We start from the raw sequence: 57,671 nt of genomic DNA on the forward strand, positions 1-57,671 counted from the left end.
CAGCTTATACAGGTCCAGTATCAACTGTAGGCGACCAAGCCGCTCCAACAGTAGAGAAACCAGAGTTCAAGGGTGGTGTCAATGCAGTTATGGCCTTGAAACATGAGCTACCAGCTTATACAGGCCCAGTATCAACCGTAGGTGACCAAGCCGCTCCAATAGTAGAGAAACCAGAGTTCAAGGGTGGAGTCAACTCCGTTATGGCCTTGAAACATGAGGTTCCAGCCTACACAGGCCCATTGTCAACCGTAGGTGACCAAGCCGCACCGACAGTTGAGAAGCCAGAGTTCCAGGGTGGAGTTAACTCCGTTATGGCCTTGAAACACGAATTACCAGAGTACACAGGTCCATTATCAACCGTAGGTGACCAAGCCGCACCGACAGTAGAAAAACCAGAATTTAAGCTAAGCTCGTTAGAAAAATCTCAGACTCCAGAAGCACCAGTTCAAGTTGCCAAGGAAGACAAGAGATTGCCAGAGACTGGTGAAAAACAGTCAGAAACAGCTATTTTCTTGGCAAGCGTTGGACTAGCCTTATCTGCTATCTTTGTAGCAAAAAGTAAAAAAGATTAGTTGTATATGACAATTAAACTCTCCCTTAACAGTATTCTAAACCAGTAGAGTGTATAGAATAAAAAACCTGAGAAGTACAATTGACCTTCTCAGGTTTTTCTTATCTAATTATTGATTTAACAAAGAACAGATTGAAAAACCACCCAATTTTTGGGTGGTTAGTAATTTATTGTTGCGCTGGTTGAGGATTTTGGTTAGGCTGCCCTTGATTGGTACTTGGTTGTTGTGTCGCCGTATTCTCATTGGTTCCAGCATTGGGAGTAACTGTATTTGCATTTGGATTTGTGTTTGGTGTCGTTACACTTGACTGAGAGGATGAAGTCTCTGGAGTCTGGTTCGCGGGAGCAGGTGTAGAACTTTGTTGAGTAGCAGGAGCAGTCCATGTAGGACGAGCTCCATTCTTAAAGACATATTCTCCACTCCTATATAAGCCCTCAGGCATAGTCCAATCTCCTGGGTGGTCATCTTCTGATAGGTAAGTCATCATTGAACGATAGACTGCAGAAGCAACTGTGAATCCATTGCCGATGACTGGAGTAAGACGGTTTGAGTAACCTGTCCATACGGCCATCGAATATTTACGAGTATAGCCGACAAACATTTCATCCGGTGCAACAAGTTGACTTGATTTAATATGATTTTCGATTTCTTCATCTGAATAGTTAGAGGTACCTGTCTTACCGGCTTGAGGAAGCCATGAAATATAGGCATTAAAACCAGTTCCAGAGGTCAAGACTGTTTTCATCATTTCTGTCATCATGTAAGCAGTGGTCTCTTTCATAACTCGGGTACCAGGGTCAGAAAATTCTTTTTCGCTACCATCACTAAAGACAACTTTATTAATGTACATCGGTTTGTGATAGATACCACCATTGGCAAATGCAGCATAAGCAACAGCCATTTTTTCACTACTTGCGCCGTATTGTTTATTAGATTCAGTTGTGTTACTTGATATGGCGTTAGAATAATGCATATCTGGATAGTCAATTCCCAAACCATTTAAGAAGGTTTTTGCACGATTTAATCCAACTTTATTGAGTGTTTCTACAGCCGGAACATTCCGAGATTGCTGTAGTGCATATTGAAGGGTGATATTACCGAAGTATCCTCTATCCCAGTTGTAGACAGGTGTACTTGTTCCAGGATAATTATAAGGGATATCTCGTACAATTGTAGCAGTTGAGTCATAGATATCAAATTCTAAAGCAGGAGCATAATCGGTGATGGGTTTCATTGTTGATCCCCAGTCACGATTGGTTTCCACAGCCTGGTTGGTGCCGAATGAAACATTACTTGCTTGATGACGAGCACCAAGTTGTGCAATAACGTTACCATTAGATACATCTACAATAGTCGAAGCTACTTGCATGTCATCATCAGGATAAGTGACATATTGGTCGGTGTTATAAACATCCCAGAGTCGTTGTTGGACATCTTTGTCCACATTTGTATAGACATCCATACCTGTGGTAAGAAGGTTGTAACCAGTTTCTTGTTCAACTTGGTCGATTACTTCTTTAAGGTAGTTGTCCATGTATGCAGGATAACTGTTACCTGATTTCAGGCTTTGTAGACCATCGGTAACAGGGGTATTAATAGCTTTTTCATACTCTTCTGCGCTGATGTATTTCTGCCCCTTCATTTCCGAAAGTACCAAGTTCCGACGCTCTAGAGCAGCTTCTGGATGAGAATAAGGATCATATTGGTTTGGTGCTTGAGGCATTCCGGCTAGGAGTGCTAACTGTGGTAAGCTTAAATCCTTCAAGTCTTTTCCATAGTAATTTTGGGCTGCAGTTTGCATTCCATAGTTACCGTTAGACATGTAGACTTTGTTGATGTAGTAGGTCAGGATTTCTTGCTTGGTTGCTTTTTGTTCTAGTTGAACGGCTAACCAAGCTTCCTGAGCTTTACGTGACAAAGTTTGATCGGCAGTTGAAGTAGAAAAATAAGTTAATTTGATCAATTGTTGAGTCAAGGTTGAGGCTCCCTGGAGGCCTCCTCCGCCTTGGAGGTTTCTCAATGCCGCACCCATGATACGAATGGTATCAACACCTCTATGATCAAAGAAACGGTGGTCTTCGATAGACACGATGGCCTTGACCAAATCAGTAGGGATTTCATTTGCTTGAGTATTTACTCGACGTTCAGATCCAAGGTCAGCGATCAGTTCGTTCTTATTGTCATAAATCTTGCTGGAAGTTGTCGCAACTAATTTACTTTCAGATAAGGCTGGAGCCTTGCTAACAAAGTAGAGGAAGACACCACCACCTAATAGAAATAAAGCGATAAATAAGGTAAAAAATGTAATTCCAATATACTTTAAGAATCGCAGAATAGTTTGTTTGTTCATCTTGTTTTACCACCTAGTAAATATTCTTTGATAATGTCGAGATAGGGAATTTGAGGGAAAGCGCCTTGCTTTACTAAATATCCGTATTCTTGAATATATCCAAGTGGCATTGATTTTTGCCCCTTATCTTGATGATAAAAGCGAATCAAATCAAATGCCGGCAACAAATAAGTTTCCTGTTGAGAAGAAAAATGAAGCAGTACGAAGCAAATACCCTGCTGTTCTAGAACTTGTTCCATATGTTGAATCTGGTGAAGATGGAAGTTCTTCATTGGAATAGCATTCTTTTGTCGCGTTTCCTTGGCTTCAAAGTCAATGTAATGTCCTCTGTACACGCCAGAATAATCTGTTGTGGAAGCTTGTCTAAAGTAGGCTTCTACAATTTTGGCTCGACTACGTTGAGGATAGTCTACTCGGACAATTTGAACAGGCGTTGGCTTTTTATGGATAACTGCCATGCCATGCGTCAGATAGTAGTCGTTTGTAGCGTTAATCATCTTTTCAAAAGTCATTCCTCGATTTGCAAAATTATTTGGTTGAGAAATGGATGTTTTGTTTTTTTTTGATGAAATTTTATGAGGATAGTTGACCATATTTCTCCTTATTGGTACAATAACATCACTCTATTATACCATAAAAATAGAAAGAAAGGTGTAAAAATGACTACAGCTTTAATTATGGGATATTCTAATTTTGACTTGGGTGTCTTTAACGAAAAAGATATCAGGTTAAAAATTATAAAGAAAGCCATTCGCCGTGATTTAGAAAGTTTGGCAGAAGAAGGGATTAATTGGCTGGTCTTTACAGGGAACTTGGGATTTGAATCTTGGGTACTCGATGTCGCAAATGAAATGAAAGAAGAATATGGTTTCAACCTAGCGACCATTTTTGATTTTGAAACACACGGGGAAAATTGGAATGAAGCGAATCAGCTTAAACTTAGCCAATTTAAGCAGGTAGATTTTGTCAAATATGCCTATCCTAAATATGAACATATGGGGCAACTACGAGACTACCAACGATTTTTGCTGGAAAATACTGACCTAGCTTATTTTTTCTATGACCCAGAAAATGAGACCAAATTAAAATTTATGGATACCTTGATGAAAAATCAGGAAGGGTATCGCATAAAAAGGCTAACGTTTGAAGACCTAAATGAGCTAGCAGAAAATTTTTCTGAAAAGTAAGCCTTTGACCTTGATTTTTGTTTGCCTTTTTTTATATAATAATACTATTAGAAACCGAGAATGGAGAGAGAGATGGCAGGTATTATTTTTTCAGCGAAAGATATTTTCGAGCAAGAGTTTGGACGTGAAGTCCGTGGGTATAGTAAAGTTGAAGTTGATGAATTTTTGGACGATGTCATCAAGGACTACGAAACTTATGCTGCCTTAGTCAAGTCTCTCCGTCAAGAAATTGCAGAGTTGAAGGAAGAATTGTCTCGCAAGCCTGAATCCGCATCTGTTCAAGCAGAACCGCTTGAAATGACAGCAACAACTTCTATGACGAATTTTGATATTTTGAAACGTTTGAATCGTCTTGAGAAAGAAGTATTTGGTAAACAAATTTTGGATAACTCTGATTTATAAGAGCTTATTTGAAAAGTGCAATTTTTGGATAATCGCGTGATGAGAATTTCTTTTCATGAGGAAAGTCCATGCTAGCACAGGCTGTGATGCCTGTAGTGTTTGTGCTAGGCGAAACCATAAGCCTAGGGACGAGAAATCGTTACGGCAGTTGAAATGGCTAAGTCCTCGGATAGGCCAGAGTAGGCTTGAAAGTGCCACAGTGACGAAGTCTCTCTGGAAACAGAGAGAGTGGAACGCGGTAAACCCCTCAAGCTAGCAACCCAAATTTTGGTCGGGGCATGGAGTGCACGGAAACGAACGTAGTACTCTGACTGCTATCAGCTCTAAGCTGTTAGTGGTAGACAGATGATTATCGAAGGAAGTGGTCCTAGTCACTTCTGGAACAAAACATGGCTTATAGAAAATTGCATATAGGTTGGGGCTGAGAATTTTTCTCAACCTCATTTTTTAAAGTGGACATATAGAAAGGTCTCATAAGACTGTAACATGAAAAAAGAATTTAATTTAATCGCGACTGCTGCAGCGGGTCTTGAGGCTGTCGTTGGTCGTGAAGTGCGAGAGTTGGGCTACGATTGTCAGGTTGAAAATGGACGTGTTCGTTTTCAAGGAGACGTGAGAGCCATTATCGAGACCAACCTCTGGCTTCGAGCAGCAGATCGTATCAAGATTATCGTAGGAACTTTCCCAGCTAAGACTTTTGAGGAACTATTCCAGGGAGTTTTTGCCCTAGATTGGGAAAATTATTTACCGCTTGGGGCACGTTTCCCGATTTCAAAAGCCAAATGTGTGAAATCTAAGCTACACAATGAACCCAGTGTACAGGCTATTTCAAAGAAGGCCGTTGTTAAGAAGTTGCAGAGACACTATGCCCGTCCAGAAGGTGTCCCCTTGATGGAAACTGGTCCTGAGTTTAAGATTGAGGTTTCTATTCTGAAAGATGTCGCAACTGTCATGATTGATACGACCGGGTCTAGCCTCTTTAAACGTGGCTATCGTACTGAAAAAGGTGGTGCTCCTATCAAGGAAAACATGGCAGCAGCTATTTTGCAACTCTCTAACTGGTATCCAGACAAGCCCTTGATTGATCCGACCTGTGGTTCGGGGACTTTCTGTATCGAGGCAGTTATGATTGCTAGAAAGATGGCGCCTGGTCTTCGTCGCTCCTTTGCCTTTGAGGAATGGAACTGGATTAGCGATCGCTTGATTCAAGAGGTTCGCACAGAAGCAGCCAAAAAAGTAGATCGTGAGCTTGAGCTAGATATCATGGGCTGTGATATCGATGCGCGTATGGTGGAAATTGCCAAGGCCAATGCTCAGGCAGCAGGTGTTGCAGGAGATATTACCTTTAAGCAGATGCGCGTGCAGGATTTGCGTTCCGATAAAATCAATGGAGTGATTATCTCTAACCCACCTTATGGGGAACGCTTGTCAGATGATGCAGGAGTTACCAAACTCTATGCTGAGATGGGGCAAGTATTTGCACCGCTGAAAACGTGGAGCAAATTTATCCTAACTAGTGATGAAGCCTTTGAGACCAAGTACGGCAGTCAGGCGGACAAGAAGCGCAAGTTGTACAATGGAACTTTAAAAGTTGATTTGTATCAATATTTTGGTCAGCGTGTTAAACGTCAGGAAGTAAAGTAGGAAGGAAAACTCATGAGTAAGAAAAGACATGATCGTCATATAACAGAACATCAAGAAGCGCAATTTGATTTTGATGATGCCAAAGATCTAACGGTTGGAGAAGCCATGCTAAAAAATGAAGAGGTGGAAGCAGGTGTATTGCCTGGAGATTCTATCTTGGACAAGTATGTGAAACAACATAAAGATGAAATTGAGGCAGATAAGTTTGAAACGCGTCAGTTTAGCAAGGATGATTTAGTTGAAAAAGAAGAGGTAGAAGAGATAGAGGAGACTCAGACTCTAGATAATTTACTTCAAGAGCTTCGTGAGGGAACAGGAGTAGATTTTCCAGCTCCAGAAGATGAGTTGAGTCAGTTTGATGATTTAGAATTAACACGAGTTTCAGAAGCACCTCTTGTAGAAGAATTTGAGACTGAAGATATTCCAACACTTTATCGAGTGACAGATAGTGAAGATGGAAATAGTAAGAAGAAATGGGTACTTTATGGTATTCTAGCAGCCTTAGTGGTTCTTATCCTTGGAACTGGTTATTATGTTTATCGTCAAGTGGATCGTTCTACCAAGGAAATCCAAACTTCTCAATCAACTACAAACACGCAGTCAGATGTGGAAGAATTCAATAATTTATATGATGCCTTCTATACAGATAGAAACAAAACGGCTTTGAAGAATAGCCAGTTTGATAAACTGGGTCAACTTAAAACCTTGCTTGATAAGCTAGAAGGTAGTCGTGAATATACGCTTGCAAAATCTAAGTATGATAGTCTAGCAACTCAAATCAAGGCTATTCAAGATGTCAATGCTCAATTTGATAAGCCAGCTATTGTAGATGGAGTTTTGGACACTAACGCTAAAGCTAAATCAGATGCTAAATTTACAGATATTAAAACTGGAAATACGGAGATTGATAAAGTGCTAGATAAGGCTATCAGTCTAGGTAAGAGTCAACAAACAGCTCCTTCAAGTTCAAGTCAAGAAAGTTCAAGTTCATCAACAGAGAGGGCTACAGACAACACAAGTCCATCTTCAAGCGTCTCATCAAACAATTCAGTTTCTGCACGTGATGATAGCCATGGCGGTTTATCAAGTTCTGGAGTTGATCTCCAGAGAGCTTCGAGTCGTGTGCCGTTCAATCAATCGGCTGTTGATGATAGCAATAATTCTGCCTGGGATTTCGCGGATGGTGTCTTGGAAAAAATCCTAGCGACTTCACGTTCACGTGGTTATATCACTGGTAACCAATATATCCTTGAACGTGTTAATATCGTTAATGGCAATGGTTATTACAACCTCTACAAGCCAGATGGAACCTATCTCTTTACCCTTAACTGTAAGACAGGATACTTTGTTGGAAATGGTTCTGGACATGCGGATGCTTTGGACTACTAAGCAGTCGTTACAAAATTCTTTCTTTTCAAAAGTAAAAATGATAAAATAAAACAAATTAAACAAGAGGAGTGTCAAATGACAAAAGCTAACTTTGGTGTCGTAGGTATGGCCGTAATGGGTCGTAACCTTGCCCTTAATATTGAATCTCGTGGTTACACAGTTGCTATTTACAACCGTAGTAAAGAAAAAACTGAAGATGTGATTGCTTGCCATCCTGAAAAGAACTTTGTACCAAGCTATGACGTTGAAAGTTTTGTAAACTCAATCGAAAAACCTCGTCGTATCATGCTCATGGTTCAAGCTGGACCTGGTACAGATGCTACAATTCAAGCCCTTCTTCCGCACCTTGACAAGGGTGATATCTTGATCGACGGAGGAAACACTTTCTACAAAGATACCATCCGTCGTAATGAAGAATTGGCAAACTCAGGTATCAACTTTATCGGTACTGGGGTTTCTGGTGGTGAAAAAGGTGCCCTTGAAGGTCCTTCTATCATGCCTGGTGGACAAAAAGAGGCCTACGAATTGGTTGCGGATGTTCTTGAAGAAATCTCAGCTAAAGCACCAGAAGATGGCAAACCATGTGTGACTTACATCGGTCCTGATGGAGCTGGTCACTATGTGAAAATGGTCCACAACGGTATCGAGTATGGTGACATGCAATTGATTGCAGAAAGCTATGACTTGATGCAACACTTGCTAGGCCTTTCTGCAGAAGATATGGCTGAAATCTTTACTGAGTGGAACAAGGGTGAATTGGACAGCTACTTGATCGAAATCACAGCTGATATCTTGAGTCGTAAAGACGATGAAGGCCAAGATGGACCAATCGTAGACTACATCCTTGATGCCGCAGGTAACAAGGGTACTGGTAAATGGACTAGCCAATCATCACTTGACCTTGGTGTACCATTGTCACTCATCACTGAGTCAGTATTTGCACGTTACATTTCAACTTACAAAGAAGAACGTGTACATGCTAGCAAGGTTCTTCCAAAACCAGCTGACTTCAAATTTGAAGGAGACAAGGCTGAGTTGATTGAAAAAATCCGTCAAGCCCTTTACTTCTCAAAAATCATTTCATACGCACAAGGTTTTGCGCAATTGCGTGTAGCTTCAAAAGAAAACAACTGGAATTTGCCATTTGCAGATATCGCATCTATCTGGCGTGATGGCTGTATCATCCGTTCTCGTTTCTTGCAAAAGATTACAGATGCCTACAACCGTGATGCAGACCTTGCTAACCTTCTTTTGGATGAGTACTTCTTGGATGTTACTGCTAAGTACCAACAAGCAGTACGTGATATCGTAGCTCTTGCTGTTCAAGCTGGTGTACCAGTGCCAACCTTCTCAGCAGCTATTACTTACTATGATAGCTACCGTTCAGCTGACCTTCCAGCTAACTTGATCCAAGCGCAACGTGACTACTTTGGTGCTCACACTTACCAACGTAAAGACAAAGAAGGAACATTCCACTACTCTTGGTATGACGAAAAATAAGTAGGTCTGCCATGGGGAAACGGATTTTATTACTTGAGAAAGAAAGAAATCTAGCTCATTTTTTAAGTTTGGAACTCCAAAAAGAGCAATACCGAGTCGATCAGGTTGAGGAGGGGCAAAAAGCCCTCTCCATGGCTCTTCAGACAGACTATGACTTGATTTTATTGAATGCTCGTCTGGGGGATATGACAGCCCAGGATTTTGCAGACAAACTGAGTCGGACTAAGCCAGCCTCAGTCATCATGGTTTTGGACCATCGTGAAGAATTGCAAGACCAGCTTGAGACAATCCAACGCTTTGCCGTTTCTTGCATCTATAAGCCAGTAATCATTGATAATCTGGTAGCTCGTATTTCAGCGATTTTCCGTGGTCGGGACTTTATCGACCAACACTGTAGTCAGATGAAGGTTCCAACGTCTTACCGAAATCTGCGTATGGATGTGGAGCATCATACCGTTTATCGTGGCGAGGAAATGATTGCTCTGACTCGTCGTGAGTATGACCTTTTGGTTACTCTTATGGGAAGCAAGAAAGTTCTGACTCGTGAGCAGTTGTTGGAAAGTGTCTGGAAGTATGAAAGTGCGACTGAAACCAATATCGTGGATGTCTATATCCGTTATCTACGTAGCAAGCTTGATGTAAAAGGTCAAAAAAGCTACATTAAAACCGTGCGTGGTGTCGGTTACACCATGCAAGAATAGAAAGCAGTTGCAGTTTTGTAACTGCTTTTTTTGAGGGATGTTCTATATATTGATATGTAGTTTGGCCTTTGCTATAATCAGTTATGGAGGATACGTCTAATGAAAATAATAAAAAAATTGATGCAAATCGCATTATCAGCCTTTTTCTTCGGTTTGCTAGCAACAAGTGCAGTATTGGCGGATGATGCTAGTTCAGAAGGTTGGAAATTCGTCCAAGAAAATGGTAGAACCTACTACAGGAAGGGGGAACTCAAAGAAACCTACTGGCGAGTGATTGATGGTAAGTACTATTATTTTGATCCTTTATCTGGAGAGATGGTTGTCGGCTGGCAATATATACCTGCTCCACACGAAGGGGTTACGATTGGTTCTTCTCTAAGGCAAGATATTGCTTTTAGACCAGATTGGTTTTACTTTGGTCAAGATGGGGTACTACAAGAATTTGTTGGTAAGCAAGTTTTAGAAGCAAAAACTGCTACAAATACCAACAAACATCATGGGGAACAATATGATAGTCCAGCAGAGAAACGAGTCTATTATTTTGAAGATCAGCGTAGCTATCACACTTTAAAAACTGGTTGGGTTCATGATGAGGGACACTGGTATTATTTACAGAAGGATGGTGGCTTCGATGCTCGTATCAATAGATTGACTGTTGGGGAACTAGTGCGTGGCTGGACCAATGATAACTCAACTTGGTACTATCTCGATCCAACAACTGCTGCAATGCAAATAGGTTGGCAATATCTTGGTAACAAGTGGTACTATCTCCGTTCATCAGGAGCTATGGCAACTGGTTGGTATCAAGATGGTTCAACTTGGTACTACCTAAGTGAAGGTAATGGAGATATGAAGACGGGTTGGTTCCGGGTTAATGGCAAATGGTACTACGCTTATAGCTCCGGTGCTTTAGCAGTGAATACGACCGTAGAAGGTTATTCGGTCAACTATAATGGCGAATGGGTTCAATAATGAAAAAAGCGATTGTGAATGGAAACAATCGCTTTTTTTGTGAAAATATAATAAAATAGATAGGAAAGAATAAATACTGGTAGGAAAAAATAATACTCTTCGAAAATCAAATTCAAACCACGTCAGCATCGCCTTACCGTACTCAAGTACAGCCTGCGGCTAGCTTCCTAGTTTGCTTTTTGATTTTCATTGAGTATGGGACGACTTTTTCGTCTAGCAAAAGGAAAAAATGACAAAAAAGGTTGGTGTCGGTCAGGCACATAGTAAGATTATTTTAATAGGGGAGCATGCGGTCGTTTATGGCTATCCTGCTATTTCCTTGCCTCTTTTGGAGGTGGAGGTGACTTGTAAGTTGGTACCTGCAGCGAGTCCTTGGCGTCTCTATGAGGAGGATACCTTGTCCATGGCGGTGTATGCCTCACTGGAGTATTTGGATATCACAGAAGCCTGCATTCGCTGTGAGATTGACTCAGCTATCCCTGAGAAGCGGGGAATGGGTTCGTCAGCAGCTATCAGCATAGCGGCCATTCGTGCGGTATTTGACTACTATCAGGCAGAACTGCCTCATGATGTACTAGAAGTCTTGGTCAATCGGGCTGAAATGATTGCCCATATGAATCCTAGTGGTTTGGATGCTAAGACCTGTCTCAGTGACCAGCCTATTCGATTTATTAAGAATGTAGGATTTACAGAGCTTGAGATGGATTTATCTGCCTATTTGGTGATTGCCGATACGGGTGTTTATGGCCATACTCGTGAAGCTATTCAAGTGGTTCAAAACAAGGGCAAGGATGCCCTACCGTTTTTGCATGCTTTGGGCGAATTGACCCAGCAGGCAGAAGATGCGATTTCACAAAAAGATGCTGAAGGATTGGGACAAATCCTCAGTCAAGCGCATTTACATTTAAAAGAAATTGGGGTCAGTAGCCCTGAGGCAGACCATCTGGTAGAAACGGCTCTTAACCATGGTGCTCTGGGTGCCAAGATGAGTGGTGGTGGGCTTGGAGGCTGTATCATAGCCTTGGCAGACAATTTGACACACGCACAAGAACTAGCAGAAAGATTAGAAGAGAAAGGAGCTGTTCAGACATGGATAGAGAGCCTGTAACAGTACGTTCCTACGCAAATATTGCTATTATCAAATATTGGGGAAAGAAAAAAGAAAAAGAGATGGTGCCTGCTACGAGCAGTATTTCTCTAACTTTGGAAAATATGTACACGGAGACGACTTTGTCATCTCTACCGACGGATGCAACAGCTGATGCCTTTTATATTAATGGTCAGCTACAAAATGAGGCGGAGCATGCCAAGATGAGCAAGATTATTGACCGCTACCGTCCAGCTGGAGAAGGATTTGTCCGTATCGATACTCAAAACAATATGCCTACGGCAGCGGGCCTGTCCTCAAGTTCTAGTGGTTTGTCTGCCTTGGTCAAAGCTTGTAATGCTTATTTTCAGCTTAGTTTGGATAGAAGTCAGTTGGCACAGGAGGCTAAGTTTGCCTCAGGATCTTCCTCTAGGAGTTTTTATGGACCACTAGGTGCTTGGGATAAGGATAGTGGGGAAATTTACCCTGTAGAGACAGACTTGAAACTAGCTATGATTATGTTGGTGTTAGAGGACAAGAAAAAACCAATTTCTAGCCGTGACGGTATGAAACTTTGTGTGGAAACTTCGACGACCTTTGATGACTGGGTGCGTCAGTCTGAGAAGGACTATCAGGATATGCTGGCTTATCTCAAGGAAAATGATTTTGCCAAGGTTGGGGAATTAACGGAGAAAAACGCTCTTGCTATGCACGCAACGACAAAAACAGCATCACCAGCTTTTTCTTATCTGACCGATGCCAGCTATGAAGCCATGGACTTTGTCCGCCAGCTTCGTGAGAAAGGAGAATCCTGCTACTTTACCATGGATGCTGGTCCCAATGTCAAGGTTCTCTGTCAAGAGAAAGACTTGGAGCATTTATCAGAAATCTTCGGTCAACGTTATCGCTTGATTGTGTCAAAAACAAAGGATTTGAGTCAAGATGATTGCTGTTAAAACTTGCGGAAAACTCTATTGGGCAGGTGAATATGCTATTTTAGAGCCAGGGCAGTTGGCCTTGATAAAGGCCATTCCTATCTATATGAAGGGCGAGATTGCTTTTTCTGATAGTTACCGTATCTACTCGGATATGTTTGATTTTGCAGTGGACTTGACGCCAAATCCTGACTACAGCTTGATTCAAGAAACGATTGCTTTAGTGGAAGATTTCCTTGTTTATCGTGGGCAGACTTTGCGACCATTTTCTTTGGAAATCCGTGGAAAAATGGAACGAGAAGGGAAAAAGTTTGGTCTGGGTTCTAGCGGTAGCGTCGTTGTTTTGGTCATCAAGGCTCTGCTAGCTCTATATAAGCTTTCGGTTGATCAGTATCTTTTGTTCAAGCTGGCCAGTGCTGTCTTGCTCAAGCGAGGAGACAATGGTTCTATGGGAGACCTTGCCTGTATTGTGGCAGAGGAATTGGTTCTTTACCAGTCATTTGATCGCCAGCAGGTAGCTGCTTGGCTAAAAGAAGAAAAGTTGGCGACAGTTTTAGAGCGTGATTGGGGCTTTTCTATCTCACAAGTGAAACCTACCCTAGAATGTGATTTCTTAGTGGGATGGACCAAGGAAGTGGCTGTGTCTAGTAACATGGTTCAGCAAATCAAGCAAAATATCAATCAGAATTTTTTAAGTTCCTCAAAAGAAACGGTGGTTTCTTTGGTAGAATCCTTGGAGCAGGGGGAATCAGAAAAAATTATCGAGCAAGTAGAAGTAGCCAGTAAGATCTTAGAAAGCTTGAGCGCAGATATTTACACGCCTTCGCTCAGACAGTTGAAAGAAGCTAGTCAAGATTTGCAGGCTGTTGCCAAGAGTAGTGGCGCTGGTGGTGGTGACTGTGGCATTGCCTTGAGTTTTGATGAGCAATCAACTGAAACCCTAAAAAACCGTTGGGCCGATCTGGGGATTGAGCTCTTATACCAAGAAAGGATAGGACATGACGACAAATCGTAAGGATGAGCACATCCGCTATGCCCTTGAGCAGAAAAGTTCCTATAATAGCTTTGATGAGGTGGAGTTGATTCATTCTTCTTTGCCTCTTTACGATCTGGATGAAATCAATCTATCGACAGAGTTTGCTGGTCGAAAGTGGGACTTTCCTTTTTATATCAATGCTATGACGGGTGGAAGCGATAAGGGAAGAGAAATCAATCAAAAGCTGGCTCAGGTGGCGGAAGCCTGTGGGATTTTATTTGTAACGGGCTCTTATAGTGCGGCTCTCAAAGATCCATCAGATGCCTCTTTTTCTGTCAAGTCTAGTCATCCAAATCTCCTTCTTGGAACCAATATTGGATTGGACAAGCCTGTCGAGTTAGGACTTCAGACTGTAGAAGAGATGAATCCTCTTCTCTTGCAAGTCCATGTCAACGTCATGCAGGAATTGCTCATGCTTGAGGGAGAAAGGAAGTTCAGAAGCTGGCAATCGCATCTGGCAGACTATAGCAAGCAAATCCCTGTTCCTATTGTCCTAAAGGAAGTGGGCTTTGGAATGGATGTGAAGACCATCGAGAGAGCCTATGGATTGGGTGTTCGAACTGTTGACCTATCAGGTCGTGGCGGTACCAGCTTTGCCTATATCGAAAACCGTCGCAGTGGTCAACGTGACTACCTCAATCAATGGGGGCAATCTACTATGCAGGCCCTTATCAATGCCCAAGACTGGAAAGACAAGGTTGAACTCTTGGTCAGTGGTGGCGTTCGGAATCCGCTGGATATGATTAAGTGTTTGGTCTTTGGTGCCAAGGCTGTAGGACTGTCTCGAACAATTCTGGAATTGATTGAAACCTATTCAATTGAAGAAGTGATTGGCATTGTCCAAGGCTGGAAAGCAGATCTACGCTTGATCATGTGTGCCCTTAACTGTGCCACCATAGCAGATCTACAAAAAGTAGACTATCTTCTTTATGGAAAATTAAAAGAAGCAAAGGATCAGATGAAAAAGGCGTAACCACCGCCTTTTTTTCCATCCTCAGACTGAGGTGACTTTTTTGAATTGTGATAAAATAGAAGGGAGAGGATGAACCTATGAGAAAATTTAAAATCTTTTTATTTATCGAAGCCTGTCTTCTGACAGGAGCTCTGATTTTGATGGTATCAGAGCATTTTTCGCGTTTTCTGCTAATTTTATTCCTCTTTTTGCTTTTGATTCGCTATTACACTGGTAAAGAGGGCAATAATCTTCTTTTGGTGGTGGCAACCATTCTCTTCTTTTTCATCGTCATGCTCAATCCTTTTGTGATTCTAGCTATTTTTGTTGCGGTCATCTATAGCCTCTTTCTTATTTATCCGATGATGAACCAGGAAAAAGAACAGACCAATTTGGTGTTTGAAGAGGTGGTGACGGTTAAGAAGGAGAAAAATCGTTGGTTTGGAAATCTCCATCATTTTTCAAGCCACCAGACTTGCCAGTTTGATGATATCAATCTCTTTCGTCTCATGGGCAAGGACACCATTCATCTGGAGAGGGTCATTCTAACCAATCATGACAATGTCATTATCCTCAGAAAGATGGTAGGAACGACCAAAATCATTGTGCCTGTAGATGTAGAAGTCAGTCTCAGTGTTAACTGTCTCTATGGCGATTTGACTTTTTTCAACCAGCCCAAGCGAGCCCTTCGCAATGAACACTATCATCAAGAAACAAGAGACTATCTTAAGAGTAACAAGAGTGTCAAGATTTTCTTGACCACTATGATTGGCGATGTTGAGGTGGTCCGAGGATGAAAAAACAAGCCTATGTAATGATTGCTCTTACCTCCATCTTGTTTGTCTTATTTTTCTCCCACAGCTTGCTGGAAATCCTTGACTTTGACTGGTCTATTTTCTTGCACGATATCGACAAAACAGAAAAATTTGTCTTTTTATTGTTGGTATTCAGCATGTCCATGACATGTCTCTTAGCTCTGTTTTGGCGAGGTGTCGAAGAGCTTTCTCTAAGAAAAATGCAGGCTAATCTCAAGCGTTTGTTAGCAGGGAAAGAAGTGGTTCAGGTTGCAGATCCAGATTTGGATGCCAGTTTCAAGTCCTTGTCAGGTAAACTCATCCTTTTAACAGAAGCTCTTCAAAAGGCTGAAAATCAGAGTCTTGCTCAGGAAGAGGAAATCATCGAGAAGGAACGGAAGCGGATTGCTCGAGATTTGCACGATACAGTCAGTCAGGAGTTGTTTGCAGCCCACATGATTTTATCGGGTATCAGTCAGCAGGCTTTGAAATTGGATAGAGAAAAGATGCAGATCCAGTTGCAGAGTGTCACAGCTATTTTAGAAACTGCCCAGAAGGATTTACGGGTCTTGCTCTTACATTTGAGACCAGTTGAACTGGAGCAGAAGGGTCTGGTTGAAGGAATTCAAATCCTCTTAAAAGAGCTTGAGGACAAGAGTGATCTCAAGGTTAGTTTCAAGCAAAATGTAACGAAATTACCTAAGAAAATCGAGGAGCATATCTTCCGCATTTTGCAGGAGTTGATTAGCAATACTCTCCGCCATGCTCGGGCCTCTTGCCTAGATGTCTATCTCTATCAGACAGATTTTGAATTGCAGCTGAAGGTGGTGGACAATGGGATTGGGTTCCAGCTGGGGAGTTTAGACGACCTGAGTTATGGACTCCGCAATATCAAGGAGCGGGTTGAAGATATGGCAGGAACGGTTCAACTCTTGACAGCTCCAAAGCAAGGACTGGCAGTTGATATCCGTATTCCCCTGCTCGATAAGGAATGATAAAGGAGTAAAGATGAAAATTTTACTAGTAGATGACCATGAAATGGTCCGATTGGGCTTGAAAAGCTACTTTGACCTCCAAGACGATGTAGAAGTTGTGGGCGAGGCGTCCAACGGGTCTCAAGGAATTGACTTGGCCTTGGAACTGCGTCCAGATGTCATTGTCATGGATATCGTCATGCCTGAGATGAATGGGATTGATGCGACTTTGGCTATCCTCAAAGAATGGCCTGAAGCTAAGATTTTGATTGTGACTTCGTACTTGGACAATGAAAAAATTATGCCGGTCTTGAATGCTGGTGCTAGAGGCTATATGCTTAAGACTTCTAGTGCTGATGACTTACTCCATGCTGTCCGTAAGGTAGCTGCTGGTGAGTTGGCTATTGAACAAGAGGTCAGCAAGAAGGTCGAATACCACTGCAATCACATAGAACTTCATGAGGACTTGACTGCGCGTGAGCGAGATGTACTTCAACTCATTGCCAAGGGCTACGAAAATCAGCGCATCGCTGATGAACTTTTTATCTCTCTCAAGACGGTCAAGACCCATGTGTCCAACATCCTAGCCAAGCTGGAAGTCAGTGATCGTACCCAGGCAGCAGTCTATGCCTTTCAGCACCATTTGGTGGGGTATGAGGAGTTTTAGATGAGTCTAACAGATTTACTTGAGGAGCTAGAAGCAACAAAAGATCCTAAAAAAGCAGGGCCCATGGAGGCCTATATGCGCCATCAATTTTCCTTTCTAGGAGTTGCGGCGCCAGAAAGAAATAAACTCTATAAAAAATACTTTCCAGAAGCTAAAAAAACAAAGATGATCGATTGGGATTTTGTAGATACTTGCTGGGAAAAAGAGTCTAGAGAATACCAGTATGTGGCTGCCAATTATTTGAAAGCCATGCAGTCTTATCTAAAGGACAGCGATTTGCCTAAGCTAGAGCAGTTGGTTGTTACCAAGTCTTGGTGGGATACGGTGGATATCCTAGATCGCGTAGTAGGGAGTTTGGTATACAATAAGCCGGAACTGGAAAAAATAATCCTCCAATGGAGCCTATCAGACAATATCTGGCTGAGACGCGTCGCTATTGACCACCAGTTGTTAAGAAAAGAGAAGACCAATGTTCAATTAATGGAAAAGATTCTGCTTCATAATTTGAACCAAACAGAATTCTTTATCAATAAAGCCATTGGATGGGCTCTGAGAGACTACTCCAAAAAGAATCCATCTTGGGTAGCATGCTTCATTGAGAAAAACAAGGAAAGAATGGCTGAACTTAGTATCAAAGAAGCGAGTAAGTACCTCTAGCGTGATTGAAAAGCGCATTCATTACTTGAAAAAAGTCGCTCGTTTATGTTATAATAGACTGTATTTAAAAATTTTAAGGAGAAATGACAGAATGTCTGTATCATTTGAAAACAAAGAAACAAACCGTGGTGTCTTGACTTTCACTATCTCTCAAGACCAAATCAAACCAGAATTGGACCGTGTCTTCAACTCAGTGAAGAAATCTCTTAATGTTCCAGGTTTTCGTAAAGGTCACCTTCCACGCCCTATCTTCGACAAAAAATTTGGTGAAGAGTCACTTTATCAAGACGTTATGAACGCTCTTTTGCCAAATGCTTATGAAGCAGCTGTAAAAGAAGCTGGTCTTGAAGTGGTTGCTCAACCAAAAATTGATGTAACTTCAATGGAAAAAGGTCAAGACTGGGTTATCACTGCTGAAGTCGTTACAAAACCTGAAGTAAAATTGGGTGACTACAAAAACCTTGAAGTATCAGTTGATGTAGAAAAAGAAGTAACTGACGCTGATGTTGAAGAGCGTATCGAACGCGAACGCAACAACTTGGCTGAATTGGTTATCAAGGAAGCTGTTGCTGAAAACGGCGACACTGTTGTCATTGACTTCGTTGGTTCTATCGATGGTGTTGAATTTGACGGCGGAAAAGGTGAAAATTTCTCACTTGGACTTGGTTCAGGTCAATTCATCCCTGGTTTCGAAGACCAATTGGTAGGTCACTCAGCTGGCGAAACTGTTGATGTTATCGTAACATTCCCAGAAGACTACCAAGCAGAAGACCTTGCAGGTAAAGAGGCTAAATTCGTAACAACTATCCACGAAGTAAAAGCAAAAGAAGTTCCAGCTCTTGACGATGAACTTGCAAAAGACATCGATGAAGAAGTTGAAACACTTGCTGAATTGAAAGAAAAATACCGCAAGGAATTGGCTGCTGCTAAAGAAGAAGCTTACAAAGATGCAGTTGAAGGTGCAGCAATTGATAAAGCTGTAGAAAACGCTGAAATCGTAGAACTTCCAGAAGAAATGATCCACGAAGAAGTTCACCGCTCAGTAAACGAATTCCTTGGAAACTTGCAACGTCAAGGTATCAACCCTGACATGTACTTCCAAATCACTGGAACTACTCAAGAAGACCTTCACAAACAATACGAGGGAGAAGCTGAGTCACGTACTAAGACTAACCTTGTTATCGAAGCAGTTGCCAAAGCTGAAGGATTTGATGCTTCAGAAGAAGAAATCCAAAAAGAAGTTGAGCAATTGGCAGCAGACTACAACATGGAAGTTGCTCAAGTACAAAGCTTGCTTTCAGCTGATATGTTGAAACACGACATCACAATTAAAAAAGCTGTTGAATTGATTACAAGCACAGCAACAGTTAAATAATCTTATACTCTTCGAAAATCTCTTCAAACCACGTCAGCGTCGCCTTACCGTACTCAAGTACAGCTTGTGGCTAGCTTCCTAGTTTGCTCTTTGATTTTCATTGAGTATTAATAAACAAAAATCCCACCTGAATTGGTGGGTTTTCTTATGCACTATTTTCCAAAAATCTCTTTGAGGTCTGCGTCTGTAATCCCAATCATGGCTGGTATACTGTCCCAGTTTTCTTCTGTCAGGATGTAGGATTGTTCAGAGGTACTTGATGTGGCAGTTTCAGAGACAGCTGGTTGCTTTTCTTCAACATTCTCCAATAAATCACTGAAACGTTCAATCAGATAGGTTTTTCGGGCAGTTCCGATATGTTGGGTAGCATAGTCGAAGGCCTGTAATTCGCCTAGTAAGATAAGCTTGCTTTTGGCGCGTGTAATGGCTGTATAGATGAGATTTCGCTCCAGCATGCGCCTGCTAGCACTGGTAATCGGTAGGATGACAACAGGAAACTCGCTTCCCTGGGACTTATGGATACTCATGGCATAGGCCAGGCGAATCTTGTACCATTCGTTACGTGGGTAAGAGACCTCATTGCCATCAAAATCAATGACAATCTCGTCTTGTTTCGACTCGGTGTATTTACCAGGAATCAGGTCTGTGATGACTCCTAAATCTCCATTAAAGACATTGATTTCAGCATCATTGACCAGATGAATGACCTTGTCGCCCTTGCGATAGTGGCACTGGGGAGCTTCAAAACTGAGTTGGTCTTTTTGTGGTGGATTCAGGAGGTCTTGCATGAGCTGGTTGATGGCATCAATCCCTGCCGTCCCTCGGTACATGGGAGCCAGAACTTGGATATCACGGGCAGGAATACCACTTCTGAGGGCAGCACCTAAGATTTTTTCAATAGTAGCAGGAATATGGCCACTAGCAATTTCAAAGTAGGAACGGTCTGCTTTTTTCTGGGTGAAATCAGCTGGCAAGATGCCCTGTCGAATTTGACTAGCTAGGGTGACGATGGTTGATTCTTCGCTTTGCCTGTAAATTTTTTCCAAGCGACTCTGAGGAATCAAGGGAATATGAAGCAGATCCGCTAGAACCTGTCCAGGACTGACAGACGGTAGCTGATCGCTATCCCCCACGATGAGAATTTTACTGTTAGAAGAGATATTGGAGAAGAGATGATTGGCCAGCCAAGTATCTACCATAGAAAATTCATCTACGATGATAAAGTCGGCATCCAGATAATCTTCAAGATGGCTGGTATCATCGTCACCTGTCATTCCTAAATGACGGTGTATGGTCGCGCTAGGCAAACCTGTCAATTCATTCATGCGGCGAGCTGCTCGTCCAGTTGGAGCAGCAAGAAGAATCGGCAGATTGCTTTTTTTCTTGAGGTCAAGTCCTTCTAAAAGGGCGTAAACAGCGATGATACCATTGATAACCGTTGTCTTACCAGTACCAGGTCCACCTGTCAGAATAAAGACCTTGTTCTGGATAGCATCACAGATAGCTTGTTTTTGAATACTATCATACTCAATTCCCAGCTCTGCCTCGACAGTAGTGATATGTTTTTGAATGGTTTCTAAATCCTGGCTCTTCTGTTTTCCTTTTTCAAGGATACGAACCAAGTGACTGCGGATTCCTTCCTCCGCGAAAAAGAGACTATTATCAAAGATTTTGGTATCAATCTGCTGGACCTTGTCTTCTTCAATCAGGTAGGAGAGTTCTTGGGCCACTTGGCTGGGATCCAGTTCCACGGGGCGGGAAGACTCAAGGAGAGTAAGGGTTTGTTCCAGCAAATCCCGTGCTTCAACATAGGTGTCCCCTGTTTCCATACAGGCCTGAAAAAGACTATGAACTAGTCCTGCACGGAAGCGTTCAGGAGCCTGACTTTCGATGCCTAGTTCCTCAGCTAGTTGGTCAGCAATGGTAAAGCCCAAACCCTTGATATCCTCAACCAGCTGGTAGGGATAATTTTCAACCACATCAAGGGTTTCTTCCTTGTAAAAATCTTGAATCTGGAAGGCTAGCTTATTGGGAATGCCGTAGTTGGCCAGTTTGGCTAAAACCATCTCCGTTCCGTAGTTGAGACGGAGGGTGGAGACGAAAGCCTCGCGATTTTTTGCAGATAGTCCTGCAATGCCTTCTAGCTTTTCTGGGTGTTGCAGAATTTCGTCAATGGTATTATCGCCATAGGTATTCACGATTTTCTGAGCTGTCTTGAGACCAATTCCCTTGAAATGGCTACTTGAAAAGTATTTGACAAGCCCTTTGCTAGTTGGTTTTGCGCGTTCATAACGGCTGATTTGCAGCTGCTCCCCGTACTTGGAGTGCTGGACAATTTGTCCCCAAAAAGTATAGTCTTCTCCCTCAATCACGTCAGCCATGGTGCCCGTGACAATGATTTCAAAATCATCAAAATCCTCTGCGTCTGTATCGTCGATTTCTAGGAGAAGGATGCGATAAAAATTGCTGGGATTTTCAAAAATAATCCGTTCAATGGTTCCTGAAAAATAAACTTCCATAAGATTCCTTTGCATAAATAGGTGAGAGTTAATACTCTTCGAAAATCAAATTCAAACCACGTCAGCTTCGCCTTGCCGTACTCAAGTACAGCCTGCGGCTAGCTTCCTAGTTTGCTCTTTGATTTTCATTGAGTATAACTTTGTTTCTATCTTAATCAAACTGGATAGTGAATAATCATATTCTCACGATAGAAGAAGAGGCTGAGATTGGTGATTCTCGGCCTCTTCGATTTCTTAAAATGTTCCGATACGGGTGATTGGCCAGAAGCGGAATTTAGCTTCCCCTGTGATATCTTTTGCTTTGAAGGTACCTACGTGGCGGCTGTCGCTTGAAACCAGGCGATCGTCTCCGAGGAGAAGGTATTCACCTTCTGGGACAGTAAAGCTAAAGTTGGTGTTGTAGTTGACATCAACTGTGAAGGCTTGAGCCTTTTGAGCGATACTTCTAAAGAAGGTTCCTTTATTTCCTTCAAAGCCCTTGCCTGAGTATGTGCTTTGGAGTTTGTCATCCTTGAAACGTTTGATGTAGTCAGCTAGGTAAGGCTCATCCGTCTCTTTATCATTGATGTAAAGTTTATCGTTTTCGTAACGGATGGTGTCGCCAGGCATTCCGATGACACGCTTGACGATGTCCTTATTGCCATCTTCCTCATGGGCCACCACGATATCAAAACGGTCAATAGGGAGGTGCTTAACGACAAAGAGAATTTCGCCATCTGCTAGGGTAGGATCCATGGAGTGGCCTTCTACGCGGACATTACTCCAAAAAAAGATACGGCTCAAAGCTAGTAATGACAGAATCAGGAGGAACAATCCCCACTCTTTTAAGAAATTTTTAAATGAATTCATAACTTACCTTTCTAAGCGTTTTTTCGCTTTTTCAGTATTTTTAAAGTGCAGTTTAGCGCAGAAATTGAGTCCCTGCATACCATAGGCTTGTAAAATCTGGCTAGCCACCTTATCAGAAGGCGTTCCAGCTCCACTTGGAAGTTGATAACCCAGTTCTCGTCCTAGATTTTCTAGATTTTCCAGAAAGAGATCACGCGCAATGATAGAAGAAACTGCGATAGCCAAGTATTTGCCCTCAGCCTTTTCTTCTAAGCTGATAGGATTGCTGAAACGATTGGCCTCTTGTGCCAAGTACTTGTCATAATTTTTAGCACTGGTAAAGGCATCAATCACAATTTTCTCAGGCTGAACACCTTTTTGAAGAAGGAGATAGATAGCCTGATTATGGAGGGCCACCTTAACCGAAACAGCGTTGTAGCGGTCTCCGATGACCTCGTTGTACTTGCTTGGTGAGAGAAGCAGTGCCTGGTGCTGGATTTTTTCTTTGAGGATAGGGGCAATCTGACGGATCTTTTGGTCTGTCAGAGTCTTAGAATCCCCCACACCTAGTTTTCGCAAGAAGGCATGCTGGTCAGGTGTGACAAAGGAAGCCACAACTGCAAGCCCACCAAAGTAGGAACCATTCCCTACCTCATCTGTCCCAATCAAAGGGAAATTTTGACCCCTGTTTTCCTCTAAAACCTGATAGCCAAAGAAACTAGCATATTTCTCGGCTCCTTCCCCCTGAAGCAAGACTTTTCCAGAAGTATAGATAGAAACGGTTGCTTGAGGCAGTTTCAAAAAATAGCGAATATAGGGGTTTTTACTGGGAGCCAGACTTGTTTGATAGTGTTCAAGAAAAGCCTGAATCTCCTTTTCGCTTGGTGTGAGTGTTATACTTGCCATAGTTTCTATTGTACCATAAAAGAAGGCAAATTTGTAAAAACTGACAAAATTAGCGAATTTTGGTATAATATCGTGAGGTGAATTTTATGGCAAATCTAAATCGATTCAAATTTACATTCGGGAAAAAATCATTAACCTTGACAACCGAGCATGATAATCTTTTTATGGAGGAAATCGCTAAGGTTGCGACAGAAAAATACCAAGCAATTAAAGAACAAATGCCTAGTGCAGACGATGAAACAATCGCTCTTTTGTTGGCAGTTAACTGTTTGTCAACTCAACTCAGCCGTGAGATTGAATTTGACGATAAGGAGCAAGAACTAGAAGAACTCCGTCACAAACTCGTGACTTGCAAGCAAGAACAGAGCAAGATTGAGGATTCCTTATGATTTCACTCCTTCTTCTATTGGTCTTGGCTTGGGGATTTTATATCGGCTATCGGAGAGGCCTGCTCTTACAGGTTTATTACCTGATTTCAGCTATGGCATCGGCTTTTGTGGCTGGCCAGTTTTATAAGGGGCTAGGAGAGCAATTTCATTTGCTGGTCCCTTATGCAAATCCGCAGGAAGGTCAGGGAACTTTCTTTTTCCCATCGGATCAACTCTTTCAGTTGGATAAGGTCTTTTACGCAGGGATCGGCTATTTGCTTGTATTTGGGATTGTCTATAGCATCGGTCGTTTGCTTGGTCTCCTCTTACACTTGATTCCTAGTAAAAAACTGGGTGGTAAGTTGTTCCAAGTTTCAGCAGGTATTTTGTCCATGTTGGTGACCTTATTTGTCTTGCAAATGGCCTTGACTATCTTGGCAACCATTCCCATGGCAGCTATTCAAAATCCTCTTGAAAAAAGTATCGTCGCAAAACACATCATCCAGAGCATACCAGTAACAACTAGTTGGCTCAAACAAATCTGGGTGACAAATTTAATCGGATAAAAAGGGCAGGAGTTTTCCTCGCCCTTTGTTTACAGATTGACTAGAATCTATCAGAATGTAAAAAGCTAATACTCTTCGAAAATCTCTTCAAACCACGTCAGCTTCCATCTGCAACCTCAAAACAGTATTTTGAGCTGACTTCGTCAGTTCTATCCAAAACCTCAAAACGGTGTTTTGAGCAACCTGCGGCTAGCTGCCTAGTTTACTCTTTGATTTTCATTGAGTATAATACACATAGACATTCAAAGATAAGGAAATAAAGATGAACAAGAAAATATTAGAAACATTAGAGTTCAATAAGGTTAAGGCCTTGTTTGAGCCTCATTTGTTGACCGAGCAGGGCTTGGAGCAATTGAGACAGCTAGCTCCGACTGCCAAAGCGGATAAAATCAAACAGGCTTTTGCTGAGATGAAGGAAATGCAGGCTCTCTTTGTCGAGCAACCGCATTTTACCATTCTTGCAACCAAGGAAATCGCAGGAGTCTGCAAGCGGTTGGAGATGGGGGCAGACCTCAATATCGAGGAGTTCCTACTCTTGAAGCGCGTGCTTCTTTCTAGCAGAGAACTGCAAAGTTTTTATGCCAATCTGGAAAATGTCAGCTTGGAAGAATTAGCCCTTTGGTTTGAGAAATTACATGATTTTCCACAATTACAAGGAAATCTCCAAGCCTTTAATGATGCAGGTTTCATTGAAAATTTTGCCAGTGAAGAATTGGCGCGCATCCGTCGAAAAATCCATGATAGCGAGAGTCAGGTACGCGATGTTTTACAAGACCTGCTCAAGCAGAAAGCGCAGATGTTGACGGAAGCGATTGTTGCCAGTAGAAATGGTCGTCAGGTTTTACCAGTCAAAAACACCTACCGTAATAAGATTGCAGGTGTTGTTCATGATATTTCTGCCAGCGGAAACACCGTCTATATCGAACCCCGTGAGGTGGTCAAACTGAGCGAAGAAATTGCCAGTTTACGAGCAGATGAGCGCTATGAAATGCTTCGCATTCTCCAAGAAATTTCTGAACGTGTCCGCCCTCATGCGGCTGAAATCGCCAACGATGCTTGGATTATCGGCCACATAGACTTGATTCGTGCCAAGGTCCGCTTTATCCAAGAAAGACAAGCAGTCGTTCCCCAACTGTCAGAAGGTCAAGAGATCCAACTGCTTCATGTCTGCCATCCATTGGTCAAAAATGCCGTTGCAAATGATGTCCATTTTGGTCAAGATTTAACAGCCATTGTTATTACAGGTCCCAATACAGGTGGGAAGACCATCATGCTTAAAACTCTGGGCTTGACGCAGGTTATGGCCCAGTCTGGTTTGCCGATTTTAGCAGATAAGGGAAGTCGTGTTGGTATTTTTGAAGAAATTTTTGCTGATATTGGAGATGAGCAGTCTATTGAGCAGAGCTTGTCTACCTTCTCTAGCCATATGACCAATATCGTGGATATTCTTGGCAAGGTTAATCAGCATTCGCTCTTGCTCTTGGATGAGTTGGGGGCTGGTACAGATCCCCAAGAGGGAGCCGCCCTTGCCATGGCCATTCTGGAGGACCTTCGCCTGCGTCAAGTCAAGACCATGGCTACGACCCACTATCCAGAACTCAAGGCCTACGGTATTGAGACAGCCTTTGTGCAAAATGCCAGCATGGAGTTTGATACTGCAACTCTACGCCCGACCTATCGCTTTATGCAGGGCGTTCCTGGTCGAAGCAATGCCTTCGAAATCGCTAAACGTTTAGGCCTATCTGAAGTTATCGTAGGGGATGCCAGTCAGCAGGTCGATCAGGACAATGATGTCAACCGGATTATTGAGCAACTGGAAGAGCAGACACTGGAAAGTCGTAAACGCTTGGACAATATCCGCGAGGTGGAGCAAGAAAATCTCAAGATGAACCGTGCTCTCAAAAAACTATACAACGAGCTCAATCGTGAAAAGGAAACCGAGCTTAATAAGGCGCGTGAACAGGCTGCTGAGATTGTGGACATGGCCCTAAGTGAGAGTGACCAGATTCTCAAAAATCTCCACAGCAAATCTCAACTCAAGCCCCACGAAATCATTGAAGCCAAGGCCGAGCTGAAAAAATTGGCTCCTGAAAAAGTGGACTTGTCAAAAAATAAGGTTCTTCAAAAGGCCAAGAAAAAACGTGCTCCAAAGGTGGGAGATGATATCGTTGTTCTCAGTTATGGACAGCGTGGTACCTTGACCAGTCAACTCAAAGATGGCCACTGGGAAGCCCAAGTTGGCTTGATTAAGATGACCTTGGAAGAAAAAGAGTTTGACCTTGTTCAAGCCCAGCAAGAAAAGCAAGTCAAGAAGAAACAGGTCAATGTTGTGAAACGAACTTCTGGTCGAGGACCTCAAGCCAGACTGGATCTTCGAGGCAAACGCTATGAAGAGGCTATGAATGAGCTAGATGCCTTTATCGACCAAGCCCTGCTTAATAATATGGCTCAAGTTGATATCATACACGGTATCGGTACAGGTGTTATCCGTGAAGGTGTCACCAAATACCTACAAAGAAACAAGCATGTCAAGAGTTTCGGCTATGCCCCACAAAATGCTGGAGGGAGTGGCGCAACTATTGTGACCTTTAAAGGATAGCAGTATTCTGGACTTTATAAAGTAAAAACTGTTGAACTAATTTTTACTAATAAACACATTGACAAAAGCCAACATTTTTTGTAAAATAAGAATCAATTAAATACCAACACCGAATGAAGTTTAATAGAAGTGGTGAATCGTTTGATTTTCCATGACTGTAAATGGACGGAACTCTGGAGAGACCGTAAAGGCACCGAAGGGGCAAGGCAGGCAACTGCTCAAACTCTCAGGTAAAAGGACAGAGCTAGGATAGACCGCTTTTTAGCATTTATCTAAGCATTCCAGAGTACATGTATCTTGCATGTGCTCTTTCTTTTGGGGTTGAAAAGATAGGAGAAGGAAATGTTAGAATTGCTTAAATCAATCGATGCTTTTGCTTGGGGCCCACCCCTTTTGATTTTATTGGTCGGAACAGGTATTTACCTAACTGCCCGTCTAGGACTCTTGCAGGTTTTGCGTCTGCCTAAGGCCTTTCAGCTTATTTTTACTAAGGACAAGGGGCATGGCGATGTATCCAGCTTTGCGGCCTTGTGTACAGCCCTAGCAGCGACAGTTGGTACGGGAAATATTATCGGGGTGGCGACGGCTATCAAGGTCGGTGGCCCAGGAGCTCTCTTTTGGATGTGGATGGCTGCTTTCTTTGGGATGGCTACCAAGTATTCAGAAGGACTACTAGCTATCAAATACCGCACCAAGGACGACCATGGTGCAGTGGCGGGAGGCCCAATGCACTATATCCTTCTAGGGATGGGAGAAAAGTGGCGTCCGCTTGCTATCTTCTTTGCCCTTGCAGGTGTCTTAGTGGCTTTATTGGGGATCGGAACCTTCACCCAGGTCAACTCGATTACAGAATCTATCCAGAATACAACAACTATTTCGCCAGCTATCACAGCTCTTGTGTTGTCTGTATTTGTAGCAATTGCAGTCTTTGGTGGACTCAAATCCATTTCAAAGGTTTCAACTACTGTTGTTCCTTTTATGGCCATCATCTATATTTTGGGAACTCTTACAGTTATTTTCTTTAATATTGAGAAGATTCCTGCCACAATCGCTTTAATCTTGACATCGGCTTTTAGTCCAGTTGCTGCGGTCGGTGGATTTGCCGGTGCTAGCATTCGAATGGCTATTCAAAATGGTGTAGCGCGAGGTGTGTTCTCGAACGAATCTGGTCTGGGTTCGGCTCCCATTGCAGCTGCTGCGGCTAAGACAAATGAACCGGTAGAGCAAGGATTGATTTCCATGACAGGAACCTTTATTGATACACTCATTATCTGTACCTTGACTGGTTTGACCATCTTGGTAACTGGTGTTTGGAGTGGTGATTTGAATGGAGTTGCCTTGACTCAGTCAGCCTTCTCAACAGTCTTTTCACACTTTGGACCTGCCCTTTTGACCATCTTCCTTGTGCTCTTTGCCTTTACAACGATTCTAGGTTGGAACTATTACGGAGAACGTTGTTTCGAGTTCCTCTTTGGGGTTCGCTTTATCTGGCTCTACCGTGTGGTCTTTGTGCTCATGGTCTTGTTGGGAGGATTTATCGAGTTGGATATGGTTTGGATTATCGCAGATATCGTTAATGCCTTGATGGCTCTGCCAAACTTGATTGCCCTCTTAGTTTTATCACCAGTCGTTATTGCTGAGACTAAAAAGTATTTTGACAAATAATGAAATCACACAGCCCGTGTGATTTTTTTCTTTCATAAAAAATTTTTATCGATGCAATTTAAAATATATATTATACACGGTATAGAATCTGTGATAGACTAGGTTTCAACAAAATGAAAAGAGGTTTTATGATGACAACATTTACCATCCATACAGTCGAATCAGCACCAGCAGAAGTGAAAGAGGTTCTTGAAACAGTAGAAAAAGATAACAATGGCTATATTCCCAACCTAATCGGTCTCTTGGCTAATGCACCTACCGCCTTAGAAGCCTACAGAACTGTCGGAGCCATCAACCGTCGCAATAGCCTGACACCAGTTGAGCGTGAAGTAGTGCAAATCACGGCAGCTGTAACTAATGGTTGTGCTTTCTGCGTGGCAGGTCACACAGCTTTTTCCATCAAACAAATCCAGATGAATGATGACCTTCTGCAAGCCCTTCGCAATCGTACTCCAATCGAAACAGATCCTAAATTAGACACTCTGGCTAAGTTTACTTTGGCAGTTATCAATACCAAGGGTCGTGTAGGAGATGAAGCCTTGGGTGAATTTTTAGAAGCTGGCTACACCCAACAAAATGCCTTGGATGTGGTTCTTGGTGTTAGCCTAGCAAGCCTCTGTAACTATGCCAACAATCTAGCCAATACACCAATTAACCCAGAATTGCAACCTTATGCCTAATTCATATCTGAGTAAAATGAAGTCTGAAATAATCGGACTTCATTTTTTAAGTCCTCATTTAAGTGCTTTTATGCTATACTGAAACTAACATGATTATTGGAGGTTAGGATGAAAAAACTCCCCTTGGTATTTTCTGGTTGTTTGCTAGGTTTAGCAGGAGCTGGAAATCTTATTTTAGATACGTTGCCGGTTCTGTCACATATACTGAGTTTATCAGGTTTGGTTTTATGGATTTACTTTCTGATTTTGCATCTTTTTAATTGGAAGGAAACCAAGCAAGAATTGACCAAGCCCCCTCTTTTGTCAGGGATGGCCACTTTTCCTATGGCTGGGATGATTTTATCTACCTATGTTTTTCGCGTCTTCCCTCATCTTCCTTTGGTAGCGCAAGGGCTCTGGTGGTTTTCATTTCTCTTGGATTTGGTCTTGATTGCTGGTTTCACCATCAAGTTTGCTTATCCAGGCAAGAGAGTCAATGCTACTCCAAGCTGGACGGTACTTTATGTGGGGATAGCAGTGGCTGCCTTAACCTATCCTCTCGTAGGCATTATAGAAATTGCCTATGCGACCTTGAGTTTTGGTTTTCTCCTAACCTTCTATCTCTATCCGCTTATTTATAGCGATTTAAAGAAACATCCACTCTCAATAGCCATGCTTGGACAAGAAGGGATTTACTGTGCTCCTTTCTCATTGCTTTTGGCTTCTCTGGTTCGGGTTGGAGGAGAGAGTCTACCGACTTGGGTCTTGATTGTCATGCTCTTGGCTTCCCAATCCTTCTTTTTCTTTGTTTTAACTCGCCTGCCCAATATTTTAAAACAAGGCTTTCAACCAGCCTTCTCAGCCCTCACCTTCCCAACCATTATCACAGCTACTTCGCTCAAGATGGCTCAGGGAATCTTGAAACTTCCATTTTTGGATTATTTGATACTGGCTGAAACCGCTATTTGCTTAATTATTTTATTCTTTGTATTAGGCGCATATCTGAATTGGTTACGAAAAAAGGTCTAGCTAGAAATAGCTAAACCTTATTTTTTATGGTTTGATAACTTCAGCTCCACCCATGTATGGACGAAGTGCTTCTGGGATGGTTACAGAACCATCTTCATTTTGGTAGTTTTCAAGAATAGCAGCTACTGTACGTCCAACTGCAAGTCCAGAACCGTTCAAGGTATGAAGGAGTTTCACCTTGCCATCAGCTTCATCACGGTAACGGATTTGGGCACGACGGGCTTGGAAATCTTCTGTGTTTGAACAGCTTGAGATTTCACGATAGGTGTTTTGTGCTGGAATCCAAACTTCTAAGTCGTAAGTCTTCGCAGCTGAGAAGCCCATATCTCCTGTAGAGAGAGCAACGACACGGTATGGAAGGTTGAGTTTTTGAAGAATGTTTTCAGCGTTGGCTGTCATTTTCTCCAATTCTTCGTATGATTCTTCAGGTTTGGCAAATTTAACCATTTCAACCTTGTGGAATTGGTGCAAACGAATCAATCCGCGAGTATCACGTCCAGCTGAACCAGCCTCAGAACGGAATGATGGGCTCATAGCAGTGAAGTAGATTGGCAGGTCTTTACCATCAAGGATTTCATCACGGTAGTAGTTTGTTAGAGGAACTTCAGCTGTAGGAATAAGGACATAATTGCTGTCGCTGAGTTCAAAAGTATCTTCCTTGAATTTTGGATATTGACCCGTACCAAACATAGAATCGTGGTTAACCATGTAAGGTGTGATGACTTCAGTATAGCCTTCTTTGCCATGCTCATCCAACATAAAGTTGTAGATAGCACGTTCCAAACGAGCACCGAGGCCTTTATAGAAGAGGAAGCGAGCCCCTGTTACCTTACCACCCCGTTCCCAGTCAAGGATGCCCAAGTCTTCACCAAGATCCCAGTGGGCTTTTGGCTCGAAGTCAAATTCGCGTGGGGTACCCCAACGGCGAACTTCAACATTGTCGTCTTCGTCAGCCCCAACAGGAACACTATCAGCTGGAATATTTGGAAGAGTCGTTGTAAATTCTGTCAATTTAGCATCGATGTCTGCCAATTCAGCATCCAAGGCTTTGACTTCAGCAGATAGGGTTTGCATAGCAGTAATCTTGTCATCTGCATTTTCCTTGTTGCGCTTAGCTTGGGCAATCTCAGCAGAAACTGTGTTACGTTCTGCTTTTAAAGTTTCAACCTTGACCAAGATGTCACGACGTTTAGCATCGATTTCTTTCATTTCATTCAAGACAGTAGCATCTACACCACGTGTAGCCAATTTTTCTGCGACAGCATCAAAGTCTGTACGAATACGTTTGATATCTAACATAAGAACTCCTTTATGAAAAAAGCACACCTGACAAAGCGTTGGAGTGGCAGGGCCACGGTTCCATCCAACTTCACAGGTGTGCACTTGATTGTGTATGTAATTGTTACTAACGGTAGAATTTCACCTATCTCTCCTATCTGCTCGCAGCATCCGCAGACTTTCTGAAAGAAGAAGATAACCTACTTATCCGTTGGTATGATTATACTAAAGTTTCTACTTTTTTGCAAATAGATTTTTAAATTTTTGACCAATGGTCTGGAGTAGAGTCGGAAGTTTCACGACCTTGTCATTGCCCAGTTTTTCACGAGCAATTTTGAGAATGGCACCTGAGTCTTTTGAAGCAAAGAGGAATTTTCCTCTGTCTGTAAAGACTTCGAAGTGGCGACTGATTTTGCGACCAGTGACATTGGCCCCAATTTGGTTGATATGGCTCCAAGGAATCTGGATAAATTGTTCAACATTGACGTCGGGGTAAAATTCCAGAGCCTGATCTCCGACAAGGAATTTCCCAACTTTCCCAGCTATAGAGAGGTAGGAGGTGCCTGTCGTATTGAGGAGCACTGTTTTGTTAAGTGATTGAGCCATGCTTAGTTTTCCTTACTTTCACCGAAAAAGGCATTGTAGAGGGCTTTAATAGCTGCTTTCTCTTGATCCTTATGGACAACAAACATGATAGACACTTCACTAGAACCTTGAGACATCATCTGGATGTTGATCTTATTTTCAGATAGAGCACGTGTCGCAGTAGCAGTTACTCCGATATGGCTCTTCATCTTTTCTCCAACAATCATAATGATTGAAAGGTCGTGCTCGATTTCTGCATGGTCTACTTCGGCCTTTTGAACCAACTGACGAAGGATTTCTTCTTCCTTGATAGGAGTTAGTTCGCGAGAACGGAGGATGATTGAAAGATCGTCGATACCTGTTGGCATATGTTCCCAACCGATGTTAAGATCTTCAAGGATTTGAAGAACCTTGCGTCCAAATCCAACCTCACGGTTCATGAGGTATTTCGACATATTAATGCTGACAAAGCCAGAGTCACCAGCAATTCCTACTACTGGGAACTTGTCACTACTATGTTTTAGAACGATACGAGTACCTGGATGGTCAGGGTTGTTGGTATTCTTGATAACCAGAGGGATTTTTCCACGGTAGGCAGGAAGAAGTGCTTCGTCATGAAGAACTGAGAAGCCTGCATAGGCCAACTCACGCATTTCACGGTAGGTCAACTCAGGGATTGAGTGTGGTTGGTGGATAATACCAGGGTGAGCTGCAAAGATACCATCAACATCCGTAAAGTTTTCATAGAGGTCTGCCTTAACACCGGCAGCAATGATAGAACCTGTAATGTCTGAGCCTCCACGTGAGAAGGTACAGATTTGATTTTCCTTGGTAACTCCAAAGAAACCAGGAATGACAAGAACTTCATTTGTATTTGTCAATTCTTCAATCTTGTCATAACTTGATGGAATGATGCGAGCGTGACCAGGTTCACTTGTGACCACAATACCAGCTTCTCTAGGGTGAACATAGCGTGCATCGATCCCGTTTTGATTAAAGTAGGCAGCGATCAATTTAGCATTGTTATTTTCACCGGCTGCTAGGAAAGTATCGTAGAGAAATTCGTTTTCTTCGATAGGAAGAGTAGCTAAGGCGCGAATACTTTTTGAAATTTTTTCTAGCACAGCTGGTTTTAGTTCCAATTCACTAACCATAGCAGCATAGCGGTCGATAATCCAGCTTTGGCTCTTGCTAATATCGTTACCAGCAACATAGTCGCGGTAGTATTTAATCAAGGCATCTGTAACCTTAGTATCTTCAGCATTGCGTTTACCAGGGGCAGAAACGACTACAAAACGACGCTCTGAATCGCTTTTGACGATGTTTAAAACTTTTTCTAATTGACTAGCAGAGGCAAGAGAGCTACCTCCAAATTTAACAACTTTCATAAGAACTCCTAAAGTAAGTATTTTATACGATTATAGCAGAAAGAAAGCCTTTTTTCAATGAAGAAAATAAGATGCTTTCTAGTATAAAGCGATTCTTTATAATCGGCTGAGACACTTTCAGTTGATTTTTTCTTGCTTTCTGATTTTAAAAAAGATATACTTTGAAAATAGAATAATTTAAACTGCTTATAAAATAAAAAGGAGTCCTGATGGAACACATTATTTATCAGCTTGAAGAGGATTTGGCAATCCTTACCTTGAATCGTCCTGAGGTCGCAAATGGTTTTCATATTCCTATGTGTGAGGAGATTTTAGAAGCTCTGACTTTGGCAGAAGAGGATCCGGCTGTGCATTTTGTCTTAATCAACGCGAATGGCAAAGTCTTTTCAGTTGGGGGAGATTTGGTTGAGATGAAGCGAGCAGTCGATGAGGATGATATTCCATCATTGACAAAAATCGCAGAATTGGTCAATACTATTTCTTATAAAATCAAGCAAATTGCTAAACCTGTCTTGATGGAGGTTGATGGGGCTGTTGCAGGTGCCGCAGCGAATATGGCTGTTGCTGCAGATTTCTGTCTGGCAACGGATAAGGCTAAATTTATCCAAGCTTTTGTTGGAGTTGGTTTGGCTCCGGATGCAGGAGGAATTCATCTCTTGAGTCGAAGTATTGGTGTGACGCGTGCTGCTCAATTAGCTATGACAGGTGAGGCTTTGAACGCAGAAAAAGCTCTAGAGTGGGGGCTGGTTTACCGTGTCTGTGAAGCTGATAAACTTGAAAAGACGAGAGAACAGCTCCTTAAAAAATTGAGACGCGGGTCAGCTAATTCCTATACAGCCATCAAGAAGTTGGTTTGGGAGAGCCAATTTAAAGACTGGCAGAGTTACGCTACTTTAGAACTGAACCTACAGGGGTCACTAGCGAAAACAGAGGATTTCAAAGAGGGAGTTCGGGCTCATTCGGAAAAAAGACGACCTAAATTTACAGGAAAATAAAAAAATACTTGCACCATTCTTTGAACTTTGATATAATTCTTTTGTCAAATGTTTTGATTCTAAAAGTTTTTTTGAAAAGGAGGGAAGGAAAGATTGGACTACCAACGAATTAATGAATATTTAACGTCTATATTTAACAATGTCCTCGTTATTGAGGAAGTTAGCTTGAGGGGTAGTCGTTTCAAGGATATCTCCATCAAAGAAATGCATACGATTGATGTGATTGGAAAAGTTCCAGATGTGACACCAAGTCAAGTGTCAAAAGAGTTGATGGTGACTCTTGGGACAGTTACGACTAGTTTGAATAACCTCGAACGCAAGGGTTATATTGAACGCATTCGTTCAGAACATGATCGACGTGTAGTGCATCTGCATTTGACAAAGAAAGGTCGCTTGGTTCATAGGCTACATAAACGCTTCCACAAGGCCATGGTTGAAAAAATCATTGATGGTATGAGTAAGCAAGAAATGGAGGTTATGAGCAAAGGTTTGACTAATCTTTATCAATTTTTGGAGGATTTGAGATAATGGCTTTTGCAAAAATAAGCCAGGTTGCTCATTATGTGCCAGAGCAAGTGGTTACAAATCATGATTTGGCTCAGATTATGGATACCAATGATGAGTGGATTTCAAGTCGGACGGGAATACGACAAAGGCATATTTCAAGAACAGAATCTACTAGTGATTTGGCTACAGAAGTTGCCAAGAAACTAATGGCAAAAGCTGGAATCACAGGAGAGGAGTTAGATTTTATCATCCTAGCTACCATTACTCCTGATTCGATGATGCCCTCTACAGCTGCTCGTGTTCAAGCTAATATTGGTGCTAATAAGGCCTTTGCTTTTGACCTAACAGCTGCTTGCAGTGGATTTGTATTTGCTCTTTCAACTGCTGAAAAGTTTATCGCTTCTGGTCGCTTTCAAAAAGGCTTGGTGATTGGTAGTGAAACCCTCTCTAAAGCAGTCGATTGGTCAGACCGATCAACAGCTGTTTTGTTTGGAGATGGTGCTGGTGGTGTCTTGTTAGAAGCTAGCGAGCAAGAGCATTTCTTGGCAGAGAGTCTCAATAGCGATGGAAGTCGCAGCGAGTGTCTGACCTATGGACATTCAGGGTTACATTCTCCATTTTCAGATCAAGAAAGTGCAGATTCATTTTTGAAGATGGATGGGCGCGCAGTTTTTGATTTTGCCATTCGAGATGTAGCTAAATCTATCAAGCAGACTATTGAAGAATCTCCTGTAGAGGCGACAGACTTGGATTATCTGCTACTTCATCAGGCTAATGACCGTATTTTGGATAAGATGGCTAAAAAAATTGGTGTCGACCGAGATAAACTTCCAGCCAATATGATGGAATATGGCAATACCAGTGCAGCCAGTATCCCGATTTTACTTTCAGAGTGTGTAGAACAAGGCCTTATCCGTTTAGATGGTAGCCAGACTGTTCTTTTATCAGGCTTCGGTGGAGGCTTGACCTGGGGCACGCTCATTCTTACAATTTAGGTAATCATGTGGTGAACACATTGTTATAAAAAACTATTTATTTTAAAGGAGTCCTATCATGGCAGTATTTGAAAAAGTACAAGAAATTATCGTTGAAGAACTTGGAAAAGACGCATCAGAAGTAACACTTGAATCAACTTTTGATGATTTGGACGCAGATTCATTGGACTTGTTCCAAGTAATCTCAGAAATCGAAGATGCTTTTGATATCCAAATCGAAGCAGAAGATGACTTGAAAACAGTTGGTGACTTGGTTGCCTATGTTGAAGAGCAAACAAAATAAACAGAATATAAATAGAAGGAGTAGGGAAACCCACTCCCTCTTGTTTAGGCAATAGTTTGATTGTCAAATTATGACGGTATCGAACTATTACGTAAGCAAGAAACGATGGAGGCACTATGAAAACACGTATTACAGAATTATTGAACATTGATTATCCTATTTTTCAAGGAGGAATGGCCTGGGTTGCTGATGGTGATTTGGCAGGAGCTGTTTCCAAGGCTGGAGGACTAGGGATTATCGGTGGGGGGAATGCCCCGAAAGAAGTTGTCAAGGCAAATATTGATAAAATCAAATCATTGACTGATAAACCCTTTGGTGTCAACATCATGCTCTTGTCTCCCTTTGTGGAAGATATTGTAGACCTCGTTATCGAGGAAGGTGTTAAGGTAGTGACAACAGGTGCAGGAAATCCAAGCAAATACATGGAACGTTTCCATGAAGCTGGTATTACAGTTATTCCCGTTGTTCCAAGTGTTGCCCTAGCTAAACGCATGGAAAAAATCGGTGCGGACGCTGTTATTGCAGAAGGAATGGAAGCTGGGGGACACATTGGGAAATTAACAACCATGACCTTAGTGCGCCAGGTGGCTGCAGCTGTATCTATTCCTGTCATTGCTGCAGGAGGGATTGCAGATGGTGAAGGTGCTGCGGCTGGCTTTATGCTAGGTGCAGAGGCTATTCAGGTTGGAACTCGTTTTGTCGTTGCAAAAGAGTCTAATGCTCATCCAAATTACAAGGCGAAAATTTTAAAAGCTAGAGATATTGATACTACGATTTCAGCTCAACACTTTGGACATGCTGTTCGTGCGATTAAAAATCAGTTGACTCGTGATTTTGAACAAGCTGAAAAAGATGCTTTTAAACAAGAAAATCCAGATTTGGAAATTTTTGAACAAATGGGAGCGGGTGCTCTAGCCAAAGCGGTTGTTCACGGAGATGTGGATGGTGGATCTGTTATGGCAGGTCAAATTGCAGGCCTTGTTTCCAAAGAAGAAACCGTTGAAGAAATCCTAAAAGATTTGTATTACGGAGCAGCTAAGAAAATTCAAGAAGAAGCCTCTCGTTGGGCAGGAGTTGTAAGAAATGACTAAAACAGCCTTTTTATTTGCTGGCCAAGGTGCCCAGTATCTAGGTATGGGACGGGATCTCTATGATCACTACCCGATTGTCAAAGAAACGATTGATCAAGCGAGTCAGGTACTCGGTTATGATTTGCGTTATCTCATTGATACGGAAGAAGAAAAGCTCAATCAGACCCGCTATACGCAACCAGCTATTTTAGCGACTTCAGTTGCTATTTACCGTTTATTGCAAGAAAAGGGCTATCAGCCTGATATGGTTTCTGGTTTGTCTCTTGGAGAATACTCTGCCTTGGTGGCCAGCGGTACCTTGGATTTTGAAGATGCGGTTGCCTTGGTTGCTAAGCGTGGAGCCTATATGGAAGAAGCAGCCCCTGCTGGTTCTGGCAAGATGGTGGCAGTTCTCAATACACCAGTAGAGGTCATTGAGGAAGCCTGTCAAAAAGCTTCTGAACTTGGAGTGGTTACCCCTGCCAACTATAATACACCTGCACAAATCGTGATTGGTGGAGAAGTGGCTGCAGTTGACCGAGCTGTCGAACTCTTGCAGGAAGCAGGTGCCAAACGCTTGATTCCTCTCAAGGTGTCAGGTCCCTTTCATACCGCTCTCCTTGAGCCTGCTAGCCAGAAACTAGCTGAAACTCTGGCTCAGGCAAGTTTTTCAGATTTTACTTGTCCCCTAGTCGGCAATACAGAAGCTGCAGTTATGAAAAAAGAAGACATTGCTCAACTTTTGACGCGTCAGGTCAAGGAGCCAGTTCGTTTCTATGAAAGTATTGCAGTTATGCAAGAAGCAGGTGTAACCAACTTTATCGAGATTGGTCCGGGGAAAGTCTTGTCAGGCTTTGTGAAAAAAATTGATAAGACAGCTAAACTAGCCAATGTTGAAGATCGGGCTAGTTTGGAAACTTTGCTAGAAAACAAGTAATCCCTTCTCCCATAAATACAAGAGGAAACAGGAGAAAAGAATGCAACTAAAAAATAAAAATATCTTTATTACAGGTTCGAGTCGTGGGATTGGTCTTGCCATCGCCCACAAGTTTGCTCAAGTAGGAGCCAACATTGTCTTAAACAGTCGTGGGGCAATCTCAGAAGAATTGCTCGTTGAGTTTGCAGACTATGATGTCAAGGTGGTTCCCATTTCAGGAGATGTATCAAATTTTGCAGATGCTAAGCGTATGGTTGATCAAGCTATTGTAGAGCTGGGTTCAGTAGATGTTTTGGTCAACAATGCAGGGATTACCCAAGATACCCTAATGCTCAAGATGACAGAAGCAGATTTTGAAAAAGTGCTCAAGGTTAACTTGACTGGTGCCTTTAACATGACACAATCAGTCTTGAAACCGATGATGAAAGCCAGAGAAGGTGCTATCATTAATATGTCTAGTGTTGTTGGTTTGATGGGAAATATCGGTCAAGCTAACTATGCAGCTTCTAAGGCTGGTTTGATTGGTTTTACCAAGTCTGTGGCGCGTGAAGTGGCCAATCGCAATATCAGGGTTAATGCTATTGCACCTGGAATGATTGAGTCCGATATGACAGCTGTTCTATCAGACAAGGTAAAAGATGCCATGCTGGCACAAATTCCTATGAAAGAATTTGGGCAGGCAGAGCAGGTTGCAGATTTGACAGTATTTTTAGCAGGCCAAGATTATCTAACTGGTCAAGTGGTTGCCATTGATGGTGGCTTAAGTATGTAGCAGAAGCTAGAGGTAAAAAAGATGAAACTAAATCGCGTAGTAGTAACAGGTTATGGAGTAACATCTCCAATCGGAAATACACCAAAAGAATTTTGGAATAGTTTGACAACTGGAAAAATCGGAATTGGTCCAATTACAAAATTTGATCATAGTGACTTTGATGTGCATAATGCGGCAGAAATCCAAGATTTTCCTTTTGATAAATACTTTGTTAAGAAAGATACCAATCGTTTTGATAACTACTCTTTGTATGCCTTGTACGCAGCCCAAGAAGCTGTCAATCATGCCAATTTGGATGTAGAGGCTCTTGATAAAGATCGTTTTGGTGTTATCGTTGCCTCTGGTATTGGTGGAATCAAAGAAATTGAAGATCAAGTGATTCGCCTAAATGACAAAGGACCAAAACGTGTGAAACCATTGACCCTTCCAAAAGCCTTGCCAAATATGGCTTCAGGAAATGTTGCTATGCGTTTTGGAGCAAACGGTGTTTGTAAATCCATCAATACTGCCTGCGCTTCATCAAATGACGCGATTGGGGATGCCTTCCGCTCAATTAAATTTGGTTTCCAAGATGTTATGTTGGTAGGTGGTTCAGAAGCCTCTATCACACCTTTTGCTATTGCTGGTTTCCAAGCCCTAACTGCTCTCTCAACTACAGAGGACCCAACTCGTGCTTCCATTCCATTTGATAAGGATCGTAATGGTTTTGTCATGGGTGAAGGTTCTGGGATGTTGGTTCTTGAAAGTCTTGAACACGCCGAAAAACGTGGCGCTACTATCCTGGCTGAAGTGGTTGGTTACGGAAATACTTGTGATGCCTACCACATGACTTCACCACATCCAGAAGGTCAGGGAGCTATCAAGGCCATCAAATTAGCCTTGGAAGAAGCTGAGATTTCTCCAGAGCAAGTAGCCTATGTCAATGCTCACGGAACGTCAACTCCTGCTAATGAAAAAGGAGAAAGTGGTGCCATCGTGGCTGTTCTTGGTAAGGAAGTACCTGTATCATCAACCAAATCATTCACAGGACATTTGCTGGGTGCTGCAGGTGCAGTAGAAGCTATCGTAACAATCGAGGCTATGCGTCATAACTTTGTACCAATGACAGCTGGAACAAGTGAAGTATCAGATTATATCGAAGCCAATGTCGTTTATGGACAAGGCTTGGAGCAAGAAATTCCATACGCTATTTCAAATACATTTGGTTTTGGTGGCCACAATGCAGTTCTTGCTTTCAAACGTTGGGAGAATAAATAATTATGAATTTAAACGATATTAAAGACTTGATGGCTCAATTTGACCAATCAAGTTTGAGAGAATTTTCTTATAAAAATGGGACGGATGAGTTGCAGTTTAGCAAGAATGAATCGAGACTGGTGTCTGAAGTTGCATCTCAAGTCGCTCCAGCACCCGTTCTAGCAACACCGAGTCCAGTAGCTCCTACATCTGCTCCAGTAGAAACTGTAGTGGAAGAAACTTCGGCGCCAGTAGAAGCAAGTGTGTCTGCTGAGGGAGATGTTGTAGAGAGTCCACTTGTTGGGGTGGCTTACTTGGCTGCTGGCCCAGACAAACCTGCCTTCGTTACAGTTGGTGATACTGTTAAAAAGGGTCAAACACTGGTCATTATCGAAGCCATGAAAGTCATGAATGAAATCCCAGCTCCTAAGGATGGTGTGGTAACAGAAATTCTCGTTTCTAATGAAGAAATGGTTGAGTTTGGTAAAGGATTGGTACGTATCAAATGATCGATATTCAAGGAATCAAAGAAGCCCTTCCCCACCGTTATCCTATGCTCCTAGTGGACCGTGTGTTGGAAGTGAGCGAGGATACTATTGTTGCCATCAAAAATGTGACCATTAATGAGCCCTTCTTCAACGGTCATTTTCCTCAATACCCTGTCATGCCAGGTGTTCTGATTATGGAAGCCTTGGCGCAAACAGCTGGTGTCTTGGAGTTATCAAAACCTGAAAATAAAGGTAAACTGGTTTTTTACGCTGGTATGGATAAGGTTAAGTTCAAGAAGCAAGTTGTACCAGGTGACCAATTAGTTATGACGGCAACGTTTGTAAAACGTCGTGGCACCATAGCTGTGGTTGAAGCAAAGGCTGAAGTGGATGGCAAGCTTGCGGCCAGTGGAACTCTTACCTTTGCAATAGGGAACTAAGGAGGTTCTCCATGTTTCGAAAAATTTTAATTGCCAATCGTGGTGAAATTGCGGTTCGTATTATCCGTGCGGCGCGTGAATTGGGGATTGCGACGGTGGCGGTTTATTCAACTGCTGATAAGGAAGCCCTTCATACGCTTTTGGCAGATGAAGCTGTTTGTATCGGCCCTGGTAAGGCAACAGAGTCTTATCTCAATATTAATGCGGTTCTATCAGCTGCAGTCTTGACTGAGGCAGAAGCCATTCACCCAGGTTTTGGATTTCTGAGTGAAAATTCCAAATTTGCTACCATGTGTGAAGAGGTGGGAATCAAGTTTATCGGCCCATCTGGCCATGTTATGGATATGATGGGGGATAAGATTAATGCGCGTGCTCAGATGATTAAGGCAGGCGTGCCTGTTATTCCAGGTTCAGATGGAGAAGTGCATAACTCTGAGGAAGCTTTGATTGTTGCTGAAAAAATTGGCTACCCTGTTATGCTCAAGGCTTCAGCAGGTGGAGGTGGTAAAGGGATTCGTAAGGTTGAAAAACCAGAAGACCTTGTTTCAGCCTTTGAAACAGCATCTAGTGAAGCCAAGGCCAATTATGGCAATGGTGCCATGTACATAGAACGGGTCATCTATCCAGCTCGTCATATCGAGGTTCAAATCTTAGGAGATGAACACGGAAATGTGATTCATCTAGGTGAACGAGATTGTTCTCTTCAACGAAATAATCAAAAGGTTTTGGAAGAAAGTCCTTCGATTGCAATCGGCAAAACGCTACGCAATGAAATTGGTTCTGCTGCTGTTCGAGCTGCAGAGTCTGTTGGCTATGAAAATGCAGGGACCATTGAGTTTCTTCTTGATGAAGCCAGTGGTAAATTCTATTTTATGGAGATGAATACTCGTGTACAAGTAGAACATCCAGTAACAGAATTTGTTTCAGGTGTGGATATCGTTAAGGAACAGATTCGCATTGCGGCAGGTCAGCCTCTTTCTGTTAAGCAAGAAGATATTGTCCTACGAGGTCATGCCATCGAGTGTCGTATCAATGCAGAAAATCCAGCCTTCAACTTTGCTCCTAGTCCAGGTAAGATTACCAATCTCCATCTGCCAAGTGGTGGAGTTGGCTTGCGCGTGGATTCAGCAGTTTATCCAGGCTATACCATTCCACCTTATTATGATAGTATGATTGCTAAAATCATCGTTCATGGTGAAAATCGTTTTGATGCCTTGATGAAAATGCAACGTGCCCTCTATGAATTAGAGATTGAAGGAGTGCAGACCAATGCAGATTTCCAGCTTGACCTCATTTCAGATCGCAATGTCATTGCTGGGGATTATGATACTTCCTTCTTGATGGAAACCTTCTTACCCAAGTATCAAGAAAAAGAATAAAATGACTTCAAGAGTTTAAACCGAAAAGGGGAATCAATGGCTCTATTTAGTAAAAAAGATAAGTATATTCGAATCAATCCCAATCGTTCGGTTAGGGAAAAACCTCAAGCTAAGCCAGAGGTTCCAGATGAATTATTCTCTCAGTGTCCAGGCTGTAAGCATACCATTTATCAGAAGGATCTGGGAAGTGAGCGTATCTGTCCACATTGTAGCTACACTTTTCGTATTTCTGCCCAAGAACGCTTGGCTTTGACGATTGATATGGGAACCTTCAAGGAATTGTTTACAGGGATTGAAAGCAAGGATCCCTTGCATTTCCCTGGCTATCAAAAAAAACTAGCAACTATGCGTGAAAAAACTGGTCTGGACGAAGCCGTTGTGACAGGAACAGCTCTTATAAAAGGTCAGACTGTGGCTCTTGGGATTATGGATTCCAACTTTATCATGGCTTCTATGGGTACGGTTGTAGGTGAGAAAATCACTCGTTTGTTTGAGTATGCGACTGTCGAAAAATTGCCAGTTGTTCTATTCACAGCCTCTGGTGGCGCCCGTATGCAGGAAGGGATCATGAGTCTCATGCAGATGGCCAAGATTTCTGCAGCGGTTAAACGCCATTCAAATGCAGGCCTCTTTTACCTGACCATTTTGACAGATCCAACGACAGGTGGTGTAACAGCTTCCTTCGCTATGGAAGGCGATATCATTCTAGCTGAACCACAAAGTTTGGTTGGTTTTGCTGGGCGTCGTGTGATTGAAAATACGGTTCGTGAAAGCTTACCTGAGGATTTCCAAAAGGCAGAATTCCTATTGGAACATGGCTTTGTGGATGCTATTATCAAAAGAAGAGACTTACCAGATACGATTGCTAGTCTAGTCAGATTGCATGGAGGGTGTCCTAGATGAATATTGCAAAAATAGTCAGAGAAGCGCGTGAGCAGAGTCGTTTGACAACCTTGGACTTTGCGACAGGCATTTTTGATGAATTTATCCAATTACATGGTGACCGTTCTTTTCGTGATGATGGTGCAGTTGTTGGTGGTATTGGCTGGCTTGGGGACCAAGCTGTAACAGTGGTTGGTATCCAAAAAGGCAAGAGTTTACAAGATAACCTCAAGAGGAATTTTGGTCAACCGCATCCAGAAGGCTACCGTAAGGCCCTACGTTTGATGAAACAGGCTGAAAAGTTTGGTCGTCCAGTTGTGACCTTTATCAATACTGCAGGTGCCTATCCTGGTGTGGGAGCGGAAGAACGTGGTCAGGGAGAAGCTATTGCTCGCAATCTCATGGAAATGAGTGACCTGAAAGTTCCGATTATCGCCATCATTATAGGAGAAGGTGGTTCAGGCGGGGCTCTGGCTCTAGCAGTCGCAGACCGTGTTTGGATGCTGGAAAATTCTATCTATGCTATTCTCAGTCCAGAAGGCTTTGCTTCCATTTTATGGAAGGACGGAACTCGTGCCATGGAAGCGGCTGAACTGATGAAAATCACTTCACACGAGCTGCTAGAAATGGACGTGGTGGACAAGGTGATTTCTGAAGCAGGACTTTCTAGCAAAGAATTAATTAAGAATGTCAAAAAAGAACTCCAAGATGAGCTAGCTAGACTTTCGCAAAAACCGTTAGAAGAGTTGTTGGAAGAGCGTTATCAACGATTTAGAAAATACTAATACCTCAGAATACATAAAAACTAGAACTGGCAGTCAGTTCTAGTTTTTGTGTGCTTCTTACTCTGTATCAAGGACGAGGTAAAAGGTGCTTGGGAAACCAAACACCTTTTCGATTATTCATTTTCTTCAGTTACAAATTGACTAAGCAGTCCGTTGATAAAGCGGGCTGATTTTTGATCTGAAAAATTCTTAGCAAGTTCAATAGCTTCATTGACTGCTACCAGCTGAGGTGTATCAAATGATGTGATTTCAAAGATACCCAAGCGTAGTAAGTTTTTTTCGACCAAGGTCAATCGTTCAACTGTCCAGCCTGATTTGAGGTGCTGGTTGATTTGTTTATCCAACTCGTCTTTTTGAGCTTGAACACCAGAAACCAAGTTCAGAAGAAAGGCAGGGATTTGCACATCTTCATCTTCACGGTCATGTGTATATGCAAAGTGACAAGCTGTTTCCATATCTGTGCCGAATTCAAGGCTCATGAGGGCTTGAAAAGCGCATTTACGAAGTTCGCGTCTAGATTCTAATAATGGACTAGTCATTGAGGAAGTCCTCGTTAAATAGATCTTTCAACTCAGGTTTTGGTGTTTTATCTGGAACGATTCCTGCAACATGGATGTTAACAGCAGCAAGTTCCACATCAGCCATATCTCGGACAGCATCTTTGACTGCTTTTTGAATAGCAAGAGCAACTTTTGGTACTTTCACACCGTACTCAAGGTAGAGGTAGATGTCAGCAGTTAGTTCTTCGTTGCTTTCTTTTAAGTAGACGCCACGACCAAGAGAGAGTTTTGATAGGGTATCAGATACGGATTTATTTGAAAATGAGTGGACACCATCAACTTTAGCAGTTGCGATGGCAATGATTTTTTCAAGTACACGTGGAGCGATAACGATTTCGCCAAATTGTTCTTCAATTCCCATAGAATGACCTCTTTCTAGAGATTAGGCACGAGAAACGTAAGTTCCTTCTGCAGTGTTGATGATCAATTTTTGTCCAGCTTCGATGAAGTCAGGAACGTTGACAACAAGTCCAGTTTCCATAGTCGCTGGTTTACCAGAACCTGTAACAGTAGCACCTTTGATAGATGGTTGTGTTTCAGCAACTGTCAATTCAACAGTAGTTGGTACAGTTACACCGATTACTTCAGTTCCGTAGAATTGGATTTTCACATCAGAGTTTTCAAGGATGTAAAGCAATTCATTTTCAACGTTTACGACTGGGATTTCGTATTGGTCGTAAGTTTCAGTGTTCATGAAGTAGGCAGTTTCATCCATTTTGTATAAGTATTGAGCTGGGACAGTCTCGATAATAGCTTGTTCGAATTTTTCTTCTGGACGGTAGCTTGTGTCAAAAGTAGAACCAGTACGGACATCACGCAATTTCATACGCATGATCGTGTTTCCTTTACCTGGTTTGTGGTGGCTAGCTTCCAAAACGCGGATTAATTTTCCGTCTGCAGTTTCAAATGTCATACCAGCTTTCAATTTGCTTGCTTCAATCATGTTTTTACCTCTTTAATAAATATTGTTACTCTTTATTGTACCATAAAACGCAATAATTCTCAAATATCAGATTAGCTTGAGTTAGTTGACAGGTACGATATTTCCTTCTTCATCTTTGGTTACGAGAACATACTTGCCGTCTACCTCGATGTAAAAGTTCTTACTTGCAGTTTGCCCATTATTTTGAATAGGAGCTTGAGTTTGTTGGTTGAGTTGCCCGCCAAGCGTTTGTCCCAGATTCATTCCCATAATTATGTTCATACCATTGCCATTGCCTTCATTGTTTGCAGCAACGATGAGAGCTTCGTTACGGGCACGACGTTCTTCAATCTCAATCGTATTGTATTTCATAGCGACTAGTTCGCTATCAAGTTTACGAATAATATTCAAGCTTTCTTGGTCATAGCTCAAATCTTCAAGCAGGATATTGGTTGTTTCAATTCCGTAAAGTCCAGTCCATACCTTGTTAACTTCTTGTTTTGCTAGATCGTTGAAAGTATCTTGATTGGCATTAAGACTATAGATATCAACTCGGTTTTCGTTTGTAAATTTGGCGATTGCAATAGCAATTTTAGGAGAGATATTTTGTCTGAGAGTTCCCTGAGCGATATCTTTCAGGGTAAATGCTCTATGATCTTCAATTTGTTGACTGATGGAGCTGACATAAAATAGGACTGGATCAGCAACTTTGATATCAAACAAGCCGTAGAAACGAATATTGAGCAATTGTTGATAGCGTTCACTGAAATACTCTACGGCGTTTTGAGTACCAAATTTATTACCTGCGATGGGTTGCATACGGATAAAGATGATTTCCTGTTGGGTAATGACTTGACCACCAAAAGAGAAGCGGTTTTTGAAATTTTCCCAAGTACCCTTTATACCACCCTTTTCAAGAAGCCAGGCATTATCTTCAGAACGCCATTCGTGGCTACCAGCTTCTAAGACATCGCCAAGGAAGGTTCCGTTGTTGACAAGAATAGCTACATAACCTTGTGGAACAATGACTACAGAACCATCTGTTAAAAGTCCAGTATTTTGGTTGCTTTGTCTAGAAGTGCCGTCAGGATCTTTTGTAAGAAGTTGTCCTTTAATGGCCAAGGCATCAGCTGTTAGGTTATTTGGAAGAACAATAGCTTCTTTAAATTTGCTATCGTTGAAACTATTAAGCCCTGAAGATAGGGCGGCACGAATAAATCCCATAATTTCCTCCTAATTATAAAGTTCGTCTTCATCCACAACATCGTAGGTATCGAGTACCCATTGGTTTGGACTGCGTGTTAGATCAGCATCGCAATAGTCACATTTACTGATAGCAGAGATTTTCAATGGGGCACCACAGTTTGGACAGTGGTCACTGATGGCTTCATCACTGACATTTAGTTCAGTTTGACTTCCGTGTTTACGGATAAAGTTCATTTGATAGACTGTAAACAAGTCCTCTTGAGGATCACCTTCGATGACACGTTTGCTTTGGTCTTCAATGACATAGTCCCTGAGTGTAGATGACAAGATCACAACAAGGGTATCGTTACCATCAGGATTTTCGTAGAAATCTTTAATGCGAACATTTTCAACATAGACTTTTTCTAAAACATTGGTTGTTTTCGCCCGGATATGATCTTCGAGTTGTATACTATGTTGGGAATAAAGGCTGGTACTTTCAAGAGAGCGAGCCAAATTCCAATCCTTTTTAGTCCAGGCTGCCTGTAACTGAATATAGACTTCTTTAACCCATGAAGCGAAAGCATCGGCATCAAAGTTTGGATCGCCATATTTAACACGACTAGTAGCTAATGTATTGTGTTCAACTCGACGATGGTTTTGGGGATTATATACAGTAGCGCTACTATAGGATTTTTCTGATGAGCTTTGATTACTTTTATTCTTTAGAACTAAGACAACTACGTAAACACCTATTAAAAAGACTACAATTCCGTACAACTCTTGCTCAGAGTAACTCGAACTATAGGAACCGTCTCCAGAACTGTAGCTACTTCTGTAGGAAGAACTACCGCTATTACTGCTACTGGAACGGCTTCGGCTACCATTTGAACTGGAGCTACTATGGCTAGAGCTACCACTTCGAGAATGTCCTACCCCTGCATCGATGGATTGCATCGGTGTAACGAAAAGGAGTAGTAAACAGGTGGTGAGAAGAGTATATAACTTTTTCATATGTCTCCTAACTATATGAATGCATACTGCAAGCCATCAGAACTGCTAATTTTTTAGCAGTCTGGTGTCAGTTATACTTTAAATGAGTTACTCTTCTTTCAACTTCGCTAATTCTTGGGCAAGGAGTTTAAGGGCGACTTGTGGGTTGGCTTGGCCTTTGGTTGCTTTCATAAGGAATCCTGTAAAGGCCTTGTCTGCGTTACGTTTGCCTGATTTGAAGTCGGCAACAGCGGCTTCGTTATCCGCAAAGACTTGGTGGATAATTGGAATCAGGATAGATGGATCTGAGATTTGAACCATGCCTGCTTTTTCCACGTATTCACGCGCTCCACCACCATTTTTAGCCAGGTGGACAAAGACTTTCTTGGCAATCTTAGATGAAATAGTTCCGTCTTCGATGATGGCAATCATTTCAACCAAGTTTTCTGGTGTCAGTTCGATTTGTTCTAGTGTCTTACCTTCAGCGTTCAAGAACTGAGCGACTTCGCCTTGGAGCCAGTTAGAAACTTGTTTGGCATCACCACCGAGGGCAACAGCTTTTTCAAAGAAGTCAGAAGTGATTTTGTTTGCAGTCAACTGACTAGCATCGTAGTCTGATAAACCAAGGTCAGATACATAACGCGCACGGCGTTCTTTTGGAAACTCTGGTAACTCTGTACGCATTTCCTCAATCCACTCGTCTGAAATTTCAAAGAGAGGTAGGTCTGGTTCTGGGAAGTAGCGGTAGTCTGCAGCTCCTTCCTTGACACGCATGAGGATGGTTGCTTTGTTAGCTTCATCGTAACGACGTGTTTCTTGGCGAATTTGACCACCTGAGCGTAGGATTTCAGCTTGACGTTGGACTTCGTATTCAAGACCTTTGCGAACATTTGAGAAGGAGTTGAGGTTTTTCAACTCAGTCTTGGTACCGAATTTTTCTTGACCATAAGGACGAAGAGAAATATTGGCATCCACACGCATAGAACCTTCTTCCATCTTAACGTCAGAAATGCCAGCGTACTGGATAACTTCCTTGAGGGCTGTTAGGTAAGCATAGGCTTCTTCAGGAGAACGCATGTCGGCTTCAGATACAATCTCAATCAATGGCACCCCTTGGCGGTTGAGGTCAACGTAAGAGTAGCCATCTGTACCGTGAGTGTTTTTACCAGCGTCTTCCTCTAGGTGGGCACGTTCGATACCGATTTTCTTAGTTGTACCGTCTTCTAGCTCGACTTCAATCCATCCGTTGTAACCGATTGGCTCATCAAACTGAGAAATTTGGTAGGCTTTTGGATTATCAGGGTAGAAGTAGTTCTTGCGGTCAAAGTGCATCTTTTTATGGATGTCCATGTTGAGGGCAAGAGCAGCCTTGATACCGGCATCGACAACACCTTTATTGAGAACTGGCAGAACTCCTGGGAAGGACCAGTCAATCACGTTAGTGTTGGCATTTTGGTCATTTCCGAAGTGGGCAGAAGTAGGTGAGAAGATTTTTGAATTGGTGTTGAGCTCTACGTGGACTTCAAGTCCAATGACTGTTTCAAAGTTCATTAGTTATCACCTCCAAAAATCACGGGTTGTTGTTTGTGGTAGTCTGTTGTTGCTTCAAAGGCAGCAGCAACTTGGTAAATGGTTTCCTCAGAATACTTAGGACCAATCAATTGTAGACCGACAGGCAGACCTTGAGCGAATCCAGCAGGAATCGAAATTCCAGGCAGTCCTGCTAAGTTTACAGGTATAGTCAAGAGGTCAGCCAAGTACATGGCAACTGGGTCATGGTTGAGTGAGTCCAAGTCATAAGCAACACTAGGAGCAGTTGGTCCCAAAATCAAGTCATAATCCGCAAAGACTTTTTCGAAATCTTGAATGATGAGGGTACGGACTTGACCAGCTTTCTTGTAGTAAGCATCGTAGTAACCTGATGAAAGGCTGAAAGTACCTAGCATGATACGGCGTTTCACCTCTTCACCGAAACCTTGGCTACGGCTGTTTACATAGATTTCATCAAGATTAGTCGCATCCTCTGCACGATAGCCGTAACGGATACCGTCAAAGCGTTGCAAGTTGGATGAAGCTTCTGATGAAGCGATGATGTAGTATACAGCAACACCGTATTTGGAGTGAGGAAGGCTGACTTCTTCAACGATAGCACCAAGTTTTTCAAAGTGCTTAGCAGCATTCAGAATGGTTTCCTTAACCTCTGGGTCAATCCCTTCGCCTAGGTATTCCGTAGGTAAAGCAATTTTCATGCCCTTGATGTCTTGACCGATTTTTGAAGTAAAGTCGGCGATTCGGACAGGAGCAGAAGTAGAGTCTTTAGCGTCTTCGCTGGCAATAGCGTTGAGCAAGAGGGCATTTTCCTTAACAGTAGGAGCAAAAGGTCCAATCTGGTCTAATGAGCTACCAAAGGCAATGAGACCGAAACGTGAAACTGTTCCGTAGGTTGGTTTTAGACCAACAATCCCGTTGAAGGCAGCTGGTTGGCGGATAGAGCCACCAGTATCAGAACCAAGTGACAAGCGGACTTGCCCAGAAGCTACAGCTGCGGCAGAACCACTAGATGAGCCACCAGGAACCTTGCTTTGATCCCAAGCATTTTTAGTGGCACCATAGTGCGAAGTCTCACCTGAACCACCCATGGCAAACTCGTCCATGTTAGTTTTCCCTACGACAATCATGCCTTTCGCTTTTGCATTGGCAACGGCTGTCGCATCAAAAATTGGCTCGTAGTTATAGAGCATTTTTGAGGCAGCAGTTGTGAGAATGCCGTCTGTAGAGATGTTATCCTTAACAGCAAGTGGAATTCCTGAAAGGACATTATCAGCATCAATTCCAGCTTCATCAATAGCTTTAGCTTGAGCAAGAGCTTGCTCTTCAGCGATGGTAACAAAAGCGTTGATAGCTGTCTCGCGAGACTTGATATCTTCAAGTGTTGCTTGTGTCAATTCAGTTGCAGAAATTTCCTTAGAGACAAGGAGATTGTGCAAGTCTTCAATGGTTTTATTGTTAAAAGTCATTAGGCATCTCCTCCATCGTCTAGGATAGCTGGTACCTTGATATAGTAGTTGTCTTTTTCAGGTACGTTTTTAAACAAGCGGTCACGGTCTGTACCTTCTTCGGCCACATCAGGGCGGAGTACGGTCTTACGGTCAGCCATAGTTGTAGTTGGTGCGACACCAGTTGTGTCAACTTCGCCCAGCAATTCAACCATGTCAACAATCTTAGACAAGGTCGTCGCAAAGGCAGCAGTTTCTTCTTCAGAGAATCTTAATTTTGAAAGATTGGCAACGTGTGTTACCTCTTCTTGCGTAATTTTCATCTTGCATCCTTTCGTGAAATGATGATTTTGAGTCTGTTCTATTTTACCATATTTTCCTATAAATAAGGGAGCCAAACTGAAAAGAAATAGAAATTGAAAAATCGTTTTTAATTCGCTATAATAGTTAAACTAGAAAAAAGAAAAAATAAGAGTTAGGATAGAAACATGTTCCATCAATTTATCACCAGAACTCAGACAGTCCCTCCTCCCATTTCACTTTTTTGGTATGGGGTTATGATGCTGGTCTTAATGCTTTGTATTTATGGGGCACTTGCTTATCACAAAAATCCGAAATTTGTATACTTGTTTAAGGGGATTCAGATCCTCCAGTTGCTAGCACTCTATAGTTGGTATGTTGGTTTTGGGATTCCCTTTTCTAATAGTCTTCCATTTTATCATTGCCGTTTAGCTATGTTTGCTGTGGTTTTCTTGCCCGATAAATGGAAAAGCAAGCAGTACTTTGCCCTCTTAGGAGCAAGTGGAGCTGTCTTTGCACTGGTTTACCCAGTTTTTGACCCCTATGACTTCCCCCATATTACCAGTTTTTCATTTTTGATTGGGCACTATGCCCTTCTAGTGAATTCCTTGGTCTACTTGATGAATCACTATGACAAGAGCCTACTCAAGAAATATATGATTGTAGTCTATACCTTTATCCTCAATCTCTTTCTAGTTGGGGTTAATCAGGTGACTGGTGGGAATTATGGCTTGTTAAATAAGACACCTTTTATTCCTGATGCCCCCCTGTGGCTAAAGTACCTACTTGTGTCCGTCATCCTTTCACTGGCTCTGGTTCTTTTTGATATCTTGTTCAAAAAACGGTGGAAAAAGAGAAACCAGGTGAAATCAGTGCTCTAGCTAACTTTTTTCATCGGATGAGCAATTGAAAAACTACTCAAAATCCGATATAATGGAGTGTTGAAAGGAATGGTAAAATCCAATGTAAAAATCATTCTTAGCTATTGAAACAAGAAAAATAGAGAATCAAAGAAAGAGAACTTATGAATATTCAAGAAGAAATTAAGAAACGCCGTACCTTTGCCATCATCTCCCACCCTGACGCGGGGAAAACAACCATCACTGAGCAGTTGCTCTACTTTGGAGGCGAGATTCGTGAGGCTGGTACCGTAAAAGGGAAGAAAACAGGAACTTTTGCCAAGTCTGACTGGATGGATATCGAGAAGCAACGTGGGATTTCGGTTACTTCATCTGTGATGCAGTTTGACTACGATGGTAAGCGCGTGAATATCCTCGACACACCAGGGCACGAGGACTTCTCAGAAGATACCTATCGGACCTTGATGGCGGTAGATGCTGCGGTCATGGTTGTGGACTCTGCCAAGGGTATCGAGGCACAAACCAAGAAATTGTTTGAGGTTGTCAAACATCGTGGCATTCCAGTATTTACCTTTATGAACAAGCTGGACCGTGACGGTCGTGAGCCACTGGACCTCTTGCAAGAATTGGAAGAAGTCTTGGGTATTGCAAGTTATCCGATGAACTGGCCAATCGGTATGGGGAAAGCCTTTGAAGGCTTGTATGACCTTTATAACCAACGCTTGGAACTTTATAAAGGGGATGAGCGTTTTGCCAGTTTAGAAGATGGGGACAAGCTTTTTGGTAGCAATCCTTTCTACGAGCAAGTCAAGGATGATATTGAGCTTTTAAATGAAGCTGGGAATGAGTTTTCAGAGGAAGCTATTCTGGGTGGAGAATTGACGCCAGTCTTCTTCGGTTCAGCTTTGACAAACTTTGGTGTGCAGACCTTCCTTGAAACCTTCCTTAAGTTTGCTCCAGAGCCACATGGACATAAGAAAACAGATGGCGAAATTGTTGATCCTTACGATAAGGACTTCTCAGGATTTGTCTTTAAAATCCAAGCCAACATGGACCCTCGTCACCGCGACCGTATTGCTTTTGTCCGTATCGTATCGGGTGAATTTGAGCGCGGTATGAGTGTCAATCTGCCTCGCACTGGTAAGGGCGCTAAACTGTCTAATGTTACCCAGTTTATGGCGGAAAGTCGTGAGAATGTGACCAATGCCGTGGCAGGTGATATTATCGGGGTTTACGATACAGGTACTTATCAGGTTGGGGATACCTTGACGGTTGGAAAAAACAAGTTTGAATTTGAACCCCTACCAACCTTTACTCCTGAAATTTTCATGAAAGTTTCTGCTAAGAATGTCATGAAGCAAAAATCCTTCCACAAGGGAATTGAACAATTGGTGCAAGAAGGAGCCATTCAGCTTTATAAGAATTACCAAACAGGCGAGTACATGCTAGGAGCTGTTGGTCAACTTCAGTTTGAAGTCTTTAAGCACCGTATGGAAGGAGAGTACAATGCTGAAGTTGTCATGAGCCCAATGGGTAAAAAGACCGTTCGTTGGATCAAGCCAGAGGATTTGGATGAACGGATGTCATCGAGCCGTAATATCTTGGCCAAAGACCGGTTCGATCAGCCAGTCTTCCTCTTTGAAAATGACTTTGCCCTCCGCTGGTTTGCAGACAAGTATCCAGACGTAGAGTTGGAAGAGAAGATGTAACTCAGTACCAACAATTGGAACTAAAGTTCCTAATTGTTGGACGCTAGTCGCTATTTGGCGAACTAGCTAACTGCCTTACTAACTACGTTTGGCAAATGAAATCGATTTGCCAAACTCCGTGTCGTAGTTCAGTAAATATACTTGATTGTGTAACAATCTAAGTAACTAACGCCAAGTTTCTATGGAACTTGGCTAGGCGCTCCACTAGTAAAGTTTTACGAATATTATCGATTCGTAAAACTTTATGTCGTAACGATTAGATAGTGTATGACCTAACTACCTCACTAACTGAGTTTTACAAATGGAATCTATTTGTAAAATTCCGTGTCGTAATCTAATAATAGGTAACTGCTATGGCGGTCTACCTAAACGCTTCACTAGTAAAAGTCCGCGAATGATATTGATTCGTGGGCTTTTCTGTCGTGACGGGGAGATAATGGCCTAGCTAACTAGAAAAAACATCAATAGAATGCCCATGATTATAACCTAATTGTGGGCATTTTTGATAGGAGTTACAGAGGAGAATCGAGTTGATTCGAAGCAATTTTTTATGATAATCTATTGTCACAAGACCTACCTAGATAGTATTTTTGCATTACATTATGAGTTCATCAATGAAACATGAATAGTCAAGTTTTTATATTTTGTTTATATAATATGTTGAAAATCCGAACGTTATATACTTTTTACAACTAAAATAAATTTAGTTATATATATTTTAAAAAGTTATTTGAGGCTTTTTTATACCAAGCTATTAGATGCTGTTAGAGAGCTTATAAATAGTTGGATATTTCAAAATATTTGAATGGTGATATTATATAAAAATATATCAAATTTCTTGACAAGCGTTTGCATTTAAAGTATACTGTAAAGGTATGATTAAAATAGGGTGGATTGTCCACTTTTGGTATGTAGGGAAAGGGTAAAACATGTTTTTTAGACGTCAAAAAGGTGAGTATAGAGAAACCGATCGAGTGACACGTTATAAGTTAATTAAATCGGGTAAACATTGGTTGAGAGCTTCAACCTCTCTTTTTGGTTTATTCAAGGTCTTGCGGGGTGGTGTAGATACGACTCAAGTCATGACTGAAGTAGCAGAGGATAAAGTGAATCCTTCTATTACAGGTCTGGATATAATCAAGGGACTTGCCGCCACAGGGGCTGTTTTAGGGGGTACTGTTGCTACTCAAACAAAAGTATTTGCAAATGAAACAGTAGCCGTGGAAAAAACACTGGAAAATCCAGACCTTTTGGTTACAAATGATACAGCAGTTTTGGGTACAACATCTCTAAGTAACTCGGAAAATTCTGCTAGCTTGTCTACTTCTATGAGTGAAAGCGCTTCGATTTCAGAATCAGCTTCTACTAGCAGCTCAGCTAGTACTTCAGCAAGTGCTTCTGCTAGTACGTCAGTTAGTGCCTCAGCTAGCACATCATCTTCAGCTAGCGCTAGCGCTTCAGATTCCGCTAGTACGTCAACTAGTTTGAGTCAATCTATTAGCCAAACAAGTAGCGTGTCAACATCTGTAGGAGCTTCCTCAGAAAAAACTGTATCTGAAATTCAAGATGAGAAGAAAGTATCGACTCAAAATGAATCAAAGGTTGACAAGATTGATTTATCAATTTTGAAGCCTGCTGTTATTGACTCAAACGCTGTTAAAACGAATTCAGATACAACAAGTTTAGTTGGTGCGACAGCTGCAACCTTGTCATCTGTAGAAGCTTCTGTAAAGAAAAATGAAGAAAATCGTAAGAAGTTAACCAAACTTTCAGCCGAAATGGGTGAATACTTAGCGAAAGCTGCTGGTTTACCAAACACTGATTCTGCAATTACTAAGGTAAATGCAGCAGTGACAGCCATTGAAAAAGCTTTGGCAGATCCAACGAGTGACTGGACAGCGGTGGTGCAAAAAGCTACCTTGGCTCGTAATTCTATTGTCAATGCTGTTTTAAGAGCTAATTCAGGTGTGCGTGATGCCCGTAATGGCAAAGCTATGTTGCGTGATGCTTCTCTTCGTGCAAGTTGGGCTACTGCTCAGAATGACGGGCGTATGACGGTAAGTAGTCCAGGTGCTACTTTTGATAAGGCTACTGGTATCGCGACGTATACTATGAATGTTCAGGCGAATAGTGCTTTGAGCAATGTTGGTGTTAAGATAAATGTCGGCCAAGGTGGCCACGTCCAAAGTGCTACTTTTAATGGGCAATCTATGGAGAAAACCTTTACTCAGGGGTCTGAGATTGTTTATAATTATAGGCATGGACAAAATGGGAATTTAAACGGTACGATTGTAGTCAAAGTGAAATATGATAACAATGTGCCGACTGCGACTGCAGATATGCAGGTGCAGGTCAGCTCAGCACCTATCGGGCAAAATACTCAAGGTAATGCTTCTAGAGTTCAATCTGCAAGTGTTTCAACAGGGTATTCTAGACCTCAATCTAACAATTCTATTTCAAAAACAGGTCCGAAATTTAATGTTTCTAGTACTTATAAAGAAGTATATAATGGAGATGTAATAAATGATAATATTGGGGTTGAATATCGTGGTTCACTTATAAAGAAAGTGAGTCTTGAAAATCGTACATTAATTCCTGGAATCTATTACGGAGGTCCTCAAAACAATCAAACACTAAATAATGTTAAAAATATTACAGTTAATCTTGCTGGTGAAATCGGAGGCTCTGATGCTTCTGCTGAGGTTGGTAAAACTTACACCTATAACTTTTCGGCTTGGGACAATAATGATACTAAATCAACAGCTAATATAAGTTATTACATAAAAGGTTTTAACGAGCGCCATAATATTCAAAGTGGCGATATTGTTAGAGTCTCCGATTTGAGTCATTTAACTCCTGAAGAAATTAAGGAAGTTTATAATAACTTTATTAACAATGATGCTAATAAACGTGATTTACTATCTAATCAAGATGTAGTAAAAAATGGTACACAGCCAAATTTATCTTATGCCGAAAACGGGAAGGTGACTTTATCATATCCTGGAACCAAGTCGAAAATTGAAGTTGATACTGATGGTACCATTACAGTTACTTATCGTGATGGTACATCAAGTACCATCAATGCAACCCTAGAGAAGGAAACGGAAATTCCTGATGTTAACGTGTCCGTAACTCGTAATGGAAAAGAAATCCAACCAGTTATTGGGAAGGATGGAAATAAATACTATTACGTATATGCTGGTGATGATTTTACAGTTGATATGACTGCGACTGATAACAAGGGCAAATTGAGAGAATTTAAACTTGTTCCAGAATCTGATGGAAATCGTCCAGCTTCGGACTTGGCTAATAATTTCTTTAAGGATTCTAAGTATGGTACAGGTACTGTTACTTCTCTATCGGATCCTAATGGCGAAATTGTTGCGACTCCATCTAATCCTGCTCGTATTAATGTTACAGGACACATGAAGGATGATTTGGAATTTGCTGATGGGAATCATTGGCGAAGAAATGCTATCGCAACAGATAAGGCAGGTAACTATACTCAAGCTGGGGATGCAAATAAAGGGAACTTCTTTATCAAGCAAGGTAGATTGGCGGATATTATGGATGGTGTAGCACCGTCTGACACTTTCCAAGTAGAAAATATCTCTCGATTGTCCCCTCAAGAAAAAGCTCGTATATTGTCTGCTGTTGAAAAACTAAATAATAAGAAAGAAAAACGCATTGATTCTTTCACTGTTAGCGACAATGGTACAGTCACTATTACTTATAAAGATAAGACTACAGATACGGTAAATATAAAAGTGTCTGACAGTGATTATAAGAGTAG

The 57,671-nt window shown here is 42.0% G+C and carries 55 protein-coding genes, 1 other RNA gene and 1 riboswitch (1 of these 57 running past the window's edge); of the genes, 40 read left to right on the plus strand and 16 right to left on the minus strand.

Annotated elements, in window-relative coordinates; translation table 11 throughout:
- On the plus strand, window positions 1-572 hold a 572-nt coding region (locus PAN07_RS13540), incomplete at its 5' end, for an SIALI-17 repeat-containing surface protein (RefSeq protein WP_269798121.1).
- Between the two features lie 166 nt (window positions 573-738).
- On the opposite strand, the gene pbp1a is transcribed toward PAN07_RS13540, so the two are convergent.
- Both pbp1a and recU read right to left on the minus strand, forming a co-directional pair.
- Window positions 739-2,922 carry a penicillin-binding protein PBP1A gene (pbp1a, locus tag PAN07_RS13545; protein ID WP_084861599.1) on the minus strand — a complete coding sequence of 728 codons (2,184 nt, stop codon included), beginning with the start codon at window positions 2,920-2,922 and terminating at the stop codon, window positions 739-741.
- Window positions 2,919-3,515, minus strand: coding sequence for a Holliday junction resolvase RecU (gene recU / locus PAN07_RS13550; protein ID WP_084861601.1), 597 nt, complete (start codon window positions 3,513-3,515; stop codon window positions 2,919-2,921). The genes pbp1a and recU overlap by 4 nt, the downstream gene beginning before the upstream one ends.
- 66 nt (window positions 3,516-3,581) lie before the next feature.
- On the opposite strand from recU, the gene PAN07_RS13555 reads away from it, so the two are divergent.
- From PAN07_RS13555 to tig, 17 genes are all read left to right on the plus strand, one after another.
- Window positions 3,582-4,109: a DUF1273 domain-containing protein gene (locus PAN07_RS13555; RefSeq protein ID WP_084861603.1), complete on the plus strand. Its 528-nt coding sequence runs from the start codon at window positions 3,582-3,584 to the stop codon at window positions 4,107-4,109.
- A gap of 72 nt (window positions 4,110-4,181) precedes the next feature.
- Window positions 4,182-4,511, plus strand: a complete 330-nt coding sequence (gpsB, locus tag PAN07_RS13560) for a cell division regulator GpsB (RefSeq protein WP_192856264.1) — start codon at window positions 4,182-4,184, stop codon at window positions 4,509-4,511.
- Between the two features lie 20 nt (window positions 4,512-4,531).
- Window positions 4,532-4,913, plus strand: an RNA gene (rnpB, locus tag PAN07_RS13565) — RNase P RNA component class B.
- Between the two features lie 84 nt (window positions 4,914-4,997).
- A complete protein-coding gene (locus PAN07_RS13570) occupies window positions 4,998-6,155 on the plus strand; it encodes a class I SAM-dependent RNA methyltransferase (RefSeq protein WP_084861608.1) in 1,158 nt (385 codons plus the stop codon).
- Between the two features lie 12 nt (window positions 6,156-6,167).
- Window positions 6,168-7,544, plus strand: coding sequence for a cell division site-positioning protein MapZ family protein (locus PAN07_RS13575; protein WP_269798122.1), 1,377 nt, complete (start codon window positions 6,168-6,170; stop codon window positions 7,542-7,544).
- A 75-nt stretch (window positions 7,545-7,619) separates the two neighbouring features.
- Window positions 7,620-9,044, plus strand: coding sequence for an NADP-dependent phosphogluconate dehydrogenase (gene gndA / locus PAN07_RS13580; RefSeq protein ID WP_084861612.1), 1,425 nt, complete (start codon window positions 7,620-7,622; stop codon window positions 9,042-9,044).
- A gap of 11 nt (window positions 9,045-9,055) precedes the next feature.
- Window positions 9,056-9,745 (plus strand): response regulator transcription factor, encoded by a 690-nt coding sequence (locus PAN07_RS13585; protein WP_084861615.1) that lies wholly within the window; start codon window positions 9,056-9,058, stop codon window positions 9,743-9,745.
- A 99-nt stretch (window positions 9,746-9,844) separates the two neighbouring features.
- Window positions 9,845-10,717, plus strand: coding sequence for an N-acetylmuramoyl-L-alanine amidase family protein (locus PAN07_RS13590; RefSeq protein ID WP_084861617.1), 873 nt, complete (start codon window positions 9,845-9,847; stop codon window positions 10,715-10,717).
- A gap of 229 nt (window positions 10,718-10,946) precedes the next feature.
- Window positions 10,947-11,825 carry a mevalonate kinase gene (gene mvk, locus PAN07_RS13595; protein ID WP_269798123.1) on the plus strand — a complete coding sequence of 293 codons (879 nt, stop codon included), beginning with the start codon at window positions 10,947-10,949 and terminating at the stop codon, window positions 11,823-11,825.
- Window positions 11,807-12,760: a diphosphomevalonate decarboxylase gene (gene mvaD / locus PAN07_RS13600; protein ID WP_269798124.1), complete on the plus strand. Its 954-nt coding sequence runs from the start codon at window positions 11,807-11,809 to the stop codon at window positions 12,758-12,760. Before mvk ends, mvaD begins: the two co-directional genes overlap by 19 nt.
- Window positions 12,747-13,754, plus strand: coding sequence for a phosphomevalonate kinase (locus tag PAN07_RS13605; protein ID WP_269798125.1), 1,008 nt, complete (start codon window positions 12,747-12,749; stop codon window positions 13,752-13,754). Before mvaD ends, PAN07_RS13605 begins: the two co-directional genes overlap by 14 nt.
- Entirely contained in the window at window positions 13,738-14,748 is a 1,011-nt protein-coding gene (gene fni / locus PAN07_RS13610; RefSeq protein ID WP_269798126.1) for a type 2 isopentenyl-diphosphate Delta-isomerase, read from the plus strand. The genes PAN07_RS13605 and fni overlap by 17 nt, the downstream gene beginning before the upstream one ends.
- Before the next feature lie 77 nt (window positions 14,749-14,825).
- Window positions 14,826-15,524, plus strand: a complete 699-nt coding sequence (gene liaF, locus PAN07_RS13615; protein ID WP_269798127.1) for a cell wall-active antibiotics response protein LiaF — start codon at window positions 14,826-14,828, stop codon at window positions 15,522-15,524.
- Window positions 15,521-16,516, plus strand: coding sequence for a sensor histidine kinase (locus PAN07_RS13620; RefSeq protein WP_261100462.1), 996 nt, complete (start codon window positions 15,521-15,523; stop codon window positions 16,514-16,516). Before liaF ends, PAN07_RS13620 begins: the two co-directional genes overlap by 4 nt.
- A gap of 13 nt (window positions 16,517-16,529) precedes the next feature.
- Entirely contained in the window at window positions 16,530-17,162 is a 633-nt protein-coding gene (locus PAN07_RS13625; RefSeq protein ID WP_269798128.1) for a response regulator transcription factor, read from the plus strand.
- Complete coding sequence (locus PAN07_RS13630) at window positions 17,163-17,819, plus strand: DNA alkylation repair protein (protein ID WP_269798129.1); 657 nt, start codon at window positions 17,163-17,165, stop codon at window positions 17,817-17,819.
- A gap of 91 nt (window positions 17,820-17,910) precedes the next feature.
- Window positions 17,911-19,194, plus strand: a complete 1,284-nt coding sequence (tig, locus tag PAN07_RS13635) for a trigger factor (RefSeq protein ID WP_269798130.1) — start codon at window positions 17,911-17,913, stop codon at window positions 19,192-19,194.
- Window positions 19,195-19,346: 152 nt separating this feature from the next.
- Here the strand turns inward: tig and PAN07_RS13640 are convergent, their stop codons facing one another.
- The 3 genes from PAN07_RS13640 to rnhC all read right to left on the minus strand — a co-directional run bounded on the left by PAN07_RS13640 (window position 19,347) and on the right by rnhC (window position 23,447).
- Window positions 19,347-21,713, minus strand: a complete 2,367-nt coding sequence (locus tag PAN07_RS13640) for an ATP-dependent RecD-like DNA helicase (RefSeq protein ID WP_269798131.1) — start codon at window positions 21,711-21,713, stop codon at window positions 19,347-19,349.
- Window positions 21,714-21,947: 234 nt separating this feature from the next.
- Window positions 21,948-22,562, minus strand: coding sequence for a signal peptidase I (gene lepB / locus PAN07_RS13645; protein ID WP_001083986.1), 615 nt, complete (start codon window positions 22,560-22,562; stop codon window positions 21,948-21,950).
- Between the two features lie 3 nt (window positions 22,563-22,565).
- Window positions 22,566-23,447 carry a ribonuclease HIII gene (gene rnhC, locus PAN07_RS13650; protein ID WP_269798132.1) on the minus strand — a complete coding sequence of 294 codons (882 nt, stop codon included), beginning with the start codon at window positions 23,445-23,447 and terminating at the stop codon, window positions 22,566-22,568.
- 86 nt (window positions 23,448-23,533) lie between these two features.
- Between rnhC and zapA the strand changes: the two genes are divergently transcribed.
- From zapA to PAN07_RS13680, 6 genes are all read left to right on the plus strand, one after another.
- Window positions 23,534-23,836: a cell division protein ZapA gene (zapA, locus tag PAN07_RS13655; RefSeq protein ID WP_000002022.1), complete on the plus strand. Its 303-nt coding sequence runs from the start codon at window positions 23,534-23,536 to the stop codon at window positions 23,834-23,836.
- Window positions 23,833-24,381, plus strand: a complete 549-nt coding sequence (locus PAN07_RS13660; protein WP_084861639.1) for a CvpA family protein — start codon at window positions 23,833-23,835, stop codon at window positions 24,379-24,381. The genes zapA and PAN07_RS13660 overlap by 4 nt, the downstream gene beginning before the upstream one ends.
- Before the next feature lie 262 nt (window positions 24,382-24,643).
- A complete protein-coding gene (locus PAN07_RS13665; protein WP_269798133.1) occupies window positions 24,644-26,980 on the plus strand; it encodes an endonuclease MutS2 in 2,337 nt (778 codons plus the stop codon).
- A gap of 163 nt (window positions 26,981-27,143) precedes the next feature.
- Window positions 27,144-27,232, plus strand: a riboswitch (glycine riboswitch).
- A gap of 90 nt (window positions 27,233-27,322) precedes the next feature.
- The gene (locus tag PAN07_RS13670) at window positions 27,323-28,645 is read left to right on the plus strand and encodes a sodium:alanine symporter family protein (RefSeq protein WP_049500279.1); all 1,323 of its coding nucleotides are present in this window, start codon (window positions 27,323-27,325) and stop codon (window positions 28,643-28,645) included.
- 131 nt (window positions 28,646-28,776) lie between these two features.
- A complete protein-coding gene (locus tag PAN07_RS13675; protein WP_033686525.1) occupies window positions 28,777-29,325 on the plus strand; it encodes a carboxymuconolactone decarboxylase family protein in 549 nt (182 codons plus the stop codon).
- Window positions 29,326-29,433: 108 nt separating this feature from the next.
- Window positions 29,434-30,333 carry a TDT family transporter gene (locus PAN07_RS13680; protein ID WP_269798134.1) on the plus strand — a complete coding sequence of 300 codons (900 nt, stop codon included), beginning with the start codon at window positions 29,434-29,436 and terminating at the stop codon, window positions 30,331-30,333.
- A 24-nt stretch (window positions 30,334-30,357) separates the two neighbouring features.
- On the opposite strand, the gene serS is transcribed toward PAN07_RS13680, so the two are convergent.
- The 3 genes from serS to PAN07_RS13695 form a co-directional block, all read right to left on the minus strand.
- A complete protein-coding gene (serS, locus tag PAN07_RS13685) occupies window positions 30,358-31,632 on the minus strand; it encodes a serine--tRNA ligase (RefSeq protein ID WP_269798135.1) in 1,275 nt (424 codons plus the stop codon).
- Window positions 31,633-31,845: 213 nt separating this feature from the next.
- Window positions 31,846-32,217, minus strand: coding sequence for a DUF956 family protein (locus tag PAN07_RS13690; protein ID WP_033689300.1), 372 nt, complete (start codon window positions 32,215-32,217; stop codon window positions 31,846-31,848).
- A gap of 2 nt (window positions 32,218-32,219) precedes the next feature.
- The gene (locus PAN07_RS13695; protein ID WP_269798136.1) at window positions 32,220-33,584 is read right to left on the minus strand and encodes an aspartate kinase; all 1,365 of its coding nucleotides are present in this window, start codon (window positions 33,582-33,584) and stop codon (window positions 32,220-32,222) included.
- 209 nt (window positions 33,585-33,793) lie between these two features.
- Between PAN07_RS13695 and PAN07_RS13700 the strand changes: the two genes are divergently transcribed.
- The 13 genes from PAN07_RS13700 (at window position 33,794) to PAN07_RS13760 (ending at window position 44,353) form a co-directional block, all read left to right on the plus strand.
- Complete coding sequence (locus PAN07_RS13700) at window positions 33,794-34,579, plus strand: enoyl-CoA hydratase (protein ID WP_269798137.1); 786 nt, start codon at window positions 33,794-33,796, stop codon at window positions 34,577-34,579.
- Between the two features lie 93 nt (window positions 34,580-34,672).
- Window positions 34,673-35,107: a MarR family transcriptional regulator gene (locus PAN07_RS13705; protein WP_000386356.1), complete on the plus strand. Its 435-nt coding sequence runs from the start codon at window positions 34,673-34,675 to the stop codon at window positions 35,105-35,107.
- Window positions 35,107-36,081 carry a beta-ketoacyl-ACP synthase III gene (locus tag PAN07_RS13710; protein ID WP_084861648.1) on the plus strand — a complete coding sequence of 325 codons (975 nt, stop codon included), beginning with the start codon at window positions 35,107-35,109 and terminating at the stop codon, window positions 36,079-36,081. Before PAN07_RS13705 ends, PAN07_RS13710 begins: the two co-directional genes overlap by 1 nt.
- 58 nt (window positions 36,082-36,139) lie before the next feature.
- Window positions 36,140-36,364 (plus strand): acyl carrier protein, encoded by a 225-nt coding sequence (locus tag PAN07_RS13715; RefSeq protein WP_000257838.1) that lies wholly within the window; start codon window positions 36,140-36,142, stop codon window positions 36,362-36,364.
- A gap of 116 nt (window positions 36,365-36,480) precedes the next feature.
- Window positions 36,481-37,455, plus strand: coding sequence for an enoyl-[acyl-carrier-protein] reductase FabK (gene fabK, locus PAN07_RS13720; protein WP_049500269.1), 975 nt, complete (start codon window positions 36,481-36,483; stop codon window positions 37,453-37,455).
- On the plus strand, window positions 37,448-38,371 hold the full coding sequence (gene fabD / locus PAN07_RS13725) for an ACP S-malonyltransferase (RefSeq protein ID WP_269798138.1): 924 nt from the start codon (window positions 37,448-37,450) through the stop codon (window positions 38,369-38,371). The genes fabK and fabD overlap by 8 nt, the downstream gene beginning before the upstream one ends.
- 40 nt (window positions 38,372-38,411) lie before the next feature.
- Complete coding sequence (gene fabG / locus PAN07_RS13730) at window positions 38,412-39,143, plus strand: 3-oxoacyl-[acyl-carrier-protein] reductase (RefSeq protein WP_094753835.1); 732 nt, start codon at window positions 38,412-38,414, stop codon at window positions 39,141-39,143.
- A gap of 21 nt (window positions 39,144-39,164) precedes the next feature.
- Window positions 39,165-40,400 (plus strand): beta-ketoacyl-ACP synthase II, encoded by a 1,236-nt coding sequence (gene fabF, locus PAN07_RS13735; protein WP_269798139.1) that lies wholly within the window; start codon window positions 39,165-39,167, stop codon window positions 40,398-40,400.
- A 2-nt stretch (window positions 40,401-40,402) separates the two neighbouring features.
- Entirely contained in the window at window positions 40,403-40,888 is a 486-nt protein-coding gene (accB, locus tag PAN07_RS13740; RefSeq protein WP_223340032.1) for an acetyl-CoA carboxylase biotin carboxyl carrier protein, read from the plus strand.
- Window positions 40,885-41,307, plus strand: coding sequence for a 3-hydroxyacyl-ACP dehydratase FabZ (gene fabZ, locus PAN07_RS13745; protein WP_000565515.1), 423 nt, complete (start codon window positions 40,885-40,887; stop codon window positions 41,305-41,307). The genes accB and fabZ overlap by 4 nt, the downstream gene beginning before the upstream one ends.
- 11 nt (window positions 41,308-41,318) lie before the next feature.
- Window positions 41,319-42,686 (plus strand): acetyl-CoA carboxylase biotin carboxylase subunit, encoded by a 1,368-nt coding sequence (gene accC / locus PAN07_RS13750; protein ID WP_049544792.1) that lies wholly within the window; start codon window positions 41,319-41,321, stop codon window positions 42,684-42,686.
- Window positions 42,687-42,722: 36 nt separating this feature from the next.
- Window positions 42,723-43,589, plus strand: coding sequence for an acetyl-CoA carboxylase, carboxyltransferase subunit beta (accD, locus tag PAN07_RS13755; RefSeq protein ID WP_265482143.1), 867 nt, complete (start codon window positions 42,723-42,725; stop codon window positions 43,587-43,589).
- Entirely contained in the window at window positions 43,586-44,353 is a 768-nt protein-coding gene (locus PAN07_RS13760; protein ID WP_023946548.1) for an acetyl-CoA carboxylase carboxyl transferase subunit alpha, read from the plus strand. The genes accD and PAN07_RS13760 overlap by 4 nt, the downstream gene beginning before the upstream one ends.
- A 113-nt stretch (window positions 44,354-44,466) precedes the next feature.
- Here PAN07_RS13760 and nusB read toward each other — a convergent pair whose 3' ends face one another.
- From nusB to gatC, 8 genes are all read right to left on the minus strand, one after another.
- Window positions 44,467-44,892, minus strand: coding sequence for a transcription antitermination factor NusB (gene nusB / locus PAN07_RS13765; RefSeq protein ID WP_000203640.1), 426 nt, complete (start codon window positions 44,890-44,892; stop codon window positions 44,467-44,469).
- Entirely contained in the window at window positions 44,885-45,274 is a 390-nt protein-coding gene (locus tag PAN07_RS13770) for an Asp23/Gls24 family envelope stress response protein (RefSeq protein ID WP_000510575.1), read from the minus strand. Before PAN07_RS13770 ends, nusB begins: the two co-directional genes overlap by 8 nt.
- 21 nt (window positions 45,275-45,295) lie before the next feature.
- A complete protein-coding gene (gene efp / locus PAN07_RS13775; RefSeq protein ID WP_000568643.1) occupies window positions 45,296-45,856 on the minus strand; it encodes an elongation factor P in 561 nt (186 codons plus the stop codon).
- Between the two features lie 81 nt (window positions 45,857-45,937).
- Window positions 45,938-47,059 (minus strand): SPFH domain-containing protein, encoded by a 1,122-nt coding sequence (locus PAN07_RS13780; protein WP_033686480.1) that lies wholly within the window; start codon window positions 47,057-47,059, stop codon window positions 45,938-45,940.
- Between the two features lie 9 nt (window positions 47,060-47,068).
- Window positions 47,069-48,034 (minus strand): zinc-ribbon domain-containing transport protein, encoded by a 966-nt coding sequence (locus PAN07_RS13785; RefSeq protein WP_049500255.1) that lies wholly within the window; start codon window positions 48,032-48,034, stop codon window positions 47,069-47,071.
- Between the two features lie 87 nt (window positions 48,035-48,121).
- Window positions 48,122-49,564 (minus strand): Asp-tRNA(Asn)/Glu-tRNA(Gln) amidotransferase subunit GatB, encoded by a 1,443-nt coding sequence (gene gatB, locus PAN07_RS13790; protein ID WP_269798140.1) that lies wholly within the window; start codon window positions 49,562-49,564, stop codon window positions 48,122-48,124.
- Complete coding sequence (gene gatA / locus PAN07_RS13795; RefSeq protein WP_269798141.1) at window positions 49,564-51,030, minus strand: Asp-tRNA(Asn)/Glu-tRNA(Gln) amidotransferase subunit GatA; 1,467 nt, start codon at window positions 51,028-51,030, stop codon at window positions 49,564-49,566. The genes gatB and gatA overlap by 1 nt, the downstream gene beginning before the upstream one ends.
- Window positions 51,030-51,332 carry an Asp-tRNA(Asn)/Glu-tRNA(Gln) amidotransferase subunit GatC gene (gatC, locus tag PAN07_RS13800; RefSeq protein WP_000705419.1) on the minus strand — a complete coding sequence of 101 codons (303 nt, stop codon included), beginning with the start codon at window positions 51,330-51,332 and terminating at the stop codon, window positions 51,030-51,032. Before gatC ends, gatA begins: the two co-directional genes overlap by 1 nt.
- Before the next feature lie 165 nt (window positions 51,333-51,497).
- On the opposite strand from gatC, the gene PAN07_RS13805 reads away from it, so the two are divergent.
- The 3 genes from PAN07_RS13805 to PAN07_RS13815 all read left to right on the plus strand — a co-directional run.
- Window positions 51,498-52,190 (plus strand): TIGR02206 family membrane protein, encoded by a 693-nt coding sequence (locus PAN07_RS13805; protein WP_049552708.1) that lies wholly within the window; start codon window positions 51,498-51,500, stop codon window positions 52,188-52,190.
- Between the two features lie 143 nt (window positions 52,191-52,333).
- The gene (locus PAN07_RS13810) at window positions 52,334-53,878 is read left to right on the plus strand and encodes a peptide chain release factor 3 (protein WP_269798142.1); all 1,545 of its coding nucleotides are present in this window, start codon (window positions 52,334-52,336) and stop codon (window positions 53,876-53,878) included.
- 929 nt (window positions 53,879-54,807) lie between these two features.
- The coding region annotated (locus PAN07_RS13815) for an accessory Sec-dependent serine-rich glycoprotein adhesin (protein ID WP_269798143.1) crosses the window boundary (this coding region is incomplete at its 3' end): on the plus strand, window positions 54,808-57,671 show 2,864 of its 3,190 nt. The annotated region continues 326 nt past the right edge of the window.

It is taken from the genome of Streptococcus sp. SM5 (assembly GCF_027497975.1).

What these genes read in the sequence shown, in the direction of transcription:
- pbp1a (WP_084861599.1), bottom strand. Translation starts at nt 2,922, where the DNA reads ATGAACAAACAAACTATTCTGCGATTCTTAAAGTATATTGGAATTACA.
- recU (WP_084861601.1), bottom strand. Translation starts at nt 3,515, where the DNA reads ATGGTCAACTATCCTCATAAAATTTCATCAAAAAAAAACAAAACATCC.
- PAN07_RS13555 (WP_084861603.1), top strand. Translation starts at nt 3,582, where the DNA reads ATGACTACAGCTTTAATTATGGGATATTCTAATTTTGACTTGGGTGTC.
- gpsB (WP_192856264.1), top strand. Translation starts at nt 4,182, where the DNA reads ATGGCAGGTATTATTTTTTCAGCGAAAGATATTTTCGAGCAAGAGTTT.
- PAN07_RS13570 (WP_084861608.1), top strand. Translation starts at nt 4,998, where the DNA reads ATGAAAAAAGAATTTAATTTAATCGCGACTGCTGCAGCGGGTCTTGAG.
- PAN07_RS13575 (WP_269798122.1), top strand. Translation starts at nt 6,168, where the DNA reads ATGAGTAAGAAAAGACATGATCGTCATATAACAGAACATCAAGAAGCG.
- gndA (WP_084861612.1), top strand. Translation starts at nt 7,620, where the DNA reads ATGACAAAAGCTAACTTTGGTGTCGTAGGTATGGCCGTAATGGGTCGT.
- PAN07_RS13585 (WP_084861615.1), top strand. Translation starts at nt 9,056, where the DNA reads ATGGGGAAACGGATTTTATTACTTGAGAAAGAAAGAAATCTAGCTCAT.
- PAN07_RS13590 (WP_084861617.1), top strand. Translation starts at nt 9,845, where the DNA reads ATGAAAATAATAAAAAAATTGATGCAAATCGCATTATCAGCCTTTTTC.
- mvk (WP_269798123.1), top strand. Translation starts at nt 10,947, where the DNA reads ATGACAAAAAAGGTTGGTGTCGGTCAGGCACATAGTAAGATTATTTTA.
- mvaD (WP_269798124.1), top strand. Translation starts at nt 11,807, where the DNA reads ATGGATAGAGAGCCTGTAACAGTACGTTCCTACGCAAATATTGCTATT.
- PAN07_RS13605 (WP_269798125.1), top strand. Translation starts at nt 12,747, where the DNA reads ATGATTGCTGTTAAAACTTGCGGAAAACTCTATTGGGCAGGTGAATAT.
- fni (WP_269798126.1), top strand. Translation starts at nt 13,738, where the DNA reads ATGACGACAAATCGTAAGGATGAGCACATCCGCTATGCCCTTGAGCAG.
- liaF (WP_269798127.1), top strand. Translation starts at nt 14,826, where the DNA reads ATGAGAAAATTTAAAATCTTTTTATTTATCGAAGCCTGTCTTCTGACA.
- PAN07_RS13620 (WP_261100462.1), top strand. Translation starts at nt 15,521, where the DNA reads ATGAAAAAACAAGCCTATGTAATGATTGCTCTTACCTCCATCTTGTTT.
- PAN07_RS13625 (WP_269798128.1), top strand. Translation starts at nt 16,530, where the DNA reads ATGAAAATTTTACTAGTAGATGACCATGAAATGGTCCGATTGGGCTTG.
- PAN07_RS13630 (WP_269798129.1), top strand. Translation starts at nt 17,163, where the DNA reads ATGAGTCTAACAGATTTACTTGAGGAGCTAGAAGCAACAAAAGATCCT.
- tig (WP_269798130.1), top strand. Translation starts at nt 17,911, where the DNA reads ATGTCTGTATCATTTGAAAACAAAGAAACAAACCGTGGTGTCTTGACT.
- PAN07_RS13640 (WP_269798131.1), bottom strand. Translation starts at nt 21,713, where the DNA reads ATGGAAGTTTATTTTTCAGGAACCATTGAACGGATTATTTTTGAAAAT.
- lepB (WP_001083986.1), bottom strand. Translation starts at nt 22,562, where the DNA reads ATGAATTCATTTAAAAATTTCTTAAAAGAGTGGGGATTGTTCCTCCTG.
- rnhC (WP_269798132.1), bottom strand. Translation starts at nt 23,447, where the DNA reads ATGGCAAGTATAACACTCACACCAAGCGAAAAGGAGATTCAGGCTTTT.
- zapA (WP_000002022.1), top strand. Translation starts at nt 23,534, where the DNA reads ATGGCAAATCTAAATCGATTCAAATTTACATTCGGGAAAAAATCATTA.
- PAN07_RS13660 (WP_084861639.1), top strand. Translation starts at nt 23,833, where the DNA reads ATGATTTCACTCCTTCTTCTATTGGTCTTGGCTTGGGGATTTTATATC.
- PAN07_RS13665 (WP_269798133.1), top strand. Translation starts at nt 24,644, where the DNA reads ATGAACAAGAAAATATTAGAAACATTAGAGTTCAATAAGGTTAAGGCC.
- PAN07_RS13670 (WP_049500279.1), top strand. Translation starts at nt 27,323, where the DNA reads ATGTTAGAATTGCTTAAATCAATCGATGCTTTTGCTTGGGGCCCACCC.
- PAN07_RS13675 (WP_033686525.1), top strand. Translation starts at nt 28,777, where the DNA reads ATGACAACATTTACCATCCATACAGTCGAATCAGCACCAGCAGAAGTG.
- PAN07_RS13680 (WP_269798134.1), top strand. Translation starts at nt 29,434, where the DNA reads ATGAAAAAACTCCCCTTGGTATTTTCTGGTTGTTTGCTAGGTTTAGCA.
- serS (WP_269798135.1), bottom strand. Translation starts at nt 31,632, where the DNA reads ATGTTAGATATCAAACGTATTCGTACAGACTTTGATGCTGTCGCAGAA.
- PAN07_RS13690 (WP_033689300.1), bottom strand. Translation starts at nt 32,217, where the DNA reads ATGGCTCAATCACTTAACAAAACAGTGCTCCTCAATACGACAGGCACC.
- PAN07_RS13695 (WP_269798136.1), bottom strand. Translation starts at nt 33,584, where the DNA reads ATGAAAGTTGTTAAATTTGGAGGTAGCTCTCTTGCCTCTGCTAGTCAA.
- PAN07_RS13700 (WP_269798137.1), top strand. Translation starts at nt 33,794, where the DNA reads ATGGAACACATTATTTATCAGCTTGAAGAGGATTTGGCAATCCTTACC.
- PAN07_RS13710 (WP_084861648.1), top strand. Translation starts at nt 35,107, where the DNA reads ATGGCTTTTGCAAAAATAAGCCAGGTTGCTCATTATGTGCCAGAGCAA.
- PAN07_RS13715 (WP_000257838.1), top strand. Translation starts at nt 36,140, where the DNA reads ATGGCAGTATTTGAAAAAGTACAAGAAATTATCGTTGAAGAACTTGGA.
- fabK (WP_049500269.1), top strand. Translation starts at nt 36,481, where the DNA reads ATGAAAACACGTATTACAGAATTATTGAACATTGATTATCCTATTTTT.
- fabD (WP_269798138.1), top strand. Translation starts at nt 37,448, where the DNA reads ATGACTAAAACAGCCTTTTTATTTGCTGGCCAAGGTGCCCAGTATCTA.
- fabG (WP_094753835.1), top strand. Translation starts at nt 38,412, where the DNA reads ATGCAACTAAAAAATAAAAATATCTTTATTACAGGTTCGAGTCGTGGG.
- fabF (WP_269798139.1), top strand. Translation starts at nt 39,165, where the DNA reads ATGAAACTAAATCGCGTAGTAGTAACAGGTTATGGAGTAACATCTCCA.
- accB (WP_223340032.1), top strand. Translation starts at nt 40,403, where the DNA reads ATGAATTTAAACGATATTAAAGACTTGATGGCTCAATTTGACCAATCA.
- fabZ (WP_000565515.1), top strand. Translation starts at nt 40,885, where the DNA reads ATGATCGATATTCAAGGAATCAAAGAAGCCCTTCCCCACCGTTATCCT.
- accC (WP_049544792.1), top strand. Translation starts at nt 41,319, where the DNA reads ATGTTTCGAAAAATTTTAATTGCCAATCGTGGTGAAATTGCGGTTCGT.
- accD (WP_265482143.1), top strand. Translation starts at nt 42,723, where the DNA reads ATGGCTCTATTTAGTAAAAAAGATAAGTATATTCGAATCAATCCCAAT.
- PAN07_RS13760 (WP_023946548.1), top strand. Translation starts at nt 43,586, where the DNA reads ATGAATATTGCAAAAATAGTCAGAGAAGCGCGTGAGCAGAGTCGTTTG.
- nusB (WP_000203640.1), bottom strand. Translation starts at nt 44,892, where the DNA reads ATGACTAGTCCATTATTAGAATCTAGACGCGAACTTCGTAAATGCGCT.
- PAN07_RS13770 (WP_000510575.1), bottom strand. Translation starts at nt 45,274, where the DNA reads ATGGGAATTGAAGAACAATTTGGCGAAATCGTTATCGCTCCACGTGTA.
- efp (WP_000568643.1), bottom strand. Translation starts at nt 45,856, where the DNA reads ATGATTGAAGCAAGCAAATTGAAAGCTGGTATGACATTTGAAACTGCA.
- PAN07_RS13780 (WP_033686480.1), bottom strand. Translation starts at nt 47,059, where the DNA reads ATGGGATTTATTCGTGCCGCCCTATCTTCAGGGCTTAATAGTTTCAAC.
- PAN07_RS13785 (WP_049500255.1), bottom strand. Translation starts at nt 48,034, where the DNA reads ATGAAAAAGTTATATACTCTTCTCACCACCTGTTTACTACTCCTTTTC.
- gatB (WP_269798140.1), bottom strand. Translation starts at nt 49,564, where the DNA reads ATGAACTTTGAAACAGTCATTGGACTTGAAGTCCACGTAGAGCTCAAC.
- gatA (WP_269798141.1), bottom strand. Translation starts at nt 51,030, where the DNA reads ATGACTTTTAACAATAAAACCATTGAAGACTTGCACAATCTCCTTGTC.
- gatC (WP_000705419.1), bottom strand. Translation starts at nt 51,332, where the DNA reads ATGAAAATTACGCAAGAAGAGGTAACACACGTTGCCAATCTTTCAAAA.
- PAN07_RS13805 (WP_049552708.1), top strand. Translation starts at nt 51,498, where the DNA reads ATGTTCCATCAATTTATCACCAGAACTCAGACAGTCCCTCCTCCCATT.
- PAN07_RS13810 (WP_269798142.1), top strand. Translation starts at nt 52,334, where the DNA reads ATGAATATTCAAGAAGAAATTAAGAAACGCCGTACCTTTGCCATCATC.